The organism is uncultured Agrobacterium sp., assembly GCA_913777615.1.
Classification (GTDB): domain Bacteria; phylum Pseudomonadota; class Alphaproteobacteria; order Rhizobiales; family Rhizobiaceae; genus Agrobacterium.
This window is the reverse complement of record CAJYTK010000015.1, coordinates 1-55434: the sequence shown is the minus strand read 5'-3', so window position 1 is coordinate 55434 and position 55434 is coordinate 1. Positions and strand designations below refer to the sequence as shown.

At 57.0% G+C, this 55434-nt stretch carries 59 protein-coding genes, 2 tRNA genes and 1 pseudogene (1 of these 62 only partly in view); 33 read left to right on the top strand and 29 right to left on the bottom strand.

The annotated features are described in order from the left end of the window. The 5 genes from topA to QZ862_RS14230 all read right to left on the bottom strand — a co-directional run. A protein-coding gene (topA, locus tag QZ862_RS14250) for a type I DNA topoisomerase (RefSeq protein ID WP_296074867.1) crosses the window boundary here: on the bottom strand, positions 1–259 show its 5' end (the start). 2432 nt of this gene lie to the left of the window's left edge; the window shows 259 of its 2691 coding nt (coding positions 1–259); it begins with the start codon at positions 257–259; its stop codon lies beyond the left edge, outside the window. A gap of 243 nt (positions 260–502) precedes the next feature. Further along, the gene (dprA, locus tag QZ862_RS14245; protein ID WP_296100648.1) at positions 503–1654 is read right to left on the bottom strand and encodes a DNA-processing protein DprA; all 1152 of its coding nucleotides are present in this window, start codon (positions 1652–1654) and stop codon (positions 503–505) included. Between the two features lie 32 nt (positions 1655–1686). Then, entirely contained in the window at positions 1687–2304 is a 618-nt protein-coding gene (gene plsY, locus QZ862_RS14240; RefSeq protein ID WP_296100647.1) for a glycerol-3-phosphate 1-O-acyltransferase PlsY, read from the bottom strand. 44 nt (positions 2305–2348) lie between these two features. Next, positions 2349–3641 (bottom strand): dihydroorotase, encoded by a 1293-nt coding sequence (locus QZ862_RS14235; protein ID WP_296100645.1) that lies wholly within the window; start codon positions 3639–3641, stop codon positions 2349–2351. Beyond that, positions 3638–4579 (bottom strand): aspartate carbamoyltransferase catalytic subunit, encoded by a 942-nt coding sequence (locus QZ862_RS14230; protein ID WP_296100643.1) that lies wholly within the window; start codon positions 4577–4579, stop codon positions 3638–3640. The genes QZ862_RS14235 and QZ862_RS14230 overlap by 4 nt, the downstream gene beginning before the upstream one ends. A gap of 129 nt (positions 4580–4708) precedes the next feature. Between QZ862_RS14230 and QZ862_RS14225 the strand changes: the two genes are divergently transcribed. The 5 genes from QZ862_RS14225 (at position 4709) to QZ862_RS14205 (ending at position 8458) form a co-directional block, all read left to right on the top strand. Next, complete coding sequence (locus tag QZ862_RS14225; protein WP_296084347.1) at positions 4709–6361, top strand: acyl-CoA dehydrogenase family protein; 1653 nt, start codon at positions 4709–4711, stop codon at positions 6359–6361. Beyond that, positions 6361–6975, top strand: coding sequence for a GNAT family N-acetyltransferase (locus tag QZ862_RS14220; protein ID WP_296100641.1), 615 nt, complete (start codon positions 6361–6363; stop codon positions 6973–6975). Before QZ862_RS14225 ends, QZ862_RS14220 begins: the two co-directional genes overlap by 1 nt. A 130-nt stretch (positions 6976–7105) precedes the next feature. Continuing rightward, a complete protein-coding gene (locus tag QZ862_RS14215) occupies positions 7106–7756 on the top strand; it encodes a TetR/AcrR family transcriptional regulator (RefSeq protein ID WP_296037930.1) in 651 nt (216 codons plus the stop codon). A 202-nt stretch (positions 7757–7958) separates the two neighbouring features. After that, entirely contained in the window at positions 7959–8135 is a 177-nt protein-coding gene (locus QZ862_RS14210) for a hypothetical protein (RefSeq protein ID WP_296020901.1), read from the top strand. Then, positions 8132–8458, top strand: a complete 327-nt coding sequence (locus QZ862_RS14205; protein WP_296020899.1) for a DUF6105 family protein — start codon at positions 8132–8134, stop codon at positions 8456–8458. The genes QZ862_RS14210 and QZ862_RS14205 overlap by 4 nt, the downstream gene beginning before the upstream one ends. Here QZ862_RS14205 and ruvX read toward each other — a convergent pair. Together ruvX and QZ862_RS14195 are read right to left on the bottom strand one after the other, a co-directional pair. After that, a complete protein-coding gene (ruvX, locus tag QZ862_RS14200) occupies positions 8401–8889 on the bottom strand; it encodes a Holliday junction resolvase RuvX (RefSeq protein WP_296100639.1) in 489 nt (162 codons plus the stop codon). The genes QZ862_RS14205 and ruvX overlap by 58 nt on opposite strands. A gap of 10 nt (positions 8890–8899) precedes the next feature. Further along, positions 8900–9202 (bottom strand): zinc ribbon domain-containing protein YjdM, encoded by a 303-nt coding sequence (locus tag QZ862_RS14195; RefSeq protein ID WP_296020895.1) that lies wholly within the window; start codon positions 9200–9202, stop codon positions 8900–8902. A gap of 80 nt (positions 9203–9282) precedes the next feature. Here QZ862_RS14195 and QZ862_RS14190 point away from each other — a divergent pair, with 80 nt between their 5' ends. From QZ862_RS14190 to QZ862_RS14170, 5 genes are all read left to right on the top strand, one after another. Next, positions 9283–9987 carry a metal-dependent hydrolase gene (locus tag QZ862_RS14190; RefSeq protein WP_296100638.1) on the top strand — a complete coding sequence of 235 codons (705 nt, stop codon included), beginning with the start codon at positions 9283–9285 and terminating at the stop codon, positions 9985–9987. Between the two features lie 125 nt (positions 9988–10112). Further along, positions 10113–10400, top strand: coding sequence for an Asp-tRNA(Asn)/Glu-tRNA(Gln) amidotransferase subunit GatC (gene gatC / locus QZ862_RS14185; RefSeq protein WP_296037942.1), 288 nt, complete (start codon positions 10113–10115; stop codon positions 10398–10400). Between the two features lie 57 nt (positions 10401–10457). After that, positions 10458–11939 (top strand): Asp-tRNA(Asn)/Glu-tRNA(Gln) amidotransferase subunit GatA, encoded by a 1482-nt coding sequence (gene gatA, locus QZ862_RS14180; protein ID WP_296100637.1) that lies wholly within the window; start codon positions 10458–10460, stop codon positions 11937–11939. Positions 11940–11959: 20 nt separating this feature from the next. Further along, on the top strand, positions 11960–12379 hold the full coding sequence (locus tag QZ862_RS14175; protein ID WP_363315936.1) for a GNAT family N-acetyltransferase: 420 nt from the start codon (positions 11960–11962) through the stop codon (positions 12377–12379). A 106-nt stretch (positions 12380–12485) separates the two neighbouring features. Further along, on the top strand, positions 12486–12956 hold the full coding sequence (locus tag QZ862_RS14170) for an SRPBCC family protein (protein ID WP_296100635.1): 471 nt from the start codon (positions 12486–12488) through the stop codon (positions 12954–12956). A 37-nt stretch (positions 12957–12993) separates the two neighbouring features. On the opposite strand, the gene QZ862_RS14165 is transcribed toward QZ862_RS14170, so the two are convergent. Continuing rightward, on the bottom strand, positions 12994–13251 hold the full coding sequence (locus QZ862_RS14165; RefSeq protein WP_296020883.1) for a YjhX family toxin: 258 nt from the start codon (positions 13249–13251) through the stop codon (positions 12994–12996). Positions 13252–13528: 277 nt separating this feature from the next. Between QZ862_RS14165 and QZ862_RS14160 the strand changes: the two genes are divergently transcribed. Further along, positions 13529–14038 carry a GNAT family N-acetyltransferase gene (locus QZ862_RS14160; protein WP_296020881.1) on the top strand — a complete coding sequence of 170 codons (510 nt, stop codon included), beginning with the start codon at positions 13529–13531 and terminating at the stop codon, positions 14036–14038. 13 nt (positions 14039–14051) lie between these two features. Here the strand turns inward: QZ862_RS14160 and QZ862_RS14155 are convergent, their stop codons facing one another. Then, the gene (locus QZ862_RS14155) at positions 14052–14336 is read right to left on the bottom strand and encodes a DUF1294 domain-containing protein (RefSeq protein ID WP_296037954.1); all 285 of its coding nucleotides are present in this window, start codon (positions 14334–14336) and stop codon (positions 14052–14054) included. Positions 14337–14445: 109 nt separating this feature from the next. Here QZ862_RS14155 and gatB point away from each other — a divergent pair, with 109 nt between their 5' ends. The 5 genes from gatB (at position 14446) to QZ862_RS14130 (ending at position 18133) form a co-directional block, all read left to right on the top strand. Beyond that, positions 14446–15948, top strand: coding sequence for an Asp-tRNA(Asn)/Glu-tRNA(Gln) amidotransferase subunit GatB (gene gatB / locus QZ862_RS14150; RefSeq protein ID WP_296100634.1), 1503 nt, complete (start codon positions 14446–14448; stop codon positions 15946–15948). A gap of 137 nt (positions 15949–16085) precedes the next feature. Next, positions 16086–16583, top strand: coding sequence for a GNAT family N-acetyltransferase (locus tag QZ862_RS14145; RefSeq protein ID WP_296100673.1), 498 nt, complete (start codon positions 16086–16088; stop codon positions 16581–16583). A gap of 6 nt (positions 16584–16589) precedes the next feature. After that, positions 16590–17051, top strand: a complete 462-nt coding sequence (locus QZ862_RS14140) for a GNAT family N-acetyltransferase (RefSeq protein ID WP_296100631.1) — start codon at positions 16590–16592, stop codon at positions 17049–17051. Between the two features lie 105 nt (positions 17052–17156). After that, the gene (locus tag QZ862_RS14135) at positions 17157–17555 is read left to right on the top strand and encodes an NADH:ubiquinone oxidoreductase subunit NDUFA12 (protein WP_296020873.1); all 399 of its coding nucleotides are present in this window, start codon (positions 17157–17159) and stop codon (positions 17553–17555) included. A 140-nt stretch (positions 17556–17695) separates the two neighbouring features. After that, the gene (locus QZ862_RS14130) at positions 17696–18133 is read left to right on the top strand and encodes a DUF2155 domain-containing protein (protein WP_296084314.1); all 438 of its coding nucleotides are present in this window, start codon (positions 17696–17698) and stop codon (positions 18131–18133) included. A 37-nt stretch (positions 18134–18170) separates the two neighbouring features. Here the strand turns inward: QZ862_RS14130 and aat are convergent, their stop codons facing one another. The 5 genes from aat to QZ862_RS14105 form a co-directional block, all read right to left on the bottom strand. Next, entirely contained in the window at positions 18171–18782 is a 612-nt protein-coding gene (gene aat, locus QZ862_RS14125) for a leucyl/phenylalanyl-tRNA--protein transferase (protein WP_296100630.1), read from the bottom strand. Between the two features lie 3 nt (positions 18783–18785). Continuing rightward, on the bottom strand, positions 18786–20129 hold the full coding sequence (gene accC / locus QZ862_RS14120; RefSeq protein ID WP_296018928.1) for an acetyl-CoA carboxylase biotin carboxylase subunit: 1344 nt from the start codon (positions 20127–20129) through the stop codon (positions 18786–18788). A gap of 10 nt (positions 20130–20139) precedes the next feature. Continuing rightward, on the bottom strand, positions 20140–20622 hold the full coding sequence (gene accB / locus QZ862_RS14115; RefSeq protein WP_296100628.1) for an acetyl-CoA carboxylase biotin carboxyl carrier protein: 483 nt from the start codon (positions 20620–20622) through the stop codon (positions 20140–20142). A 27-nt stretch (positions 20623–20649) separates the two neighbouring features. Continuing rightward, positions 20650–21087, bottom strand: a complete 438-nt coding sequence (aroQ, locus tag QZ862_RS14110) for a type II 3-dehydroquinate dehydratase (RefSeq protein ID WP_296037971.1) — start codon at positions 21085–21087, stop codon at positions 20650–20652. Between the two features lie 146 nt (positions 21088–21233). After that, the gene (locus QZ862_RS14105) at positions 21234–22001 is read right to left on the bottom strand and encodes a DsbA family protein (protein ID WP_296100626.1); all 768 of its coding nucleotides are present in this window, start codon (positions 21999–22001) and stop codon (positions 21234–21236) included. Positions 22002–22158: 157 nt separating this feature from the next. Here QZ862_RS14105 and QZ862_RS14100 point away from each other — a divergent pair, with 157 nt between their 5' ends. The 5 genes from QZ862_RS14100 (at position 22159) to QZ862_RS14080 (ending at position 27588) form a co-directional block, all read left to right on the top strand. Continuing rightward, positions 22159–23328, top strand: a complete 1170-nt coding sequence (locus QZ862_RS14100; protein WP_296100623.1) for an aminotransferase class I/II-fold pyridoxal phosphate-dependent enzyme — start codon at positions 22159–22161, stop codon at positions 23326–23328. A gap of 25 nt (positions 23329–23353) precedes the next feature. After that, complete coding sequence (locus QZ862_RS14095) at positions 23354–24058, top strand: SDR family oxidoreductase (RefSeq protein ID WP_296100622.1); 705 nt, start codon at positions 23354–23356, stop codon at positions 24056–24058. 146 nt (positions 24059–24204) lie between these two features. Beyond that, the gene (locus QZ862_RS14090) at positions 24205–26223 is read left to right on the top strand and encodes a GAF domain-containing protein (RefSeq protein WP_296100620.1); all 2019 of its coding nucleotides are present in this window, start codon (positions 24205–24207) and stop codon (positions 26221–26223) included. 3 nt (positions 26224–26226) lie between these two features. Further along, on the top strand, positions 26227–26604 hold the full coding sequence (locus tag QZ862_RS14085; RefSeq protein ID WP_296018942.1) for a response regulator: 378 nt from the start codon (positions 26227–26229) through the stop codon (positions 26602–26604). A gap of 147 nt (positions 26605–26751) precedes the next feature. Further along, complete coding sequence (locus QZ862_RS14080) at positions 26752–27588, top strand: response regulator (protein ID WP_296018944.1); 837 nt, start codon at positions 26752–26754, stop codon at positions 27586–27588. 81 nt (positions 27589–27669) lie between these two features. Here QZ862_RS14080 and QZ862_RS14075 read toward each other — a convergent pair whose 3' ends face one another. Both QZ862_RS14075 and QZ862_RS14070 read right to left on the bottom strand, forming a co-directional pair. After that, positions 27670–29229, bottom strand: coding sequence for a phospholipase D family protein (locus QZ862_RS14075; RefSeq protein WP_296100618.1), 1560 nt, complete (start codon positions 29227–29229; stop codon positions 27670–27672). A 66-nt stretch (positions 29230–29295) separates the two neighbouring features. Beyond that, positions 29296–29529, bottom strand: coding sequence for a hypothetical protein (locus tag QZ862_RS14070; protein ID WP_296018947.1), 234 nt, complete (start codon positions 29527–29529; stop codon positions 29296–29298). Between the two features lie 188 nt (positions 29530–29717). Between QZ862_RS14070 and QZ862_RS14065 the strand changes: the two genes are divergently transcribed. The 3 genes from QZ862_RS14065 to recJ all read left to right on the top strand — a co-directional run bounded on the left by QZ862_RS14065 (position 29718) and on the right by recJ (position 33774). Then, positions 29718–30977, top strand: coding sequence for a glycerate kinase (locus QZ862_RS14065; RefSeq protein ID WP_296100617.1), 1260 nt, complete (start codon positions 29718–29720; stop codon positions 30975–30977). Positions 30978–31010: 33 nt separating this feature from the next. Next, entirely contained in the window at positions 31011–31451 is a 441-nt protein-coding gene (locus QZ862_RS14060; RefSeq protein WP_296100615.1) for a YqaA family protein, read from the top strand. A 520-nt stretch (positions 31452–31971) separates the two neighbouring features. Beyond that, the gene (recJ, locus tag QZ862_RS14055) at positions 31972–33774 is read left to right on the top strand and encodes a single-stranded-DNA-specific exonuclease RecJ (protein WP_296100672.1); all 1803 of its coding nucleotides are present in this window, start codon (positions 31972–31974) and stop codon (positions 33772–33774) included. A 91-nt stretch (positions 33775–33865) separates the two neighbouring features. On the opposite strand, the gene QZ862_RS14050 is transcribed toward recJ, so the two are convergent. The 5 genes from QZ862_RS14050 to QZ862_RS14030 form a co-directional block, all read right to left on the bottom strand. Beyond that, positions 33866–33940, bottom strand: a tRNA-Glu gene (locus tag QZ862_RS14050). Between the two features lie 25 nt (positions 33941–33965). Further along, positions 33966–34235, bottom strand: a complete 270-nt coding sequence (locus QZ862_RS14045; protein WP_296018953.1) for a hypothetical protein — start codon at positions 34233–34235, stop codon at positions 33966–33968. A gap of 92 nt (positions 34236–34327) precedes the next feature. Next, entirely contained in the window at positions 34328–34531 is a 204-nt protein-coding gene (locus QZ862_RS14040; RefSeq protein WP_296018955.1) for a DUF3126 family protein, read from the bottom strand. A 184-nt stretch (positions 34532–34715) separates the two neighbouring features. Continuing rightward, entirely contained in the window at positions 34716–35540 is an 825-nt protein-coding gene (gene cysE, locus QZ862_RS14035; protein WP_296037990.1) for a serine O-acetyltransferase, read from the bottom strand. Between the two features lie 141 nt (positions 35541–35681). Next, positions 35682–36461: an alpha/beta hydrolase gene (locus tag QZ862_RS14030; protein ID WP_296100613.1), complete on the bottom strand. Its 780-nt coding sequence runs from the start codon at positions 36459–36461 to the stop codon at positions 35682–35684. A 154-nt stretch (positions 36462–36615) separates the two neighbouring features. On the opposite strand from QZ862_RS14030, the gene QZ862_RS14025 reads away from it, so the two are divergent. After that, complete coding sequence (locus QZ862_RS14025; protein ID WP_296018961.1) at positions 36616–36861, top strand: zinc-finger domain-containing protein; 246 nt, start codon at positions 36616–36618, stop codon at positions 36859–36861. Between the two features lie 23 nt (positions 36862–36884). After that, positions 36885–38054 carry an FAD-dependent monooxygenase gene (locus QZ862_RS14020; protein ID WP_296100611.1) on the top strand — a complete coding sequence of 390 codons (1170 nt, stop codon included), beginning with the start codon at positions 36885–36887 and terminating at the stop codon, positions 38052–38054. On the opposite strand, the gene QZ862_RS14015 is transcribed toward QZ862_RS14020, so the two are convergent. Beyond that, positions 38051–39238: a cystathionine beta-lyase gene (locus QZ862_RS14015; RefSeq protein WP_296100609.1), complete on the bottom strand. Its 1188-nt coding sequence runs from the start codon at positions 39236–39238 to the stop codon at positions 38051–38053. The two genes, QZ862_RS14020 and QZ862_RS14015, sit on opposite strands and share 4 nt — an antisense overlap. 339 nt (positions 39239–39577) lie before the next feature. Here QZ862_RS14015 and QZ862_RS14010 point away from each other — a divergent pair, with 339 nt between their 5' ends. The 4 genes from QZ862_RS14010 (at position 39578) to QZ862_RS13995 (ending at position 43852) form a co-directional block, all read left to right on the top strand. Further along, complete coding sequence (locus QZ862_RS14010) at positions 39578–40600, top strand: amino acid ABC transporter substrate-binding protein (protein WP_296018966.1); 1023 nt, start codon at positions 39578–39580, stop codon at positions 40598–40600. A 107-nt stretch (positions 40601–40707) separates the two neighbouring features. Then, positions 40708–41904 (top strand): amino acid ABC transporter permease, encoded by a 1197-nt coding sequence (locus QZ862_RS14005; RefSeq protein ID WP_296037999.1) that lies wholly within the window; start codon positions 40708–40710, stop codon positions 41902–41904. A 5-nt stretch (positions 41905–41909) separates the two neighbouring features. Beyond that, positions 41910–43067: an amino acid ABC transporter permease gene (locus QZ862_RS14000; protein ID WP_296018968.1), complete on the top strand. Its 1158-nt coding sequence runs from the start codon at positions 41910–41912 to the stop codon at positions 43065–43067. Positions 43068–43078: 11 nt separating this feature from the next. Further along, complete coding sequence (locus QZ862_RS13995) at positions 43079–43852, top strand: amino acid ABC transporter ATP-binding protein (RefSeq protein WP_296018970.1); 774 nt, start codon at positions 43079–43081, stop codon at positions 43850–43852. A gap of 96 nt (positions 43853–43948) precedes the next feature. Here the strand turns inward: QZ862_RS13995 and QZ862_RS13990 are convergent, their stop codons facing one another. Together QZ862_RS13990 and QZ862_RS13985 are read right to left on the bottom strand one after the other, a co-directional pair. Beyond that, a complete protein-coding gene (locus QZ862_RS13990) occupies positions 43949–44794 on the bottom strand; it encodes a universal stress protein (RefSeq protein WP_296018972.1) in 846 nt (281 codons plus the stop codon). A 121-nt stretch (positions 44795–44915) separates the two neighbouring features. After that, a complete protein-coding gene (locus QZ862_RS13985) occupies positions 44916–45689 on the bottom strand; it encodes a competence/damage-inducible protein A (RefSeq protein ID WP_296018975.1) in 774 nt (257 codons plus the stop codon). 410 nt (positions 45690–46099) lie between these two features. On the opposite strand from QZ862_RS13985, the gene wrbA reads away from it, so the two are divergent. Continuing rightward, positions 46100–46699: an NAD(P)H:quinone oxidoreductase type IV gene (gene wrbA / locus QZ862_RS13980; RefSeq protein WP_296100607.1), complete on the top strand. Its 600-nt coding sequence runs from the start codon at positions 46100–46102 to the stop codon at positions 46697–46699. A gap of 573 nt (positions 46700–47272) precedes the next feature. Here the strand turns inward: wrbA and QZ862_RS13975 are convergent. The 4 genes from QZ862_RS13975 to QZ862_RS13960 all read right to left on the bottom strand — a co-directional run bounded on the left by QZ862_RS13975 (position 47273) and on the right by QZ862_RS13960 (position 48459). Continuing rightward, positions 47273–47518, bottom strand: a complete 246-nt coding sequence (locus tag QZ862_RS13975) for a DUF982 domain-containing protein (RefSeq protein WP_296038014.1) — start codon at positions 47516–47518, stop codon at positions 47273–47275. A gap of 71 nt (positions 47519–47589) precedes the next feature. After that, positions 47590–47874 (bottom strand): hypothetical protein, encoded by a 285-nt coding sequence (locus QZ862_RS13970; RefSeq protein ID WP_296018993.1) that lies wholly within the window; start codon positions 47872–47874, stop codon positions 47590–47592. Positions 47875–48066: 192 nt separating this feature from the next. Continuing rightward, positions 48067–48140 (bottom strand) — tRNA-Cys (locus QZ862_RS13965). A gap of 166 nt (positions 48141–48306) precedes the next feature. Beyond that, a complete protein-coding gene (locus tag QZ862_RS13960; protein WP_082447214.1) occupies positions 48307–48459 on the bottom strand; it encodes a DUF3309 family protein in 153 nt (50 codons plus the stop codon). 243 nt (positions 48460–48702) lie between these two features. On the opposite strand from QZ862_RS13960, the gene QZ862_RS13955 reads away from it, so the two are divergent. After that, entirely contained in the window at positions 48703–49374 is a 672-nt protein-coding gene (locus tag QZ862_RS13955) for a protein-L-isoaspartate O-methyltransferase (protein ID WP_296100605.1), read from the top strand. A gap of 284 nt (positions 49375–49658) precedes the next feature. After that, complete coding sequence (locus tag QZ862_RS13950; protein WP_296100603.1) at positions 49659–50636, top strand: DUF2497 domain-containing protein; 978 nt, start codon at positions 49659–49661, stop codon at positions 50634–50636. 554 nt (positions 50637–51190) lie between these two features. Here the strand turns inward: QZ862_RS13950 and QZ862_RS13945 are convergent. Continuing rightward, a pseudogene (locus tag QZ862_RS13945) lies at positions 51191–55434 on the bottom strand (hypothetical protein); the annotation flags it as partial.

The window sequence follows — 55434 nt, the reverse complement described above, 5'->3', positions numbered from 1 at the left end:
CTTCCCCCTCGCGATCAGGGTCGGTCGCCAGAAACAGGCCATCGGATGCCTTCACGGCATCGGCGATATCCTTCATGCGTTTCTGCGACGCAGGATCGACCTCCCAGGACATTTCAAAATCCTGGTCTGGAAGAACAGAACCATCCTTGGCGGGAAGGTCCCGCACGTGGCCGAACGATGCAAGGACCTGATAGCCGGGGCCAAGATACTTGTTGATCGTCTTGGCTTTTGCCGGAGACTCTACGACGACGACATTCATATTTTTTTCTCTGGGAACATGTCCGTTAACCGGCATCGTCGCTTATTGCGCATGCAACGACGCCATCCTTTTATTTCGACATGGACAGGTAATGCGCTCCGGTCAAGGGGGAGAGCCCCTTTTTCTGTCTTCGCAGACGCATGCAACTTCTACAATTTTCATCAGAAGGAGACAATTTCAGATAGGCGTGATGCCGTCGCTTACAGCTCCGCAAGTCCTCCGCTTTAGCGGTGCTTCGATGCGTCACTCTGCCATGATCATGGAAATGCGCCCGCCTGAATGCCGGTTCAATTTACCAGCGATATCGAGTTCGAGTAGCAGAAGATAGACGGTTGCCGCCGGCAGGCCGGTGTGGCGAATGATGTCGTCGGTTTCTACCGGTGAGGGGCCAAGCGCTTGTGCGAGGATGGCGCGCTCATTGTCTCCGGCTCCGGACATCGAGTGGGTGGGGGGACCGCTACTGTCTTCTCTCGCCACCTGCTGAAGATTGAGCCTCGGCTCAATCATCGGTGACAGTGAATCCAGAATATCGGCGGCTTCAGTAACCAGTGTCGCGCCGTCCTTGATGAGGCGGTTGGTGCCATGGCAGCGAGAATCGAGCGGTGAACCTGGGACTGAAAATACGATGCGGCCGAACTCGCCTGCAAGTCTGGCAGTGATGAGAGAGCCGGAGCGCTCGGCAGCCTCCACGATCAGCACGCCAAGCGAGACGCCGGCAATCAGCCGGTTTCGCCTCGGAAAATCGCGCGCACGCGGCTCCCAGCCAAAAGGCATCTCGCTGATGGTCGCGCCGCCATTGGCATAGATGTCATCGAGAAGGCGGAAATTCTCAGATGGGTAAGGCTTATCCAGACCACCTGCCAGCATGGCAACGGTGCCGGTCGAAAGACTGGCGGCGTGAGCGGCTGCGTCGATGCCGCGAGCAAGACCCGAGGCAATTGTATAGCCAGCCTGTCCGCACTGGCGTGAAAGCATCGCGGCGAATTTCGTCCCGTTGATCGAGGCATTGCGAGAGCCGACTACTCCGAGCGAAGGACGGATAACCGTGGCACTGTTGCCTTTCATAGCGATCAGCGGCGGAGCACCATCGATCTCTCTCAAGGCGGGCGGATAGTCCGGTTCTCCAATGCCGACAAAGCGTGCGCCAAACCGTGCCGCAATCTCCATCTCGCGTTCGGCTTGATCGAGCGTGGTGATGCGTGGACTGCGCGCCGCTCCACCGCGGCGGGAGAGATCGGGGAGGGCCTCCAGTGCCGCTTCAGCACTACCGAAGTGATTGATCAGGTCGCGGAAGGTAACGGGGCCGATATTGTCGCTGCGGATCAGCCGCAGCCAGGAAAGCTTTTGCTTCTCCGACAGGACAATGCCGCGTTTCGTTTCTTCATCACGCGACATCGCTTCCTCCAAACTTGCCGGACGATCCTGTCTCAGCCCTTCTTGCCGATCTTGCTTTCCGTGCCGGCCAACAACCGCTTGATGTTTTCGCGGTGCATGTACCACGAAATGATGCTCAGTACCGTGACCAGAAGGGCGGTCTTCTCCGGTCCCAAGATCCACAGGACGATAGGGATGACAAGCATCGCAACCAGTGCCGAGAGAGAGGAATATTTGGTGACGAAGGCAGTGATGAGCCAGATGGCGGCGAAGGCCAGCATCATGAGAGGCGCTGCACCGAGCAGCACGCCGATATAGGTCGCGACACCCTTGCCGCCCTTGAAGCCGAGCCAGACCGGGAAAAGATGACCGAGGAAGGCGAAGAAACCTGCCACCAGCGATGCTTCATATCCCCAGAGTGCATTGGCGATCAGCACCGCAGCCGTGCCTTTCAGCGCGTCGCAGAGAAGCGTGGCGGCGGCCAGCTTCTTGTTGCCTGTTCGAAGCACGTTGGTTGCGCCGATATTGCCGGAGCCGATCTGGCGAACGTCGCCCAGCCCCGCGGCCCGCGTCAGAAGCAGGCCGAAAGGAATGGAACCGAGGAGGTAGCCGATGATCGCCGCAAGAGCGAGAAATGCGGGCGCTGTGTCCCAAACGGTCAATGCAGTCATGTCTCAGGTCCCCTCTCTATGTGCGTCTTTGCGCACTAACATTTCTACTGCAGTGAATGAACGAGCTTGCCCGCAACATAGGTCGCAACGGCTCGCCCGCTGAAACGCGCATCCTCGAATGGCGTGTTCTTCGAACGCGAGACCAGACCCTTTTCCGAAACCAGCCACGGCTCATCAAGATCGATCAGGGTAATATCGGCTTTGGCGCCAGGCTTCAGCGTTCCGGCCTCCAGTCCGAAGATCTGCGCCGGTCGCGTCGAAAGCGCATCGATCAACCGCATCAGCGGCACCTGATCGCTGTGATACAGGCGAAGCGCTGCAGCCAGCATCGTTTCCAGTCCGATTGCGCCACTCGCCGCATCCGAGAATGGCAGCCGCTTGGTATCGACGTCCTGCGGATCATGCGAGGAGACGATGATGTCGATCGTGCCGTTTTTCAACGCCTCGACCATGGCGACGCGATCGTCTTCGGCGCGAAGTGGCGGCGAAAGCTTGAAGAAAGTGCGATACTCGCCGATGTCGTTTTCGTTGAGCGTCAGATGATTGATCGAAATCCCGCAGGTTGCCTTCGCGCCACGGGCCTTGGCAAGCTTGATGGCTTCCGCCGATTCCGGCACGGAAATCTTGGCGGCGTGGTAGTTGGCGCGCGTCAGCGCCGCGATGCGCAGGTCTCGCTCCAGCGGAATGACCTCGGCTTCCTTGGGGATGCCGGGTAGGCCGAGCCAGCTTGCGAGCAGCCCTTCATTCATATCGCCATTGCCGATATATTTGTCGCGGGTTTCAAGCGAGATGACCGCACCAAGTTCGCGGGCGTAGGTCATGGCGCGGCGTAGCACCAGTGTATCGGACAGCGCCTTGCGGCCATTGGTAAAGGCCACCGCACCCGCTTCCTTCAGCATGCCGAACTCGGTCATCTCTTCGCCGAGCAGACCTTTCGTCAGAGCCGCGGCCGGGTGCACGTTGACGACGGCCTTATCGCGCGCAGTCTTCTTTACATACTCCACCAGCGCGATGTCATCGATAACTGGGTCGGTATCCGGCATCATGATGAAGCTGGTAACCCCACCTGCGGCAGCGGCACGCGAGGCCGACTCGATCGTTTCGCGGTGTTCGGCGCCGGGTTCTCCGACGAAGACGCGGGCATCCACCAGCCCGGGAACGGCTACGAGGCCTTTGGCGTCACGGACCGTTGCGCCATCCGGCGTCCCCTGGTTCTGCGCATTCTTGCCCGCAGCCAGAATGGTGCCATCGGCACCGATGATGATCGTTCCGGTCTCGTCAAGATTGCGCGACGGGTCGATGATGCGGACATTGTTGAGGACGGTCGCGGCACTCATACGCGCTCTCCCATATTCTGCGAAAGAAGAAGGGTTTCCATCACCGCCATGCGCACGGCAACGCCCATTTCCACTTGGGCTTCGATGACGCTCTGTGGACCATCTGCCACTTCTGAGGCGATTTCCACGCCGCGATTCATCGGGCCGGGATGCATGACAAGCGCGTCCTCCTTGGCAGCCTTCAACTTTTCCGCATCAAGACCGTAATAGTGGAAATATTCGCGCACCGAAGGCACGAAAGAACCTGCCATGCGCTCGCGCTGGAGGCGCAGCATCATCACCACATCGGCAGCTTTCAGGCCTTCCTTCATGTCGTGGTAGACTTCCACGCTCATATCGGCGATGCCGGAGGGTAGAAGCGTTGGTGGCGCGACGACACGCACACGTGCCCCCATCTGGTTCAGAAGAATAATGTTGGAGCGAGCAACGCGCGAATGCAGCACATCGCCGCAAATAGCAACGGTCATTCCGGAAATGGTGCCCTTGGCGCGGCGGATCGTCAGCGCGTCAAGCAGCGCCTGCGTCGGGTGCTCATGCTGTCCGTCGCCGGCATTGACCACCGAGCAGGCGACCTTTTGTGCCAGAAGCGCTGCCGCACCGGCGGACGAGTGACGCACGATAAGAACATCTGGGCGCATCGCATTCAGCGTCATTGCCGTGTCGATCAGCGTCTCGCCCTTCTTCACCGAAGAGTTACCGACGGACATGTTCATCACGTCCGCGCCCAGGCGTTTTCCGGCCAGTTCGAAGGAGGATTGCGTGCGGGTTGAGGCTTCGAAGAACAGATTGATCTGTGTCAGCCCACGAAGCGTGGACGTCTTCTTTTCACGCTGGCGGCTGATCTTTACGGCCTCATCGGCCTTGTCGAGAAGAAGCGTGATATCCTGATGGGAAAGCCCCTTGATGCCAAGCAGATGGCGATGGGGAAAATAGACCATGGAACTGTCCTCCGGGCCGGAATAGTCAGTCGCGGTCTATAAAGACAGGTGGCTTTGTCGGCAAGCATGGGATAAGCCGGGAACGAGCCTATATAGGCAATTAATTGCAAATCCCGACAAAAGTACACGATGACAGATATGAACCGGACTGAAGAACAGCTTGCCGAATTAAACCAGCCTAGCCTCTGGTCCGGGATCAATGCCTATCGGTCCGACCCGCTCATCGTCGATCTGACCTCAAATCTCTCGCGCCCGCTTCGCGACGAACTGGATCAGATCGGTCGCTATGTTACCTCGGCGGAAGCCCAGGAACTGGCTCGCATGGCAAATCGCAGCACGCCGCAGCTTCACACCCACGGTCCTCGCGGCGAACGTCTCGATCAGGTGGAGTTTCATCCCGCCTGGCATGCGCTGATGCGCCGTTCCATGTCGTCCGGCCTGCACAGTGCTGCCTGGGAAAACTCCGCCGATACACGCGGCAACGAACACAAGGCGCGCGCCACGAAGTTTTATCTTACGGCGCAGCTGGAAGCCGGCCATCTCTGCCCGCTGACCATGACCCACGCGTCGGTCGCAGCGCTGATGGCATCACCCCGCGTGCAGAACGAATGGGCGCCGAAGATCCTCTCGCGCAAATATGATTCGTCGCAGAAACCCGCTATGCAGAAGACGGCCGTCACGGTCGGCATGGGCATGACGGAGAAGCAGGGCGGCACGGATGTGCGCGCCAACCGCACGACGGCAGAGCGGGTGGGCGAGGGTATCTATCGCCTCTCCGGCCACAAGTGGTTCTTGTCTGCCCCCATGAGCGACGGCTTCGTCATGCTTGCGCAGATGGGCGACGGCATGGGCTGCTTCCTCGTGCCGCGCTTCCTCGAAGACGGCTCGGCCAACGGTTTGCATTTCCAGCGACTGAAGGACAAGCTCGGCAACCGCTCCAATGCGTCTGCCGAGGTCGAATTCACCGACGCCTTCGGCTATTTGCTGGGTGATCCCGGTGCCGGTGTCCGCACCATTCTCGACATGGTGACATTGACGCGGCTCGATTGCGCCCTGGCATCTTCGGGCATGATGCGCGCTTCGCTCGCCGAAGCGGTTCACTTTGCCCGAGGGCGCTCGGTCTTCGGCAAGCCGCTCGTTAACCAGCCGGTGATGACCCGCGTGTTGGCGGACATGGCGCTGGATGTTGCTGCTGCAACCGCATTGTCCTTCCGCCTCGCCAGCGCCTTCGACAGCGCCCGCAGCAATCCGGCGGAAGCGGCCTATGCCCGCGTCATGACACCCATCGTCAAGTACTGGTGCTGCAAGATCGCGCCGGCCTTGATCTATGAGGCTATGGAAAGCCTGGGCGGCAATGGGTACGTCGAGGAGCGTCCGATTGCGCGCCACTACCGCGAAGCTCCGGTCAACGCCATCTGGGAAGGCTCCGGCAATGTGATGGCGCTCGACGTGCTGCGCGTGCTTCAACGCGGCAAGGATCTCTTCGATCTCGTTTTCGAAACGCTGGAGCGCGACCTCGGACCGTCCGGCAAAAAGACCACCGACGTTCTGCGTGCAGCGATTGCGCTTTGCGAGCGCGACGAAGGTGCCGCCCGCCTTCTGGTGGAGCAGTTTGCACTTGCTGCTGCCGCCGCCGAACTCTGCCGCATCGGGGCAGGGCGCATTGCAGATGCTTTCCTCGAGACGCGCCTGGCTGGCGGATGGCGACACACCTACGGCATGCTCGACAGCCGCTTCGACCCGACTTACATCATCGATCTGCTTTATCCGCCGGTGTCGTGATGCTGACCTTCCGCAAAGCCGTTCCACAAGACGAAGATGCGCTTTACGCCATCTGCCTTGCAACGGGCGATTCGGGGAAGGATGCAACGCATCTCTACGCCGACGACAAGATCGTCGGTAACATCTATGCCGTTCCCTATCTCCATCTTTGTCCAGACAGCGCTTTCGTTGCCGAAGACGGAGAGGGCATCTGCGGCTACATCGTCGGCGCTACTGACACCGCAGCCTACGAAAAACTGCTGGAGCAGGCTTGGTGGCCGAAGCTGCGCGAACGTTATCCAATCGCGGAAGAAGAGGGTAATCTTCTGCCCGAAGAACACCGCAAGCGCGTTGCCTTCATTCACCAGCCGTCGCAAATGCCCGCTGCGGTGCTTCAGAATTATCCCGCTCATATCCACATGAACCTGTTGGAGAGGGCTCGCGGTACCGGTGGCGGTTCTCGTCTTTTGTCGATGTGGGTAGAGATGGCGCGGGGCAGGGGTACTCCCGGCATTCACCTCGGCGCCAATCCTGAAAATCACACTGGCATCGCTTTCTGGCAATCGCGTGGCTTCGCACCGCTTGTCGGGATGCCAGCCGGCACCTCATGGTTTGGCATGTCCCTGGGGGGATGAGCCCAAGAGACAGCCGTCTTTTCCGCCATCCACAGGAAAGCCACGGCTGCTAGGTTTCATCTCGATTGTCGCGTTGTTAACTCTTTGCTAACCGCGCAAGATAGTCATCAATCGGAGATTCGGAAAAGCCATGCTCGCCATCGATGGCACTGCCGCCCTTATGTCGCCCGCGCCGGAAAAGCGTATCAAGGATCGCGCAGCGACGGAAAAGGCGATCTTTGCTGCGGCGAAGTCCCTGCTGGCGGATGAAGGCTTTCAGGGTTTCGGTATCAATGCCGTAGCGCGTCGCGCAGGTTGCGACAAGCAACTGATCTATCGGTATTTCGGCGGTCTCGAAGGGCTGGTCTCGGCCATTGGCGAAGATTTGGCATCCTGGGTGCAGGAGCGCATTCCGCAAGATACGGGCGGCATGTTCCTGCTGACCTATGGCGATCTGATGGAGAGACTGATGCTCTCCTATCTCGATGCGCTGCGCGCCGATCCGCTGGTTTGCAAGATAATCGCCTGGGAAGTCTCCGAGCAGACGCCGCAGGTCAAACAACTGGCAGAAGCGCGTTCCAAGGCTCTTGCAAAATGGATAGACCGCATGCGCGGTTCGCTCCAGCCGCCGAAGGGCGTCGACGCTTCGGTAATGAATGCCATGCTCTTCGCCGCGATCCAGCATCTCGTAATAGCAGGTGGCACGAATGGCCAGTTTTCCGGTGTGTCGCTGAAGAGTGACAAGGACTGGGACAAGATCGCAACTGCGGTAAAGCGCGTGGTTCGAGCGCTTTACGGCTGATCCAGGTCTCCTGAAACCAGTTTCTGCATCAAACCGGTTCCGGCTTTACCCGCGCGCTTCGCGTGGTGGGCATTTCATTATCCACAACGTTTCTCTCTCGTTAACCATAGATGCAGGTTTCGTTTGCAAGGCGTTAACGACAGGATCATTCTGTTAATGATTTGTTAACCACGAAATCCGAGCTGGATGAGAAGGAAGCGCTGTGAGCCGCTGGATACCTTTGAGCGTCATGATGACGTTTTTCGCCCTGCTACCACTCGATCTGAACGCCCCGACGCTAAACCTTTGCATCATGGCGTTGGTCCGGTGGAGTGTCATTTCGGTTCTTCCTGATGGCGAGTTCGCCGGAGCCAACCTGGCAGGGGAGCGGATGGCATGAAGTGGTTTCTGATCTTGTGGGCGGGTCCCGTGCTTTTTCTCGGAACCTGGTATGGTCTGTCCTATTACGACATGAGCTTTGGCTTCTTCATGCTGACGCGGCAGAGCCATGATCTGGTTTTCCAGATTTACGGCAACGTGCTCGGCATCCCGCCCGAAACGATACCGCCGCTTGTCGCGCGCGCCATCATGGTCGATAGCCTGCTCGTCTTTGCGCTTATCGGGTTTCGTAAAAGAAAAGTGATTGCAGCGTGGTGGCGGTTGCGTCAGCCGTCCGTAGACGCCTCTCTTGCGAGCATGGAGAGCCGGTCCAAGGCGCCCTGAAGGATGAAGCTCGCGGCGGCGGAATCGATCCGCTCGGCGCGCTTGGCTCGAGAGACGTCCATTTCCAACAAAGCTCGCTCGGCAGCGACCGTGGACAGCCTTTCGTCCCAGAAGATAAAAGGAATATCTGTCTTCTCGCTCATGGAGCGCACGAAGGCGCGGGTGGCCTGAACACGTGGACCGGCGGAGCCGTCCATGTTCATCGGCAGGCCAATCACGAACGCCGCAATCTTTTCTTTCGCGGCGAAATCCAGGAGAAGTGCAGCATCCTGGGTAAACTTGATGCGCTTGAGAACCGGGCGAGGGGTGGCAAACCGCCGGGACAGATCCGACATGGCAAGACCGATCGTCTTGGTCCCGAGATCGAGACCGGCGATCGCCTGTCCGGGCCTCAAGGTCTCAGCGAGTTCTTCTATCGTCAACGTCGCCATTCGGTGACCTTTATCTTTTGCGGACGAATTCCGTGCGCAGCACCAAGCCCTTGACCGCATCGCTCTTGCAGTCGATTTCTTCAGGGTTTTCGGTCAGCCGGATCGACTTGATCACGGTGCCCTGCTTCAACGTAGTACTGGTACCCTTAACCTTCAGGTCCTTGATCAGCGTGACAGAATCGCCATCTGCAAGCAGGTTGCCTGCGGCATCGCGAACCTCATTGGCCTTGGTTGCTGCAGCTGCGACTTCCGAGGCAGGGCGCCATTCGCCGGTTGCCTCGTCATACACATAGTCGTCATTATCTGCGGCCATCCTATCACTCCAAAGTAAGGTTTTGGGTTTTATGGGTGGTCCTATCTCATAAGATCGCAGGAACACAAAGGAGAACTTCGATGAAAATCACCTGGCTAGGCCATTCCGCTTTCCGTCTTGAAACAGGCCACGCAAAGATCCTGATCGATCCTTTCTTCACCGGAAATCCGGGCTTTGCCGGACAGGACGCCAAGGATGCGGCAAGCGGCATCACCCATATTCTCCTGACCCACGGTCATGGTGACCATGTGGGTGATACGGTGAAGCTGGCGGCAGAAACGGGAGCAACGGTGCTGGCCAATGCCGATCTTGCCGCCTGGCTCGGCTCCAAGGGTGTCCAGAAGCTTGAGATGGGCAACACCGGCGGCACGGTGGGTTTTGAAGGATTTTCCGCCACCTTCACCAATGCGCTGCACTCCTCCGCGCAAATTACCGAAGATGGCGTGTCCCATTCGCTTGGTAACGCCAATGGCCTGATGCTGCATTTCGAAGACGGCCCATCGGTTTATCATATGGGCGACACGGATATCTTCTCCGACATGGCCCTGATAAACGAATTGCACGAGCCGGAAGTCGGCCTCGTTCCCGTCGGCGATCGCTTCACGATGGGCGGTGCGGTGGCAGCTCTTGCCTGCCAGCGCTTCTTCAAGTTCCGCCATGCAATTCCCTGCCACTACGGTTCGTTCCCGATCGTCGACCAGACTGCGGACAAGTTCGTGTCCGGCATGGACGGTTCGCAGACGCGGGTGGATGTCCCCAAGGTTGGACAAGTCCTGTCGTTCTGATGACCCGGCATCAGCGTGTCACGGCCCAAAACTGCGCCGCAGAGGGCCGCGACACGCTTTCTACCGTTGCGAAGGGCGGATATGGTCATTATAGCGGGTAGAAAATTCTTGACTGGAGTAGAACCATGTCCGTCGATCTCGCCACCGTGAAGCGCGTCGCACGCCTTTCCCGCATTGCCGTCAGCGAAGAAGAGGCCAACACCATGCTTGGCCAACTGAATGGCATTCTCGGTTTCGTGGAGCAACTGTCGGAAGTGAATGTGGATGGCGTAGAGCCGATGACATCGGTAACGCCGGTTGCCATGAAAAAGCGCGCCGATGCGGTGAACGACGGCAACAAGGCCGATGACATCGTTGCTAATGCGCCAGCTACCGAGCGCAACTTCTTCATGGTTCCGAAGGTGGTCGAGTAAGCGCTCGCCGTTTGCTCCCACATTGAAAATTCAAAAGTTTCGAAAGCCGTTGCCGATATGACCGAACTGACAAGCCTCACCATTGCCGAAGCGCGTGACAGACTGAAATCAAAGGAATTCTCCGCCGTCGAATTGACGGATGCCTATCTGACTGCCATCGATGCCGCCAACGAGAAGCTCAACGCCTATGTCGTGACGACGCATGACAAGGCGCGTGACATGGCGAAGGCCTCCGATCAGAAACTGGCAGCCGGTAATGGCGGTGCGCTCGAAGGCATTCCGCTTGGCGTGAAAGACTTGTTCGCGACCCGCGACATCCATACCCAGGCCTGCTCGCATGTGCTCGATGGCTTCAAGCCGAAATACGAGTCTACCGTGACCCAGAACCTGTGGGATGACGGTGCGGTGCTTCTTGGCAAGCTTAACATGGACGAATTCGCCATGGGCTCGTCTAATGAGAGCTCCTATTACGGTCCCGTCGTGAACCCCTGGCGCGCTGAAGGCTCCGAAAAGAGCCTCGTTCCCGGCGGTTCCTCCGGCGGTTCTGCTGCCGCGGTTGCGGCGCATCTCTGCGCCGGCGCTACCGCAACCGATACCGGCGGCTCCATCCGCCAGCCAGCAGCCTTCACCGGCACGGTCGGTATTAAGCCTACCTATGGACGCTGCTCGCGCTGGGGCATCGTTGCCTACGCCTCCTCGCTCGACCAGGCTGGTCCGATTGCCCGCGACGTTCGCGATGCCGCGATCTTGTTGAAGTCCATGGCAAGCGTCGACGCAAAGGACACCACCTCCGTCGATTTGCCTGTGCCGGATTATGAAAAGGCCATCGGCCAGTCGTTGAAGGGCCTGAAGATTGGTATTCCGAAAGAGTATCGCGTCGAGGGCATGCCGGAAGAAATCGAAAAGCTTTGGGCACAGGGAATTGCCTGGCTGAAGGATGCCGGCGCGGAGGTCGTCGATATCACTCTGCCGCACACAAAATACGCGCTGCCAGCCTATTACATTGTGGCGCCTGCCGAGGCTTCGTCAAACCTCGCCCGCTATGACGGCGTTCGCTATGGTCTCCGCGTCGATGGCAAGGACATTGCCGATATGTACGAGAAGAGCCGCGCTGCCGGTTTCGGCTCGGAAGTGAAGCGCCGCATCATGGTCGGCACCTATGTTCTTTCTGCCGGCTATTACGACGCTTATTACCTCAAGGCGCAGAAGGTCCGCACGCTGATCAAGCGCGACTTCGAAAACGTCTTCCATGACGGTGTCGATGCCGTTCTTGCTCCTATCACGCCATCTTCGGCCTTCGAAATTGGTGACAAAGAACTGGCCTCAGATCCGGTCAAGATGTATCTGCAGGACGTGTTCACCATCACGGTCAACATGGCGGGTCTGCCGGGTCTTTCCGTTCCTGCCGGTCTGGACGGCAAGGGCCTGCCGCTCGGCCTTCAGCTGATCGGCAAGCCGTTCGAGGAAGAAACGCTGTTCAAGACGGCGCACGCCATCGAGCAGGCAGCGGGCAAGTTCACGCCCGCCAAGTGGTGGTAACGGGTCTTATCATTCGAGCCATGGCCGAGGCCGATCGCGATGCGGTCGGCCTCATCGGTTTTTGCGCCTGGCAATCGAGCAGCGCGTTCGAAGATACCTATCTCGACCCGGTCGTGATCGAACGGGTGCGCGGTGAATTTGAGGTTTTCGCAAAAGAGACCACCTGTGATGTCGTCGTGGCTGAGGTCGATGGCGTGACGGTTGGCTGGGGTGCCCGCGCTGGAGAGCCTGACTATATTTCCGACATCTGGATTGATCCTGATTATCAGGGCAGAGGCATTGGTCGGATGCTAGTCGAGCATTTCCTTGGGGAGATGCGCCGCTCGCATATCTCGACAGTCAAAATCTCGACCCATGCTAGAAACGTCTACGCTATTCGCGCCTATGAACGTCGCGGTTTTCGCCTGATTTGGCAGGCAAGCAGTGGTCCGAAACTATGAAGGTTGAGCTTCAAAAGGTCCGCCTGGAAAAAGCCATCTGAAGCATCTCTCGCAAAGCGGTGACGCTCTGCTATGCTGCAGCCCGGCTCGATAAGGGGAGGCAAACATGGCAGCGGATAATGCACGACATGAACTGTTCCTGATGCGCGAAATCGATGCGCCAACAACGAAAATCTACCGCGCCTGGACTGATCCTAAATTGTTGAAACAATGGTTCTGTCCAAAGCCCTGGGGCGTGTCTCACGCTGAACTTGACGTTCGTGCAGGCGGTTCAAGCTTTATCGTCATGAAAGGACCAAATGGCGAAGAGGTTGAAAACCGCGGCGTTTATCTCGAAGTCGTGCCAAATGAGAAGCTCGTCTTTACTGACGCTTTCACAACGGCCTGGGTACCGTCGGAGAAACCCTTTATGACGGGCATCGTCGCACTGGAGCCATTGGGCGAAGGACGCACCAAATATACAGCGATCGCACGACACTGGACCGAGGAAGACAAAAAGACCCATGAAGCGATGGGCTTCCACGAGGGCTGGGGCGCCGCGACGGATCAGTTGGTTGAATTGCTAGCCAAGATATAAGGTGCGGCGGCCAAAGTCTGACCGCCGCATCTAATTGTCAGCGATTGTCGAGTTCGCCTCTCACCAGCTCCAGCCCGCGTGTGGTGATGCGGTAGGGCTGGCTTCTGGACGAGGAGATCGCCTTTTTGCGTTTCAACTTGCGAAACGTGATGAGGTCAAGGCCGCTGAACACCCAGCCGTCGCGCGTATAAAGCACGAGGGTTTCGATTCTGCGGTTTTGGTCTCGGATAAGTTCGATTCTGCCGCCCTGGGCGAGCAGATGGAGAATGCGCTGTTCTGCGCGGGAAATGTCCATGATTTGGAATCCGGCTTGCATCCAGATGGACGCGTGAAAACAATCCGGTTGCCAGTGGCATCCGGTTCGGTTTCAGTATGGCCCAGCGCGCAAGACACTTGCGGGCAGGGCCTTTACCGGGACTCCGATTGAGAGAACATAAAAACTCCAAAGATCACATCTTTTGCTTAAAAGCTCAACGCGTTACGGTCAAGAAGAGGCGGAGCCTGTTACCGTGGACGAACTGGCCGGAAGGACCGGCCAAAGCTTTTCACGTTCGCCATTATGGAGATTGAACTTGGTCGTCATTCGCAATGCGCAGGAACAGGAGGCCTCCCATCTCGCAGCCATCGGTCTGGAGGCATGGCGGGTGGCAAGCTCTGCGCTGGGTCTGACAGCAGTTCTGGAATCCAATGCCCAGGAAGCCTTTGCGGGTTTCACCGAGTCGTCTTGGCACCGTATCCTGGTGGCGGAGAAACACGGTATTGCTGTCGGCTGGTCGGCAAGGGAAAATTCTGGTGACATGATCTCGGATTTTTGGGTTGATCCGCGCCTTCATGGACAAGGGATTGGCGGCGCTCTACTCAAAGCGGTTGAGGAGCAGGTGTTAGCGGCTGGCTTTCCCTCCATAAAGCTCGAAAGCCATGCTGATAATGAGAGAGCAATTTCCTTCTTTCGCAAGCATGCCTACGGCGTCAGCTGGCTGTCGATGAAATATGCGCGCAAGCTCGATCGCGAAGTGCAGACCATCGGCCTTCGCAAGCAACTGAAGGATGTTGAGCTGATGACATATGGCCCCTCATTCTGATGGCGCGCCGCTATCAGAACAGTTGCGTCAGAAACATAAGCGACGCGACGAGTCCGACTTGAGCGATGACAATGCCTATAAGCAGGCTGCGAAACGGCTCTTTGCGTGTCTTGTGCCGCAGGAGATGTTGCGCTGTCACCGCTCCGAGACTTCCACCGAGCAAGGCCAGGAGGAGCAACGTGCGTTCACGAATGCGCCGATCGCCTTTTCTGGCAGCTCGCTTGTCCTGCCAGAAGCCGATGAAGACAATGAGGTTGAGTGCGAGATAGGCGATTAGCGCGATAACGATGAATGTCATGACCGCCTCTCTGATCCAAACAGACACGATGCGCCTCAGAAGTCTTGCACCTCCGGGCCATTTGCTCTACCTCACCACGAATAGAAATTCCGTATCGTATGAGCTTGATATGACCCTTGTAGACGTTCGCACACCCGACCCGAAGCGTTTTATCCCCGGCGCCACTGGCGACTGGGAAATCGTCATCGGCATGGAGGTTCACGCACAGGTCCTGTCCAATTCGAAGTTGTTCTCGGGAGCTTCCACGACCTTCGGCAATGCGCCCAATTCCAACGTGTCTCTGGTCGACGCGGCCATGCCGGGCATGTTGCCCGTCATCAATGAAGAGTGCGTGGCGCAGGCGGTACGTACCGGTCTCGGGCTGAAAGCCAAGATCAACAACCGCTCCATCTTCGATCGCAAGAACTACTTCTATCCCGACCTGCCTCAGGGTTATCAGATCTCGCAGTTCAAGGATCCGATCGTCGGTGAGGGTACAATTACAATTTCGCTCGGGCCTGACCGTCAGGGCAATTTTGAGGATATCGAAATCGGCATTGAGCGTCTGCATCTGGAACAGGACGCCGGCAAGTCGATGCACGACCAGCATCCGACGATGTCCTTAGTCGATCTGAACCGTTCAGGCGTTGCCCTGATGGAAATCGTCTCGAAGCCGGACATGCGCTCTTCCGATGAGGCGAAAGCCTATCTGACCAAGCTGCGCTCCATCGTTCGCTATCTCGGTACCTGTGATGGCAACATGGATGAAGGCTCCATGCGCGCTGACGTTAACGTATCGGTGCGCCGCCCCGGCGAAGGTTTCGGCACGCGTTGCGAAATCAAGAACGTCAACTCCATCCGCTTCGTCGGCCAGGCCATCGAATATGAAGCCCGCCGCCAGATCGCCATTCTGGAAGATGGTGGCGCAATTGACCAGGAAACCCGTCTCTTCGATCCGGGCAAGGGCGAAACGCGCTCCATGCGCTCCAAGGAAGACGCCCATGACTATCGCTACTTCCCCGATCCCGATCTGCTGCCGCTAGAATTCGACGATGCCTTCGTGGAAAGCCTGAAGGTCGGTCTGCCGGAACTGCCCGACGACAAGAAGGCACGTTTCGTGGCTGAACTCGGCCTTTCCGTCTATGACGCCTCCATCCTCGTTTCGGAGAAGGCCATTGCGGATTACTATGAGGCCGTCGCGGCGGGCCGCGACCCGAAGGCTGCCGCCAACTGGGTCATCAACGATCTCCTTGGTGCGCTAAACAAGTCCAGCAAGTCCATCGAGGAAACGCCCGTTACGCCGGACCAACTCGGCGGGATCATCGACCTCATCAAAGCGAACACCATCTCTGGCAAGATTGCCAAGGATCTGTTCGAAATCGTCTGGAACGAAGGCGGCAACCCGGCAGACATCGTCGAAAGCCGCGGTATGAAGCAGGTGACCGATACGGGCGCCATCGAAAAGGCGGTGGACGAGATCATCGCTGCAAACCCGGATCAGGTGGAAAAGGTCAAGGCAAAGCCAACGCTTGCTGGCTGGTTCGTTGGCCAGGTGATGAAGGCAACCGGCGGCAAGGCCAACCCGCAGGCCGTACAGGAATTGGTCAAGGCCAAGCTCGGCATCGAGGAATAAAGTGTCATCGCTTTTCAATGAAAGAGGCGGAAGACAGTCTCCTCCGTCGCTCCGATCTCAATCGAGGTTGACGTCGAGATAACATGAGCAACGCCGGGATCGCTCCCGGCTTTTCTTTTTTGATGGGAGTCACAATGGTGTTCTTCATTCGCACCGCAAGCGAGCGCGATATCGAGCCAGTCCGGTCTTTGCTGATGAAGACCTGGCACGCGACCTACGATCCAATCTACGGCACGGACAAGGTCAACGACATGATTGCTCTGTGGCACACGCCAGCGGCCTTGAAAGAGCGCGTGGAGAAAAAGGGCGGCGAGTTTTTGGTGGCAGACGATGGAAAGCGTATAGGCGGCATGGCCTATGCCGTCATGTCCACCAGCATGGCTAAAACCGCGTTGCTCTATCAGCTTTATGTCGATCCGCAGTTCCAGCGTCAGGGGGTGGGTCGGGATCTCTTCGCCGAACTGGAAACCTGTTTTCCCGACGCGGAAATCATGCGCCTTGAGGTCGAACCTAAAAATACTGTCGCAATTGCCTTCTATGAAGGCGTAGGCTTTTCCGAGGTAGATCGAATCGAGCGCATGGCTGGCGTAGAGGGGATGCCCGGAATTGTAATGGAGAAGAGCCTGAGGCGGTAAAACACAATGGACGGTCTGATCATTCGTGAAGCGCGCGAAGAGGACGTTGCAGCAATTGCTGCGATGTTCGCCGCTGACGATGTGGGTGGGCACGGTGATACGACCGATGACGTGGCCATGCCCGATTATCTCAGGGCTTTCAGGGCGATCGCCATGTCACCGCTTGAGAAGTTGTACGTCGCTGAGTTTGAAGACCGAGTGATCGGTACGTTCCAGACCGTGGTTCTCACCAAGCTTGCCGGGCGCGGCGCCGTATGGATGGTCGTCGAAGGTGTGCAGACCAGGGAGGATATGCGAGGCAGAGGTATCGGTGCGACGATGATCCGGTACTGCATCGCTGAGGCTGAAAAGCTTGGCCTCGCTGGGGTCCAGCTCACCTCCAACATGGCGCGCACCGATGCTCATCGCTTCTACGAGAGGCTTGGTTTCGAGAAGCGCCATTTCGGCTTCCGGCTGAAGCTTAAATAATCGCCGGCACGTTGGAAAAGCTGGACAATCGTTGGTGAGAACGTCATAAGCTTGTGGCCGTGCGAGTGCGAAAGCGACGCATGTGAAAAGCCCGAGGAACGGATAATGAAGACTCTTCTGCTGCAAATCTTCACCTGGTGGAACGGCCAGACGATCGGAACGCGCTTCCATACATGGCGCTTCGGAAAGAAGGTGGGGCAGGATGAGTTTGGCAACACCTACTACGAAGGTGGCACCACCTCCTGGGGCATGCCGCGTCGTTGGGTGATTTACAACGGTTACGCTGAAGCGTCTGCAATTCCGCCCGGCTGGCACGGCTGGATGCATTATCGCACCGACACGCCGCCGAGCAAGGAAAGCTATGTCGCACGCGACTGGCAGAAGCAGCATCAGCCGAACCTGACGGGTTCTGCCCAGGCGTACCGTCCTCAAGGCTCGCTGGCCGTTCCTGGTGAGCGCCCCCGCGTCACCGGCGACTATGATGCCTGGACGCCTGGCGGCTGATTCACTTCGCTTCGTGCTCCTTGCATGTAGGAGCAAACGGGGCGGGCATTCATCATGGCCGCCACCCGCTTTTGCCACATTCGATCTTTAGGCGTGATGGGCGCTTTGATGAGCGGGCACTTTTCTGGAGACGGTTTGATATGAGAACATTCACGCGGGATCTATCTTTGCGTGCACTGGCGGTTTCGCTTCTGGCGCTTCTTCCGGCAGTGGGTCTCGTGTCACCGGTGTCTGCCGCCCGCCTCGAAAACAAGGTTGCGGTCTTTTCCGGCATCGACAAGATCACCGGTCGCATTACCTCTTTCGACGTCTACATCGACGAAACGGTTCAGTTCGGCGCACTGCAGGTCACGCCGAAGGTCTGCTACTCCCGCGATGATACCGAAGCGCAGAAAATCGATTCTTTCGTCGAAGTGGATGAAATCACCCTCGACAGAAAAATCCGCCGCATCTTCACCGGCTGGATGTTTGCGGATAGCCCAGGCCTGAACGCTGTCGAACACCCGATCTACGATGTCTGGCTCACCGGTTGCAAACAGGATTCGGACGTTCCGCCGCCATCGACAGCGAGCAAGTAATCGACGAACTTGTCAGAAGTCACTCATCCGCAAAAACCTAAAATGTCAAATCCGGCTGGTTCACTGCCCGGTCCAGCATCTTTGAGTATTCATCCTTTGGAACGTCGATCGCGCCGAAGGTTTTGAGGTGGTCCGTTGTGAACTGCGTGTCGAGCAGGATGAAGCCACTGTTGTGCAATCGCTCCACCAGATGAACCAGGCAGATTTTTGAAGCGTTGGTGCGACGGGAGAACATGCTCTCGCCGAAGAAGGCAGCGCCGAGCGACACGCCATAAAGACCACCGACCAGCGTGTCGCCATCCCAGGCTTCCACACTGTGCGCGTGTCCAATCTCGTGCAGTTCAATATAGAGCTTTCGGATCGTCTCATTGATCCAGGTATTGGGTCGATCCGGTACTTCTTCCGCGCATCCGGCCATCACGGCACCGAAGGCCGTATCGAAGCGAATGTCGAACGGCCTTTTCCGAATGGCTTTGGCAAGACTTTTGGAGATGTGAAAATTATCGAGCGGGATGATGCCCCTGAGGTCCGGCTCGACCCAGAACAACTCCGGGTCGTCAGCCGCTTCGGCCATCGGGAACAGGCCGATGGAATAGGCGCGCAGCAGCATATCGACGGTGATATCGCGATCTCTGCTGCGCCGACCCATTCCTTAGTGCGCGTCGCCGGCCAGATATTTTTCCAGCCAGTGGATGTCATAATTACCGTTCAGGATATCTTCGTTCTGAAGCAGGTCCTGGAACAGCGGAAGCGTCGTCTTGATGCCATCGACGACGAATTCGTCGAGCGCACGGCGCAGGCGGCGAATGCATTCGTCACGGTCGCGACCATGGACGATCAGCTTGCCGATCATGCTGTCGTAGTAAGGCGGGATCTTGTAGCCTTGATAGGCACCCGAATCCACGCGCACCCCCAGACCGCCGGGTGTGTGGAAGTAAGTGAGCGTCCCGGGCGAAGGCACGAAAGTCCGTGGATCTTCGGCATTGATGCGGCATTCGATGGCGTGACCATGGAATTCGATATCGGCCTGCGTAACCGAAAGACCTCGGCCGGAGGCGACTCTGATCTGTTCCTGCACGAGGTCCATTCCTGTGATCGCTTCCGTGACCGGATGCTCCACCTGAAGACGGGTGTTCATTTCGATGAAATAGAACTCTCCGTTTTCATAGAGGAACTCGATGGTGCCGGCACCACGATATTTGAGCTTGCGCATGGCGCTTGCACAAATTTCGCCGATCTCCATACGTTGCTCAACGGTGAGAGCAGGGGAGTTGGCTTCTTCAAGAACCTTCTGGTGGCGACGCTGCAGCGAGCAATCGCGCTCGCCAAGATGGACGGCATTGCCTTCGCCATCACCGAAAACCTGAACCTCGATATGGCGCGGTTTTCCGAGGTATTTTTCCATATAGACGGCGTCGTTACCGAAAGCGGCAAGTGCTTCGGAACGGGCTGTGGAAACGGCTTCGTCCAGATCGGCTTCGGTCTTGGCAACTTTCATACCGCGGCCGCCACCACCTGCCGTGGCTTTGATCAGGACAGGAAAGCCGATTGAACGCGCGATTTCCATCGCGTTTTCAGGCTTTACTTCGCCATCGGAACCGGGAACGACAGGAATGCCGAGTTCCTGCGCCGTCTGCTTGGCGGTGATCTTGTCACCCATGATGCGGATATGATCGGCAGTCGGTCCGATGAAGGTGATGCCGTGGGCGTCGAGAATATCGGCAAACTTGGCATTTTCCGAAAGAAAGCCGTAGCCGGGATGAACCGCGTCCGCGCCGGTGATTTCGCAGGCTGCAACAATCTGATGAATGTTGAGGTAGCTGTCACGCGACGGCGGTGGGCCGATGCACACGCTCTCGTCGGCGAGGCGCACATGCATGGCATCCGCGTCAGCCGTGGAGTGAACGGCAACCGTCGGAATACCGAGTTCCTTGGCGGCGCGAAGCACGCGAAGGGCGATTTCGCCGCGATTGGCAATGAGGATCTTGGATACCATGGGAGCCGCCTTATTCGATGACCACGAGGGCTTCACCATACTCCACGGGCTGCGCGTCATTGACGATGATTTCCGTCACCTTTCCGGACTTGGGGGCCGGGATCTGGTTCATGGTCTTCATGGCTTCGACGATGAGAATGGTCTGGCCTTCCTTGACGGTTGCGCCGACTTCGACGAAGGCGCGGGCACCAGGTGCTGGAGACAGATAGACCGTGCCGACCATCGGGGAGGTGACGGTGTTTGCCGGGTTGCGTGCCGGAGCAGCCGGTGCGGCGGACGCGGCAGGCGCTGCTGCGGGTGCCGCAGGCGCTGCGGCAGGTGCAGGGGCATACTGGGGAGCCGCGGCATAAACGGTTGCAGGCGGTGCGGAGCGCGAAACGCGGATACGCAGGTCGTCCTGCTCGACTTCGATCTCGGAAAGATCGGTGTCGTTGAGAATGTTCGCGAGGTCGCGGATCAGTTCCTTGTCGATACCGTTTTTCTTTTCAGACATGACAAACCCTATTCTGATTGTTTCTTTTTATGCCGTGATGTTCTTCAAGGCGTTGAGCGCCATGATGTAGCCATATGGCCCGAAGCCGCAGACCATGCCTTTTGCAGCGGGCGCTATCATCGATTTGTGGCGGAATTCTTCGCGGGCGTGGATGTTGGAAATGTGAACTTCCACAACGGGAACGGAAATGGCGCGAATGGCATCATGCAGAGCGATGGATGTATGGCCATACGCACCCGGATTGATGACGACACCTGCAGCGCGTTCGCCCGCCTCGTGCAATAGGTCCACGAGAACGCCTTCATGATTGGACTGATGGCACTCGACGCTAAAGCCAAGCCCTTCACCTGCCGCCATGCAGTCGTTCTCGATATCCTTCAGCGTCTTGCCGCCGTAGATGCCCGGCTCCCGCTTTCCCAACATATTGAGATTGGGGCCGTTCAGGACGAAGATCGTGTTGCTCATTCGCTGTTCCGTCAAAAATCAGCGACACCTATAGACTGCGCGACTGACGAGGAAAAGCCCCCGGAGCTTCGAAAGAGCGCATGGAGTGGGTTAAGCCGCAGTTATTCAGCAGCTTTTTGGGCGTCGTGACTGTGATATCTTCCAACTTAGGAGCAGCTTGCCTTGCCGCAATTGCGCATATTGGCAATCTTTTCCTTCAAAGGTTCGGCGCCGACTGCACCAAACACGGCCTCGTTGCCGATGACATAGGAAGGCGTGCCGGAAATGCCGAGATTCGTGGCAAGCGTATAGGCTTCCTGGACCTGTGCATCATTCGGATTCTCCGCCATGGATTTGCGGATATCGGCTTCTTTGAGGCCAAGCGAGGTCGCCACTTCGATCGCTTTCGCTTCATTGGCGCGACTGCGGCCGCCGAGAAGCGTGCGTTGGAATTCCGGATACTTCTTCGGTGCGAGGAGTTTAACCGCGTTGGACACCTTGTGTGCCTCAACCGACTCCGGTCCAAGGATCGGGAACTCCTTCAACACGACACGAACGTTTTTGTCCTCTTTGAGGATCTTGTCCATATCCGCCATGGCGCGTTTGCAGTAACCGCAATTGTAATCGAAGAATTCGACCAGGGTCACGTCGCCGTTGGGATTTCCGATCGCGAGATCGTATTTCGAATCGAAGATGGCTTTGGTGTTGTCGGTCACGGCCTCCGCCGCTTTTGCATTGCGTGCCGCATATTGTTTCTTCTCCAGCGCATCCTGAACCTCCAGCATGACTTCTGGATTTTCGATCAGATATTCCTTGATGAAGGCACCGATTTCTTTTTTCTGGTCGGCATCCAGCGCATGAGCTGGAAGGCTCGCGCCGAACGTGGAGAGGGCCGTGACACAGGCGAATGCGGCTGATCGGATGGAAAGTGCCATTTCGGTCCTCATTTGGTTTTGTGATGATTCATGTTGCAGGCAATTACCCTAATTTAATTCAATTGCCATACCGGAAATAAATTGCGTGCGTTGCTCTCGCGTCATTGTGAAGAGCGCAACAATGCGGCAAATCTCCGTCATAGCATATAGAAAGACCATGCCTTTGATCACACTGTCCAAGCGAAGCGCCGTCGAGCCCTTTCACGCCATGGATATTCTAGCGGAGGCCAATCGGCGCAGACAGGCGGGGCGTCCCGTCATTTCCATGGCAGTTGGGCAACCTTCCCATCCTGCGCCGAAGGCTTCGTTGGAGGCTGCCGAGGCTGCTCTCAAACATGGCAGGATCGGTTACACCGATGCTCTTGGATTGCGGGAATTGCGTGAGGCGATCTCCTCGCATTACCGCTTGCGCCATCAGGTCATTGTCGATCCCGCCCGTATCGCCGTAACGACCGGATCGTCCGCGGCGTTCAATCTTGCTTTTCTTGCGCTGTTTGATGCAGGGGACGCAGTGGCGATTGCCAGGCCTGGCTATCCTGCTTATCGCAACATCTTAAAAGCCCTTGGTCTCACCGTGGTTGAAGTGCCGGTCACGGCGGAAACGGGTTACACGTTAACGCCAGCAAGCCTGGAACGGGCTGAGGCCAAGGCAGGCTGCAAGCTCAAGGGCGTGCTCCTTGCAAGCCCCGCCAATCCGACCGGAACCGTGACAAGCAGAGATGCGCTGAAGCGCCTTGCAAGCTATTGCGACGGGCGCAACATCGCCTTCATCTCGGACGAGATCTATCACGGACTGACTTTCGTCGGCGACGAGTCGAGTGCCGTTGAAGTGACCGACAACGCCATCGTCATCAACTCTTTCTCGAAATATTACTGCATGACCGGATGGCGCATCGGTTGGATGGTGCTGCCGGAGAGACTGATCCGTCCGGTCGAATGTCTTGCGCAAAGCATGTATATTTCAGCGCCTGAACTGTCGCAACTCGCAGCGATGGCCGCGTTTACTGCGGAGGAAGAGCTCGACATCTACAAGGAAAGCTACCGCACCAATCGCGACTTTCTGATGAGCCGTCTGCCGGAGCTTGGCCTCCCGTTGGCATCTCCCATGGACGGCGCGTTCTACGCCTATGTCGATACCAGCCGCTACTCCAACGACAGTATGGAGTTTGCCAGACGCATGCTGTCGGAAATCGACGTCGCGGCCACACCGGGCCTGGACTTCGACCCACTTGAAGGACATCGTGCCATGCGCTTTTCTTATGCTGGCTCGGTTTCCGATATTGCCGAGGCCGTCGGACGCATTGCAGGGTGGCTGAAACAGGACTGAGATTAAATCGCCGGGGAGAGAGGCTATGACGATGAGCAAGGTAGCGGTAGTGACGGCGGGTGGAAGCGGCATGGGTGCCGCCGTTGCCAGGCGCTTTGCCGAAGATGGTTATAGGGTCGCGATCCTTTCCTCCTCGGGTAAGGGCGAGGCCTTGGCGAGTGAACTTGGCGGTGTCGGTATCACAGGCTCCAACCAGTCGAATGACGATATCCAGAAGCTGGTTGATCTCACCCTGGAAAGCTTTGGCCGCATTGATGTTCTGGTCAACAGTGCCGGACACGGTCCGCGCGCACCCATTCTCGATATCACGGATGAGCAGTGGCATACCGGGCTCGACGTCTATCTCATGAACGTCATTCGTCCCACGCGCATCATCGCCCCTATCATGGCCGCGCAAAAGAGTGGCGCCATCGTCAATATCTCAACGGCCTGGGCTTTCGAGCCAAGCGATATGTTTCCGACATCTGCCGTCTTTCGCGCCGGTCTGGCGGCGTATACAAAAATCTTTGCCGATAAATATGCAGCCGACAATGTCCGCATGAACAATGTTCTGCCGGGTTGGATCGACAGCCTTCCAGCGACCGAACAACGCCGAGAGCTGGTTCCGATGCAGCGTTACGGCAAAAGCGAGGAGATCGCTGCGACCGTGGCCTTCCTCGCATCTGAAGGCGCCGGCTACATTACCGGGCAGAACCTTAAGGTGGATGGCGGTCTGACCCGCTCCGTATAAGTTTTCTTGATCGCTTGGAACCGATCCATCTCTCGAGCGTTGCATGAGGGCGGGGGAGTGCCTTTTTTTATGTTGGTGCCCATCTCGATGGCGCAGGACACCGAGGGGTCAACCCTTCGACACCTTGGGGAATGGACTTGGTTCACATGACGAGCGATCCCGAGTCTGACGTGTTCGTCTTCTCGGCGTCGGACATGGAGCGGCTGGAGGCTCTGGAAGAACTGCAGATCATCGACACCGGCCCTGAGCCGGTCTTCGATGATATCGTCCATGTGGCAAGCACAGTTTGCAAAGCACCGGTCGCCCTCATAAGCTTCGTTCAGGAAGAGCGCCAATGGTTCAAGGCGCGTGTTGGTTTTCAGCCCTGCGAAACGCCCATTGATCAGTCTGTCTGCCGCTATTCGCTCGGCTGCGACGATCTTCTTGTTATTACGGACCTGACGAAAGATCCACGCACGGCGAGGAACGCGCTCGTCACCCAGGAGCCGTTCATCCGCTTCTATGCGGGCGCACGCCTCACTCTGTCTGACGGCGTTGCCGTTGGCGCAGTGTGCGTCATCGACCACGTTCCGCGGCCAGAGGGGCTCACCCAAGAGCAGCGCTCCGTGTTGAAAGCGCTCGCCGGCCAAGTCTGTGCGCATCTTGAACTGCGGCGGACCGTGAACCGGCAGCGTGAGGTGATCGAGCGACAGAAGCAGATCAATGATATGATGCGCGACGGCGTTCGCACCGCACTGACGGCGCAGGAGGCTGGCCATATCGGTACCTTCGAACTCGATATCACAACGGGCAAGATCAAGGTGTCGGCTGAGTTCTGCAGGATCTTCGACGTGCCGCAGACAGGGCAATACCACGCACGCGATTTCGAGCGGATGCTTCACCCCGATGATCGTGGACAGGAATCGTCCGAGAGCACCCGCAAGAATGGAACGGCGGTCATGGCGGTGCAATATCGCATCGTAACGCCGACGCGCGGTATAAGGTGGATTTCTCGCAAGGCAACCTTTGAGCGAGATGGAGAGGGCAATCCTGTCAAGCTTCTCGGCACTGTTCAGGATATCACCGTTCAAAAGCGCGCCACCGAGCGCATAAAGGTACTGTTGGAACTCGGCGATCGACTGCGTGACCTTACCAATGTCGAAGATATCGCTTTTACGGCTGCCGAGCTCATGGCGCGGGCGCTTGACGCTACGCGGGCGGGTTTTGGCGTTGTCGATCCCGCACAGGAAACGGTGATATTACAACCCGAATGGCGCGCCCCTGGCGTCTCATCGGTCGCAGGAAAACATTATTTTCGCGACTACGGCTCCTATATCGATGACCTGAAGGCAGGTATGAGCGTCGTAATTTCGGATGTGATGACGGATCCGAGAACGACAGACAAGGCAGATGCCTTGATTTCGCTTGGCATTCGTCAGCTCGTTAACGTTCCAATCTTCGATCAGGGCAAATTTGCGCTCGTCGTCTTCGTTCACCATAGCGATCTGTTCGAATGGATGGAGGATGATCTCGCATTTGTCAGGAGTTTTGGTGATCGCATTCAAAGCGCGATTGGTCGCCTCCGTGCGGAGGCGGAGCAAAATCTGCTCAACCGTGAGATTGGCCACCGATTGAAAAACGCTTTTGCCATGGTGCAGGCGCTTGCGAAGCAGACACTAAGGCCTGTCCAAGAGAGAGGAGCCGTTTTGAATTTTGAACAACGGCTTCAGGCCCTCAGTTCAGCTCACGACATTCTCCTCGGCAACAATTGGGCGAGCGCCGATGTGCGCACGGCGCTCATGCGTGTTGTCGATACACTGGGTATGAAGGAGCAGGTCGATATTGAAGGAGAGGATATTTCCGTCAATCCCAAGGGTGCCCTGTCGCTGTCGCTCCTGCTGCATGAACTGACCACCAACGCGGTAAAGTACGGCAGTCTCTCGTCTGTCCAGGGCCGTGTACTGGTGTCTTGGGAGGTGCAAGGAGACAGGGAAGATGCCGTTTTCCGCTTGATATGGAGGGAAACTGGCGGACCGGCTGTCCTGCAGCCACAATCGAAGGGCTTCGGATCACGCCTTATTTCCATGGGGCTTTTAGGAACCGGCGGTGTATCGACGCGTTACTTAGATCAAGGACTGGAGGTCGAAATGACTGCGTCTCTGGTTCAATTGCAACAGGTATCGTGAACCATGGCTCAAGAACAACTGGTCGCCAAACAGGTCGTCCTCGTCGTGGAAGACGATCCGCTTCTGCGCATGATGGCAGTGGATATGGTCGAAGATGCGGGGTTCAGTGCAATAGAGGCTGGCGGCGCCGATGAAGCGCTGACGATCCTACGTGCCCGGCCAGACGTCGGGGTTCTGTTCACCGATGTCGACATGCCGGGCAGCATGGATGGCGTTCAACTCGCGCGAATAGCCTGTCAGACTGACAGGCAACTCGGAATTCTACTGACGTCCGGCCATCACCGCCTCGAGAACGACGCGTTGCCGCCGCGGAGCGTTTTCTTTCCGAAGCCTTACGATACACAGATTGTTACTGAAGTGCTGAGGAAGTTCGCAGCATAGAAATGTGTCGGCGTTAGATCGAATTCTGTGGGCGACTTGATTTCAATTCATCTTTCATAAACCAAGATAATTGTGGCTCATTCTTATTAATTTTTCAGAAAATAAAATTTTCTATTGTCTTTCCATGATTTGGCTCTGGGGGACTACATGAATTTTCTTGGCATTACGGGCATGCAATATTCCGGCGTTCCATTCCACGATACGAGAATATTGCTCGCGGAGGACTCCAATGTCTTCACCCAGATGATCGGTGCCCGTCTGATGGAATTGCTTGGCCTTACCGTGGAAGTCTGCCGCAATTTCGAAGAGCTTCAGGAATGCTATGAGCATTCGACTGAAAAGGTTACGCTCGCGATCTCGAACATCAATCTGCCCGGTGCAGAGAACGGCGAAGCGCTTGAATATCTCATCGATCTTTCCATTCCTACGATCGTCTTCACCAGCACCTTCCATGAAGACACGCGAGAGAAACTGATCACCAAGGAGGTGGTTGACTATATTCTCAAGGACAATGTCTTCGCAGTCGATATGTTGACGGAATCGGTTTGCCGTTTCCTCACCAATCACCGCCATCATGTTCTGATCGTGGACGATAGCCCAACCGCTCGAGCGCTGCTCTCCAGTCGTTTGAAGCGCTATAATTTCCGTGTAAGCCTTGCCGATAGTGGGGCGAAGGCCCTGGAAATCCTTCGCAACAATCCCGACATCGGTCTGGTCGTGACTGACTACAACATGCCCGATATTGACGGTTTTGAGCTTACTCGGCGCATTCGCACAATGCGCGGTTCCCATGAGCTGCGTATCATCGGCGTGTCATCGTCCAATAACCGGTTGCTGTCGGCACGCTTCCTGAAGGCTGGCGGAAACGACTTCATGCTGCGCCCCTTCATCGAAGAGGAGTTTTATTGCCGCGTGAACCAGAACCTCGACACGCTGGTCCAGATCAAGAGCGCGCGCGGCGCCAGTTCGAAAGCGGCGGCCTGACACACCGATAACACTCTGTCTGAGCGTGCTGTTTTCATACGGAGGCAACGTCAAACCGCCTGCGCTCCGCAGGCGGTTTGTCTATAGCTGGGACTCCAGCGGCAAAATGCCCAAGATCAACGAAATGCAGCGGCGGGACAGGCTTGCATAGGGTTCCTTGCCGTAAAAGCGAGGTCTTCCTTTTACCAATCCATTCCAGATCAACCGCTTCTTCGGACTCAATGCCAATTCAAAACTCATCTCGCGGCTGGTTTCCTGGGTGAAGATCTCGTCCATCTGTACGGCAAGCGTTTCGGACGTGAACAGCACCCCCATCTCAGTGTTGAGAGACATTGAACGCGGGTCGAAGTTCAGCGAACCGACAAAGCCCGTTTCACCGTCGCAGGTAAACGCTTTGGTATGGAGACTTGCCTGCCCGGAGCCACGTAAGGACAGTGCGTTGTGCTGATCGGCCATTGCGCGTAACTCGTGGATCTTGATTCCATTCAGCAGAAGAGGGCGTCGGTACCGCGCATAGCCGGCATGAACGGCAGCCACATCGGTCGCTGCCAGCGAATTGGTGAGGACCGATACGCTGACGCCATCCGCAGAAAGCCGCGATAGCGTTTCGACACCCTTTTGTCCCGGGATGAAATAGGGAGACGTGATCTTCAGTCTCACCTTAGCGCCTTCCATGATGGGCAAAAGATTTTCCATCAGGTAGTTATGGCCGCTACGACGCTTGCCCGCCGCCTTTTCAGGAGGGTCGGCGAGCACGCTCGCGGACGCCACCCACTCAAGTCGGTCGGACATAAGAAACCCACCGTGATGATGCAGACTTTCCACTTTCTGAAGATACGGTCGCGCAGCCTCGCTTGTAGCCAGACGATCTAGCTTCCGACGAAGCCGCGCCAGCTTGCTCGGCCGTCGTGCAAGGAGCGAGCGAACGGGGATAGCAACCGCACTGTTCCAATAGTCGTCGAATATGTCTTCGGCATCGCTGACCGATTTGCCATGTGCAAGTACATCGAAGTCGCGGAAGTTCGCTGCCTCTGCTGCGTCGAAATAGGCATCCCCGATATTGCGTCCACCAATGATCAACGCCCGACCATCTGCGATCCAGGCCTTGTTGTGCATCCGCCTGTTGACGCTGCGAAACCGCAAGACGAGTTCGATGCCGCGCCGAAAGATGTTTTCCCGCGCCTTGGTGGGATTAAAAAGACGCAATTCGATCTGGGGATGGCTATCGATAGCGTGAAAGATTCTGTCCGACATAGTCACGCCGAGGTCGTCCAGCAACAGACGAACCCTCACGCCACGATCTGCGGCGGCTAAGACCTCACGCATCATCAATTGCCCGGTCAGATCGGCGTTCCACATGTAATACATGAGGTCGAGGCTGCGGCCAGCAGCGCGAGCCGAAGAAACTCTGAGTGCGAAGGCATCCATGTTCGACTGGACCAGCGCAAGAGCCGTATAATTACTGTGGTGATCTTTGCCGATATCAGACCAGTGCCGGTCGAGCGCTGTGCTATCTATGCCTTTAGGAAGCGCCGTAGAAGCGATCTTCGTTATTGCGCGTTCCTGGCGACGGGAAAGAATGGCAAGCGCGAAAACACCGCAGACAATGAGGACGATTGCTATCAGAATGGTACCGATCACTTCGCCTCATGCCCCCAACATAGTTTCGCTCGTGCGTATCGTGCGTTTGCCGTCCTAGCCCGCTTTTTACCGCGTGGTCTGCGTTTCAATTCCAGGATTTGGCTCCGGCATACCCGGATGCGAGGTCACTAGATAGGTGATGGCAATGGCGCTTGCGGCCACGATCAGCGTTCCGATGACAGCGATCGTCAGCCCCCACGGCTTGGACTTGCGGCGCGACCATACGAAAGGCCTTCTGCGAAGAAGGTTCTTTTTGCTGTGGTGATGATACTCTGGGCCAAGATTTTCGGTATTGGTCATCGTTCAACTCTCCGCGCCTCTCAAAATGCAAGCTCTAATTTACCGAACGCTTCAACCTCGCTTGAAGTTTCATCAGGCTTCAAAGATGCCCGAGTAGGGACTGCTTTTGTCGCACATGGCCTTGTCGCCGTAGCCCATAGAAGACATTGTCGGCGGTAATGGAGCCTTTCGCTCCACCGGAGTAAGTGATGACTGCCACGTCGCGTGCATTTTTAGAAGATCTGTTTTTTGCAGCTGTTCGCGCAGCAGACCCTTACGAGGCAATCCGCGCACATCTTCCGCGAAGGCCGAAAGGTCGCACTGTCGTCATAGGGGCTGGTAAGGCTGCGAGCCAGATGGCGGCAGCCTTCGAAAGGGCTTGGCATCATCCGCTCGAAGGAGTCGTGGTGGCCCGCCACGGGCCCATAGCCCAATGCCAGTCCATCAAGGTGTTGCAGTCTGCGCATCCCGTTCCGGATCCGGCGGGATTGGCCGCCTCACAGGCATTGATCAGCGCCGTGGAGGGGCTGAATGAGGATGATCTGGTGATCGCGCTCATTTCCGGTGGCGGCTCGGCACTGTTGCCTTCCCCACCGCACGGTTTTTCGCTGGCCGACGAGATAGCGCTGAATGAAGCACTCCTTGCATCTGGTGCGCCGATCTCTGCGATGAATGTGGTGCGAAAACACTTTTCCCGGATCAAGGGCGGGCGTTTGGCGGCTCTTGCCCATCCGGCCCGCGTCGTCAGTCTGATCGTGTCCGACGTGCCGGGGGATCATCCTGCCTTTGTCGCTTCCGGCCCAACCGTGCCAGATGAAAGCCGGTCGGAGGAGGCATTACGGGCGATCCGCGATTATCGCATTACGCTGCCGCAACGCGTCATCGACTCCATCACCCGCGAGGCGGCTCCGATGCCGTCCGATCCGTCATTTTCCTCAGATGAAGTTCATGTCATCGCGTCTGCCCGCGTGTCACTGGAAGCGGCTGCACAGCGCGCCAGGGAGCGGGGAATTGACCCCCTCATACTGTCGGACTGCATCGAAGGCGAAGCCAAGGATATCGGAAGGATGCATGCCGCATTGGCGCGGGAATTTTCAAGCCGTGTTGCCAGACAAAGGCCTATGGTCCTTCTCTCGGGAGGGGAAACGACGGTGACGATTGGCTCTGGAAGCTACGGCAAAGGCGGGCGTAATTCCGAGTTGCTGCTATCTGCCGCGCTCGACTTGCAGGGAACTGACGGTATAACGGCGCTGGCAGCGGATACGGATGGAATTGATGGATCGGAGAACAATGCGGGTGCTTTCTGTGATGGGAAGACTGTTGCCCGTATTCGCGCATCTGGCGGGGACGCTCGCTCGCTTCTTGCCGGTCACGATGCGTGGTGGGCTTTTCATCTGGCTGGCGATCTTTTTACACCCGGCCCGACCGGCACCAACGTCAATGATTTTCGGGCCTTCCTGCTGGAATAGGCCGGCGTTGCAAGCTATGCCGAAAGCGCACTGATGGGGGGCGAGCTAGGCGCATATTTCGGGTTGTTTGCATCTGCCTTTCTGGCTGCGACGCTTGTTCCGGCGCAGTCTGAATCCGTTCTGGTCTATCTGACGATGACCGGACGATATTCGACTGTCCTGCTCGTTGCCGTGGCCAGTCTTGGAAATATATTGGGCTCCGTCGTCAACTGGTATCTGGGGCGAGGGGTGATGCTGTATCGTCACCGGCGATGGTTTCCCGTATCGTCGCAGAAGCTCGACAAGGCCCAGAACTGGTATGCGCGCTATGGACGATGGTCGCTGTTGGCGAGCTGGCTACCGATCATTGGCGATCCCTTGACGGTCGTTGCTGGCGTCATGCGCGAGCCGTTCGCATCCTTCATCGCCATTGTCACACTCGCCAAGTTCGGGCGTTATCTGGTCCTGGCCTTGGCGACGCAAGGGATAGTTTGAGCGACATCTATGTCGCTTCGTGGTGATACGCCATCCGCAACCTCGGCTCAGTGTCAGGCCTTTGCAAAATCCATCGTGCTGATGATATGATTCTTATGAATTCACCAGGCGAAGGGAGGCGCTGCCGTGAAATCGAAGATCAGTTTCAAAAGCGATCATCGGCAAGGGCTCGGTTCGGGCCGCAGGATTCGCCGATCTGGAGCAAACGATAATTTTCCTGGATTGGAATTTGAAACGACGAGCGAGACACGTGACTGGCGTCTCGTCTGCCTCATTGCAGCGATTGTGTGCGGGCTTGCAGCTTTCATCTTCCTGCCGCTTTGGTAGGGCGAACGCGTTTGTTTTCGCGAGTAAAAAGCCTGATCGCCTTGTCAGAACGTCGTGCCTTGGAACGCCCCGAGGAGGCTTAATTTTTAAAGCTGTGAATGGCGCTTTTCATAAAATCGATTCCGATTGCGGGGCCGATGCTGTAGGCCGTTAAGGTATGGCGGAAAAAACACGATATGGGCTGGCAATGGCGATGATTGAAACGGTCGATACCGTTACAAGGGCGTTTCTTGGAGTGGAGCGGTCAGCGACAGAACAGCGATGGATGTCACGGCTCGATCAGGCCGCTCAGAACCGTGCGCTCGCCATGTCGCAGGTCCATGGAATTCCGGAGCTGATTGCACGCGTTCTAGCCGGCCGCAATGTCGGCGTCGATGACGCACTGGCTTTTCTGGATCCAACGATAAGATCGCTGATGCCTGATCCCCGCACGCTTACCGATTGCGAGAAAGCCGCCCAGCGTATTGCCGATGCCATCGAAAAGCATGAGAAGATCGCAATTTTCGGGGATTACGATGTGGATGGAGCTGCGTCTTCGGCGCTGATGTATCGCTTTCTCCATCATTTTGGCCTCGAGCCGGAAATCTACATTCCCGACCGCATTTTCGAAGGATACGGCCCCAATCCCGCTGCGATGCAGCAGCTTGCCGCTAAAGGCGCGACCTTGATCATCACGGTCGATTGCGGCTCCACCAGCCATGAGTCGCTTGTCGTCGCGCGCGATGCCGGAACAGATGTACTGGTCATCGACCACCACCAGGTTGGAACCGAACTTCCTCCTGCGGTAGCTCTCGTGAACCCTAACAGAGAAGACGATCTGTCTGGGCAGGGACATCTCTGCGCTGCCGGCGTGGTGTTCCTCGTTCTTGTCGCAACACTCCGCGTCCTGAAAGAGCGGCACAACCGTCAGGCTTTCATGCTGGATCTGTTGACCTATCTGGACATCGTGGCTCTTGCGACGGTTTGCGATGTCGTGCCGTTGAAAGGCCTAAACCGCGCCTATGTGGTAAAAGGACTGGTTGCGGCGCGGCATATGAATAACGTGGGGTTGGCCGCACTCTTCAAGAAGGCAGGTCTTGGCGGTCCGGTGACGCCCTATCATTTCGGCTTTCTCATCGGGCCGCGCATCAACGCCGGTGGACGTATTGGCGATGCCGCCCTGGGCAGCCGACTCCTCACCCTCGACGACAGCACGCAAGCCGAAGTCATTGCGGAAAAGCTCGACGAGTTGAACCGAGAGCGTCAGGCAATGGAAGCGGCAATGCTTGCCGAGGCTGAAGCGGAAGCGCTGTTCGAATATGGCGATGGCTCTGGCGCAGGCGTCATCGTGACAGCCCGGGAGAACTGGCATCCCGGTATTGTCGGTCTTCTAGCGTCGCGGCTGAAGGATCGCTTCCGCCGCCCGGCTTTCGCCATAGCATTCGATTCGAAAGGGCGAGGCACAGGCTCAGGTCGTTCCATCAACGGTTTCGATATGGGGCGCATGGTGCGCAACGCTGTCGAAGCGGGACTGTTGGTGAAGGGTGGCGGTCATGCCATGGCTGCGGGCCTCACGCTAGAACGCGCCAACCTCGGACGCCTCCGTACCTTTTTTGAAGAGGCGGCACAGAAGACCGTCTCGCAACTGGTCGAAAACAGCGTCCTCAAAATCGATGGCGCCATCGGCGCTTCTGGCGCAACGCTGGAACTGATCGACCAACTCGAGCAGGCGGGGCCGTACGGTTCGGGCCACTCGCAGCCGATTTTCGCCATCCCTGCGCACAGGCTGCGTGATGTCCGAATCGTCGGCACGTCGCATATCAAGATCACGCTGGAAGCACTGGATGGTTCACGCCTCGACGGCATAGCCTTTCGCGCAGCGGATGCACCACTTGGGCAGATGCTGATGAATGCTCGTGGACGTCAGATTCATGTGGCGGGCACGCTGGGTGCGGAGCATTGGCAGGGGCAGAAAAGGGTGCAACTGCGCGTCCTGGATGCTGCTTTCGCGCCATAGGCAAAAGACATCACACCGTAAAAAAAGTGCAAAGTCTACCTATTACAGTACTTCAATAATTACTTATAAAACACTGATTTAAGAAGGGAAGTGGCACGCCCTAGGGGAGTCGAACCCCTCTTTTCAGAATGAAAATCTGACGTCCTAACCGATAGACGAAGGGCGCGTGCGCTGTGGTGGGGGCCTTATAGTCAGGCATCGGATTCTCCGCAAGCGCCAATTTCGGTTTTTTTGAATTTATGCGAAATTTTTTGGATCAAGCGGTCGCTGCCCAGGGGAGAACTCTGTAAATCCGTCGATGTCGCGGAAATGAGAGGGGGAAGCGTGAGGTGGCGTGGGATCAGGGGTTCCCGTTTGATCGCCGCCTCACGCTTCATCGGGGGGACAGCGAAGAAACGAGCGGCGCAGATTTTGGTTCCAGCGATCAAAAAGAACTGTAAAAAATCAAGTCCGCGGGTCATGCGCTAATGCACGCAGCATAAAAAACGCCCGGTGACGGATGTCCCGGGCGCCAATATCGTCAGGCTTCGATCTTGATTATCGAGCAGTGCGATCAGAGATCGACGTCAAGGATCGCCATGGAGAAGTTGTAAGAACGATCGCCGTCTTCATCGTCGATGTAAACGACTCCGAGGAACTCATCGCCCATGTACACTTCGGCAGAATCGTCCTTGCGGGGACGTGCCTTGACGACCATCTTGTCGTTAAAAGTGCGCTTGAAATAGGCGTCGAGCTTTTTGATTTCGTCGGCTTTCACCAGTCTTCTCCTGTGCGGTTCTCACGGCGTCGGTCGACCTTCGGGGCCAACCATCGGGACGTCGTGATTTTCAATCTGCGCCGCTTTTGGCACGGGTTAAAGGCGAAAGTAAAGTCGAAGCAGCAAATCCCCCGCGTGACGCATTATGCGATCCACGCAGGCTACGTTTTTGCTTTCGAAAGTGTCAGATATCGGCTCCGATGATTTGGTCCATGATCCGGGACGGCTCGTTGCAACCGCCTTCGCCAACGATCCGCGCCGGTACGCCTGCAACGGTGGTATTGGGCGGAACAGGCTTCAGAACCACCGATCCCGCCGCGACGCGAGAGCAACTTCCCACCTCGATATTACCAAGAATTTTTGCGCCCGCGCCGATCAGCACGCCGCTTCTGATCTTAGGGTGCCGGTCTCCGGTTTCCTTGCCTGTGCCGCCCAGAGTGACACCCTGAAGAATGGAAACGTTGTCGCCGATGACAGCGGTCGATCCAACGACGAGACCAGTTGCGTGATCGAGAAACAAACCTTTTCCGACGGTGGCCTGCGGGTTGATGTCGGTCTGGAACACGCTTGAGGATCTGCTTTGCAAGTAAAGGGCGAAATCCTTCCTGCCCTTTGACCAAAGCCAGTGGGCGAGGCGGTGCGTCTGGATGGCGTGGAAGCCTTTGAAGTACAAAACCGGCTCCATGAAACGCGTGCAGGCCGGATCCCGGTCGTAGACAGCCTGAATATCGACGCGCAGGATTGCGCCCCATTCCGGCCAGTCGTGAAGCATCTCCGAAAACGTCTGGCGCAAGAGGACGGCCTGCATATCAGGATGATCGAGACGCTCGCAAATGCGATAGATGACGCTATCTTCCAGCGAATGATGATTGAGGATCGTGGAATAGAAGAACGCCGACAGCAGCGGATCCTGAGCAGCAGCCGTGCGCGCTTCGTTCAACAAACTGCCCCAGATCGGATCGACGACTGCGATCTGATCATTCTGGCGGGTCTCTGTGCGTGCGACCATGTCAGCTGTCCTTAAAACCGGTTTGCGTCACTATATCGAAAAATACCTTGCACAGAAATAGGTATCCGCCCATGCCGTTAAAGGCGGTAAAGCATCAGTTTTTCTGAAAGCTTTGTGGAACGAATTTTCTTGATCAGCCAATCATGTGAGATCGGCATAGAACTCCAGAACCGCTGCCTTGAAGACACGGTCGCCGACCGCCAGCATGTGATCGCGATTGGGAATGTCGATGGCTCGCGCGTTGGGCATCAGATCTGCCAGTTCCTGGCCGGAGCCGGCGATATCGTCTTTGGTTCCGACCGCGATCAGGGTAGGGGCGTCGATCTTTCTGGCCTCGTCCCGTGTCACGAGGACGCGCGAGGTCTCGATGCAGGCAGCAAGCGCCACGCGGTCGCTCTTGGTCTGTTCGGCAAAGGCGCGAAACATGCGGCCTCGTTCATGTGTGACCACGTCGAGGGATGGTGCCCGGAGCGCATCCGCAATCGGATCCCAGTCCCCCACACCATCGACCATGCCGATACCGAGACCACCGAACACCAGCGATCGAACACGCTCCGGATGAGCCATCGCCACGAAAGCGGAGATGCGTGCGCCCATGGAATAACCCATAATATGCGCTTCCGGGATGCCGAGGTGATTGAGCAGTCCGACCGCGTCTTCAGCCATCTTCGCCGGATAGTAGGCCTCCGGATCATGCGGCTTGTCGCTGGCTCCGTGGCCGCGATTATCGAGTGCGATAACGCGATAACCGGCATCGCCAAGGGTCTTTACCCAACCTGGATGAACCCAGTTCACCGCGGCGCTGGAAGCAAAGCCGTGAATCAGCAAGACGGGTGCGCCGGACGGATCGCCCTCATCGAAATAGCTCAGTTGCAGTCCGTCGCGCTGGAAGGACAAAAATTGCGGCAGGTTGAGATTCATCAAGGACCTCCTGTTTTGCCGACCATATGTCAGGAAATGGACGTGTTGAAAATATTCCGCGCTCTTTTCTATGGAGGTTCGACCGATTTAACGCTACATACTCGAACAATTAGAGCGTTGGCTCAGAGACGATTTTGCATTCTTGGAGAAGAACATGGCTGGCCACACAATTCCTCACTTCCAGAACGACGGCGGACACCGCATGATCGAAATCGGCGTCAAGGAATTCATGTGTACCGGAGCATCGGTGCCTTTTGATCACCCCCACATTTTCATCGATATGGGCGACGAGAACGAAAAGGTTTGCTCCTACTGTTCCACGCTCTATCGCTACAATCCGTCGCTGAAAGCCACGCAGACCAATCCTCCCGGCTGCGTCTTCCATGTGAAGGCAGCGTAACCCCTTAGAAATCGGGGCTCTACATGCCGATCAAAACAGTGGCGATCGTCGGTGCCGGCATAGCTGGTCTCACCGCAGCTCTTTCTTTCGCCCGATATGGCATCGCAACTGATATCATCGAGCAGGCGTCCGAACTCGCTGAGGTCGGCGCCGGGCTACAGATATCGCCCAATGCAGCGCATATCTTGTCGGCGCTGAATGTCCTGCCTCAGATTGAAGACATGTGGCTGGAGCCGCTGAGCGTCGATCTTTCCTCCGGTCTGTCTCTCAAGACGCTCATGTCCCTGCCTATGAAAAGCGTAGCTAGATCGCGCTGGGGCGCGCCTTATGGTGTTCTTCACCGGGCAAGTTTGCAGCGGGCGCTTCTTGCCGCCGTCAGTTCCAATCCACTGTGTCGTTTGCATCTGGGAAAGAGGCTGGATAACGTCGACACGCACACGATCGCACGCACGATTTTCACGCAACCGGATATGATCGTCGGTGCCGATGGAGTTTGGTCAGCCACGCGCTATTGCGTGCCGAATGCACCGGCCGCGACCTTCTCAGGCAATGTCGCATGGCGATTTACGTTGCAGGAACGAGATGCACCCGGTTTCCTCAACCGTCATTCGGTGACCGCCTTCCTCGGGCCGTCTGCCCATATCGTCGCTTATCCTCTGACGGAAACCGGCGATTTCAACATCGTCGCCATCTCCGTTGGTGCAAATCCCGGCGACACCTGGAAGGCCGAAGCGCAACGCCAGCAAAAGGCGTTTCTCTTGCAGCAGTTTCGCCATTGGAATCCAGCCTTTGCACAATTGCTGGACGGCGCTGCAAACCCGACCTTCTGGCCGCTGTTCCAAGCCGGTGCAGGTCAGTGGCAAGATGGCCGCCACACGATACTGATCGGAGATGCCGCTCATGCCATGATGCCTTTTGCCGCACAGGGCGCTGCTATGGCCATCGAGGATGCTTTTGAACTCGTCACTTTCGTGTCGCGTGGGGAAATCATTGGCGCATCGCTAGATAGATTCGCAGCACATCGCATGTCCCGTGTCGATAAGGCAAGAAAGCGGGCGAAGCTCAACAGCTTCGCCTACCATGCACGCGGCCCCATGCGCATTGGGCGCGACATCCTTCTCTCTTTGCGGCCGCCAGAGCAATTCCTGGCGGACTTCGATTGGCTCTACGGCTACAAAGCGGAAGGGCTTTAGGCTTTCGCCGCGGCAGCGAAACCCGCTTCCAGATCGCGTTTAATGTCTGCTACATCCTCAAGCCCGATCTGAAGCCGGATGACGGGGCCTTCGGTAGGCGCTTTCGCGATCGTCCGGTCGGCAAGATTGACGGGGATCGCGAGGGATTCGTAGCCACCCCACGAGAAGCCCAGACCAAAGATAGATAAGGCATCAAGGAAGGCGTGCGCCTTTGCCGTGGACTTGGCGTTGTCCGCCTTCAGGACAAAAGAGAAGACACCGCTCGAACCCTTGAAATCGCGCTTCCAGATGTCGTGTGTCGGGAAACTTGGCAGGGCAGGGTGCAGTACACGGGCGACATCGTCTCGCGCCTCGAGCCATTGCGCAATGTCGAGGGCGCTCTTTTGGTGATGCGCGAGCCGGATGCCCATCGTTCGCATGCCGCGCAACACCTGATAGGCGTCGTCGGACGTCACGCACATGCCGAGATTGGTATTGGCGTCACATAGCTTTTTCCAATGCTTTTCATTGGCGGACACAAAGCCCATCAAAATGTCGGAATGGCCCGCAGGATATTTCGTTGCGGCATGGATCGAGACATCCACGCCGTGGTCTAGGGGCCGAAAATAGAGCGGCGTCGCCCAGGTGTTATCTATTGTCACGACGCAGTCATAGCGGTGGGCGATGGACGAAATCAGGCCGACATCCTGCATTTCGAACGTGTTCGAGCCTGGCGCCTCAAGATGAACGAGCCGGGTGTTCGGTCGGATCAGAGCTTCTATTCCCGCGCCGATCGCCGGATCGTAATACTCGACCTCGACGCCATATTGCTTCAGCATCGTGTTGCAGAAACGCCGAGTGGGGAAGTAGACCGAATCGACGACGAGCGCATGATCGCCAGCGCTGAGATAGGCGAGAAATGGCACGGTCACCGCCGCAAGGCCTGACGACAGAAGGATCGTACCGGCGGAGCCCTCCAGGCTATCGATCATGCTGCAAAGCGCAGCCGTCGTAGGCGTTCCGTGCGTGCCATAGGTGTAGGGCTGATCGCCTGACATCAAGGTTGCAGCATCCGGGAACAGAACGGTGGAGCCGCGGGCGATGGGAGGGTTGACGAAGCCGAAGAACTCGGTCGGATCATTTCCAAGATGCGCGAGGCGCGTGTTTACACCCGAGCCGCCGAGGATCTCGTTCTTGTCTTTCATGCTGCAAGTCTCTCATTATTGTGATGCGCGAAGATGCCGAGGATTTGCTCTCCAGGTCAAGCCGCTTCTCCGGACATGGGAAAAACCAGTCTACCTGCCTGACAGGATGAGTAGATTTTGAGCGAGTTTCGCGCAGAAAATAGTCATATGCTTACTTAAAGGACGGAAATTTGAAAATTCCGTTTTTTAGACACAATTGCTTCGCGAAAGTCTTGACCATGGCAGCAATTGCGATTGTGATAGGGACGCACACCGGGAGGTGAAGCGGAGAGACTGTTGCAAGCCACGGCGGGTGCCGGTCCTCTCCAATCGAGAAAAAAGAGACAAAGGTTGGGAAAAATGAAAAAGGCACTTCTGTCAGCCGCTATTGGCGCAGCAGTCTTGGGAGCTGCAACGGCTGCATCTGCCGGTACTCTTCAGGATGTGAAGGCAAAGGGTTTCGTCACCTGTGGCGTCAGCTCCGGCATTCCGGGTTTCTCGAACCCTGATGACAAGGGCGAATGGTCCGGTATCGACGTCGACTATTGCCGCGGTATCGCTGCTGCCGTGTTCGGTGACGCTTCCAAGGCGAAGTACGTTCCGCTGACCTCCAAGGATCGCTTCCCGGCTCTTCAGTCCGGCGAAATCGACGTTCTGACGCGTAACACCACCTGGACGATCAGCCGCGACACGTCTCTCGGCTTCAACTTCCGCACCGTCAACTATTACGACGGCCAGGGCTTCATCGTGAAGAAGAGCCTCAACGTGAAGTCTGCTCTTGAGCTTTCCGGCGCTGCCGTGTGCGTTCAGCAGGGAACGACGACCGAACTCAACCTCGCCGACTACTTCAAGACCAACAACCTTCAGTACAACCCCGTTGTATTCGAAAAAGAATCCGACGCGACCTCCGCTTATGACTCCGGTCGTTGCGACGTCTACACTACGGACCAGTCCGGCCTCTACGCTATCCGTCTGAAGATGAAGAATCCTGATGAAAACATGGTTCTGCCTGAAATCATCTCCAAGGAGCCGCTTGGACCAGCCGTCCGCCAGGGTGACGACCAGTGGTTCGACCTCGTTAGCTGGGTTCACTACGCCATGGTCAATGCTGAAGAACTCGGCATCACTTCCAAGAACGTCGATGAGCAGAAGGCTTCTGCCAATCCGGACGTCAAGCGTCTTCTCGGCACGGAAGAAGGCACCAAGATCGGTACCGATCTGGGCGTCGCTAACGAGTGGGCCTACAACATCATCAAGACTGTCGGCAACTACGGTGAAGTCTTCGACCGTAACGTCGGTCCTGGCTCCCCGCTCAAGATCGAGCGTGGCCTGAACTCTCTGTGGAACAAGGGCGGCCTGCAGTACGCACCTCCGGTTCGCTGATTGCTTTAAAGCCTGAAAAGCTTTTGCAGGAGGCGGGGATATTCATCTCTGCCTCCTTCTTCTTCATAAAATAAGCTCGAAAAGAGCATATAGAGGGAAAGGTGCCTATGGCAGGCAAGACGATCCGTTCTGGACCGTCCGGCGCATCCGGCGCGACGTCCATGATCAACGATCCGCGCATGCGGTCCATCTTCTACCAGACCGTTACGCTCATCATCCTGGTGCTGGCCGTCTGGTTCATCACCAACAACACGATCCAGAATCTTCAGCGCGCAAATATTGCCTCTGGCTTCGGCTTTCTGAACGGTCGCGCCGGTTTCGATATCGGCCAGACGCTGATCGATTACAATAACGACAACACCTTCGGTCGCGCGCTGATCGTCGGTATTTTGAACACCTTGCAGGTGGCGGTTCTTGGTATCATCACCGCCTCGATCATCGGCTTCCTCGTCGGCATTGCCCGGCTTTCCAGAAACTGGCTCGTATCGAAGCTCGCGCAGGCTTATGTGGAAATCTTCCGCAATCTGCCGCCGCTTCTCGTCATCTTTTTCTGGTACAAGGGCGTCATCACAATTCTTCCGCAGGCACGTGAATCGCTTGCCTTGCCGTTCGATACCTACTTGAACAATCGCGGTTTCTTCTACCCTAAGTTCGTTTGGGGTGAGGGCACCTGGATGGTTCCGGTGGCTTTTCTCGTCGGTATCGTCATCACCTTCTTCGTCTATCGATGGGCGAAGGCACGCCAGATGCGCACCGGCCAGCCGTTCCGCACTGGTCTCGTGGGAGCCGCGATTATCATCGGTTTGCCGCTTGCCACGTTCCTGGCGCTCGGCGCACCGCTGACCTTTGATCTGCCAGTTCTTGGCCGCTTCAACCTGGCTGGTGGTTCGGTCATTGCGCCAGAATTCATGTCGCTTTATCTGGCTCTGTCCTTCTACACCGCCTCATTCATCGCTGAAATCGTCCGCGGTGGTATCAAGGCTGTGCCGAAGGGGCAGACAGAAGCCGCCGACGCGCTTGGTTTGCGTTCCAGCACCACGACGCGCCTGATCGTCGTTCCTCAGGCAATGCGCATCATCATCCCACCGCTTACCAGCCAGTATCTCAACCTGACGAAAAACTCGTCTCTGGCTGTTGCTGTCGGCTTCTCCGACCTGGTTGCGGTTGGCGGCACCATCCTCAATCAGACGGGTCAGGCTGTCGAAGTCGTGGCGATCTGGATGATTGTCTATCTGACATTGTCTATCACCACCGCGCTGTTCATGAACTGGTTCAACGCGAAGATGGCATTGGTGGAGAGATAAGAGACATGGCTACTACTCCCGTTTCCTATATCCGCCGCGAATTGGTGCCGGCTCAGCCGGCGCCATCCAGCCAGGTCGGCGTGGCGCATTGGCTCAAGACGAAACTCTTCGCCACGCCGAAGGATGTCGTGATGACCGTGCTGTCCATAGCACTGCTCGCCTACATCATTCCGCCGCTGCTGCAGTTCCTGTTCGTCGATGCCGTTTGGACCGGTACCGACCGATTGGCTTGCCTCACTGTCGCTCAGGGTGGTGCCTTGCCGGACGGCCAGGCAGGCGCCTGCTGGGCGTTTGTTGGTGCCAAGTTCCAGCAGTTCATGTTCGGACGTTATCCGTTCGATGAGCGCTGGCGGCCGCTTCTGGTCGCAGCAATGTTCGTCATTCTGCTTATCCCGATGTTGATCCCGAAGGCACCGTTCAAGACGGCCAATGCCGTGTTGCTCTTCCTAGTTTTGCCCTTCGTCTCCTTCTTCCTGCTGGTCGGCGGCTACTTCGGCCTGCCACGGGTGGAAACGCAGCTGTGGGGCGGGCTGATGGTGACGCTGATCCTGTCTTTCTTCGGGATCACCGTGTCGCTGCCACTTGGCATTCTCCTGGCGCTTGGTCGTCGCTCGACAATGCCGGTAATCAAGACGCTGTGCGTGACGTTCATCGAAGTCATTCGCGGCATCCCGCTGATCACGGTGCTGTTCTTCGCCAGCATCATGCTGCCGCTGTTCCTGCCGGAAGGTGTTACATTCGACAAGTTCATGCGTGCTCTGGTCGGTGTGTCGCTATTTGCCTCTGCCTATATGGCGGAAGTCGTTCGCGGCGGTCTTCAGGCCATTCCGAAAGGACAGTATGAAGGTGCCGACTCGCTCGGCCTTAATTATTGGCAGAAAACCCGGCTGATCGTTTTGCCTCAGGCGCTGAAGCTGGTCATTCCAGGTATCGTCAACACCTTCATTGGTCTTTTCAAGGATACCTCGCTCGTGTCGATCATCGGCATGTTCGATCTTCTTGGTATCGTCAACCTCAACCAGTCAGATGCGAACTGGGCGACACCGGTGACACCCGTCACAGGCTATATTTTCGCTGGGTTCATATTCTGGATATTCTGCTTCGGCATGTCGCGCTATTCCTTGTTCATGGAGCGCCATCTCGACACCGGACATAAAAAATAAGGGAAAATCTCATGGCAGAAACCCAAGCAAAGAAGCTGGAAGTTTCCGCGACCGATGTCGCGATTGAAATCACCGGCATGAACAAGTGGTACGGCGATTTTCACGTGCTGCGCGATATCAATCTGAAGGTCATGAAGGGCGAGCGCATCGTCATCGCCGGTCCATCTGGTTCCGGCAAGTCGACGATGATCCGCTGCATCAACCGTCTTGAAGAGCATCAGTCCGGCAGCATCGTTGTCGACGGCATCGAACTGACCAACGACCTGAAGAAGATCGATGAAGTGCGCCGTGAAGTCGGCATGGTATTCCAGCACTTCAACCTCTTCCCGCATCTGACGATCCTGGAAAACTGCACGCTGGCTCCAATCTGGGTTCGCAAGATGCCCAAGAAGGACGCCGAAGAAATCGCGATGCATTACCTGAAGCGTGTCAAAATCCCTGAGCAGGCGCACAAGTATCCGGGCCAGCTTTCTGGCGGTCAGCAGCAGCGCGTGGCGATTGCCCGCTCGCTTTGCATGAAGCCGAAGATCATGCTCTTCGACGAGCCGACATCCGCGCTCGATCCGGAAATGGTCAAGGAAGTGCTCGATACGATGGTGAGCCTTGCCGAGGACGGAATGACTATGCTCTGTGTGACGCACGAAATGGGCTTTGCCCGTCAGGTCGCCAACCGCGTCATTTTCATGGACCAGGGCCAGATTGTTGAGCAGAACGCCCCGCAGGAATTCTTCGACAATCCGCAGCATGAGCGCACGAAGCTCTTCCTAAGCCAAATCCTGCACTAGAAAGCCTTTGTGTCTTTCGTCGATGGAAACATGGCTTGAAAACACAAAAACCCGCCGGGCGACCGGCGGGTTTCTTTTTGCATTGCATCCAAGTGGTCAGCGAGACATCAGCGTCATTGCCGTCATCGAGTCCAGAAGGGTGCGGGTGACGCCGCCGAACAGCATTTCCCACCAGCGGGAGTGCCCATACGCGCCCATGACCAAAAGATCGATGCTATTATCCGCCAGCCGATTTTCGATTGCTGTGTGCGGAGCGATGCCTTCTAGCTTTTCCTGTGATGTAACCGTTACGTTGACACCGTGGCGCGCAAGCGTTGCGGCAATCTCGGACCCTGCCAGCGCCGCCTTCTCCGAGTCGTTATCTTCCATGTCGACAGAGAACACCTCCACGCTTTCTGCCGCCTGGAGGAAGGGCAGGGCATCGAAAGTGGCGCGTGTGGCCTCCCTGGATCCATTCCACGCAATCAACACCCGACGGATCGGGGCTGGTGCTTTCAGGATGTGAGGAATGAGAAGCACCGGGCGTCCGCTTTCATAGAGAAAATTGTCGATATCGGCGCGGCTGTCGGACAGAGCGGATGAATTATGCTGTCTTGCGACGATGAGATCGGCACAGCGCGCGCTCTGAAGCGATAATTGGGACGAGTAACCGACAGACGAAACGAAGCTGCGCCATTCACTGGAAATTCCATTGGCCGCCATGCTGTCGGAAAAAATCCGGCCAGCGTCTGTCGTTTCCCTGTGAGCCACATCCTGCACGGCTTGGATGGTCGCCGGATCGGGCATTTCCATGGGGGCAATCAAAGGAACCGCCGCTAGGGCCTCCATATGAAGACCAACGACGTGCGAAGAGAACTGCTGCGCCAATGCCGCAACGAAAGCGTCCAGTTGACGTGTGTTTTCAGCGGTATCGACAACAGCGAGGATGGTTTTATAGGCCATGGCCTTTCTCCTTGTGACGCATCAGTGGCAGGACTAAACATGTCCCCGTCATTTGCCCGCCGCCTTGATCTCTATCAAGGCGATGGGTTCAAGAGATAAAACGTATTTGGGCCTGAGGAGTTCATGCAACCGTCGAGGTGGCCTTTGCTTTCGCGATGTTCTCTATCATGGCGGCAACATCGCGCGTTGCAGCCGCAAGAAGCTCGGCATCACGCGCGCGAACAACGATCTCGGTGGAAAAACGCTGTCCGTCATACTTCGGATAGGAGCCTATGCTGGTTTGAGGGTGTGCCTTCTGCACCTCGCTCAAGGGCGTGCCGATGTCGCCTTCCCCGTAGGGTGAGCGTACCGACTGCGACATCATCTTAGTGCCGACCTGCAGCGTTGGAACGACGTTGTCCAGCATCGCCTGGAAGACCTGCGGCACGCCTGCCATGACATAGACGTTCTCCACAATAAAACCCGGCGCAACCGAGACGGGATTGGCTATGTGCTTCGCCCCGCGTGGCATACGGGCCATGCGCTTGCGTGCGTCAGTAAACTCCATCTCGCGGGCATGATACATATCGCCGAGAAGGCGCATTGCCTCGCTGTCATGTTCGCAAGGAAGGCCGAAGGCAGCAGAGACCGCATCTGCGGTGATGTCGTCATGGGTCGGACCGATCCCGCCCGAGGTGAAGACATAATCGTAGCGCGCACGCAGGGCGTTCAACGCTTCAACGATTGCCGGCTCTTCGTCGGCAACGATTCGCACTTCCTTCAAGTCGATCCCGGACATCGTCAGAACATCGGCAAGATGTCCGATATTCTTGTCCTTCGTGCGACCCGATAAAAGTTCGTCGCCAATGGCGAGCATGGCGGCAGTGACCGAAGATGGAGAAGGGGATGATGACATGGGAAACTCACGCGATGCAGGGTAGACAGACGTTAAACCCGCTGACAGCGAATGCAATACGCGCGATGAGAAAATACGACGGCTGTTGGATAAACTCGAAATGACTAAAAAGCGTTTTGTGTGTTGAACAGGAGGCGCGGTGTTCCAGTCCATTGCGTAGGGCGTGTCGCGATCCTTGAGATTTGCGTCACACGCGTAGGCCTTTCGTTTTGCATGTCTTGATCACAAAACCGCTGCACATTTTTTCGCTTAGACAACGCTTTAGCGTAGTTGTTCGCTATTCGAGAACGGTCCGTCTTTTCTCCTTCTATCGCTCTAATGCAACTCCTCTGTTAGCCTCCCGTTACATCGGCGGCGTATACTGCGCTGTATCGTGATGATCAAAGAAAAACATGAGGAAAAAACCAACGATGGCAAAAATTCTGGTGCTCTACTATTCGTCTTACGGTCACGTGGAAACAATGGCTTATGCCGTTGCAGAGGGTGCGAAGTCCGCAGGTGCGGACGTTGTCGTGAAGCGTGTTCCTGAACTCGTTCCCGAAGACGTCGCCAAGTCGTCTCATTTCAAGCTGGATCAGCAAGCCCCGATCGCGACCGTCGACGAGCTGGAAGAATACGACGCGATCATCGTCGGCGCAGGCACGCGCTTCGGTTCCGTTGCATCGCAGATGCGTAATTTCTGGGATCAGACTGGCGGACTTTGGTTCAGTGGCAAGCTCGTCGGCAAGATCGGCTCTGCCTTCACCTCAACTGCTACCCAGCATGGTGGTCAGGAGTCGACGATCCTCAGCTTCATCCCGACTTTCCTGCACCACGGCATGGTCGTTGCTGGTCTGCCTTATGCGTTTCAGGGTCAAATGGGCGTAGATGAAGTCAAGGGCGGCTCGCCTTATGGCGCCTCGACCATTACCGATGGTGACGGCTCTCGCCAACCTTCTGCCATCGAACTCGAAGGTGCAAAATTCCAGGGCACGCACGTCGCGAAACTGGCAGCCAAGCTTTCGGCTTGACCTCGTAGGCAAAACGAAAATGCGGCCCTTGAGGCCGCATTTTCATAACCGCCATCGAAGGCGGCTTATTCATAGACACTTTTTTGGCTTTAGACCGGCGGGTTGACCATAATCAGGCAGGTCACAACAACAAAGCCCAGAAGCGATATTTCAAGCAGACTGTTCAGGCCGTCACGCATTTTATTACCCTCCAGATTTCCGTGCCAGGAAAACGTGGAAAACATAACGTAGTTCCGCGACAACGATGCAAATCTTAATGGATGGTAACGAGAATCGCTTATCCCGTATTTTTTGTCAGCCCGTGATGACAAAGGCAATGATGAGATGGCCGACAATGCCCACAATAAGGCATGTCATCAAAAGCAGGAGCAGGGGCTTCTTCATCGTCTCTTGCACTTTCTAAAAAGGAGTAGCGATCAATCAGAAACGACCGTCGCGCTTGATTAACCGTTCCCTCGGCACGGTATGATCACGCAACCGACCAAGCAACGGCCGACGAGCCTTGGTCAAACGCTTGCCATCTTTTACACAGCGGAGGCGTACAGGTTAACCCGTATCTTCGCTGTTGCGACATTATGCCTTGATGTCGAGGCCAGCTTCGACTGCAGCGGCAATGAAAGCCCTTCTGGCGTCTTCTGGTTTCTTCTTGCCTGCACCGACGGCGGCACAGACGAGCAGGGCGTGGTCGAGCGCAGCTCCGTCTTCCGCAGGCCAGTCCTCGATCATCGCCCAGGATGCGGCCTGTGTTGTTTCAATGCTGGTGTAATTGCCCGGCTCTTCCAGCGCCACAAGAACCGGCTTGGTCCATTTCGTATCCATCTTCGCGCTTACTCTCCATTCGATCGAAAGATGCCTCTAACCTGAGAGCGTGCATCATTCAATGTTCTGGATCAGTCGTCGCTTCCGAATGTCAGCCAATCGCGGATGATGCGACGATCAATGATTTTCAGCGAGCGATCCGGCTGTATCTGATAGGTTTCGATTACCCGGTCGCCGTTCCATCGCCGGAAGTTATGCGTGAACGTGCTGCCAACCGGCGATTTCGTCAGCTTGGTACGCGGCTGTCCATTATAAGTGATGCTACCTGGAATCGGCTCGAGGTTGGCATTCGAAAGCCCCGTCGTACAGCCTGCGAGCGCCAGAGCAACAACGGTTACTGCGATGACGGACTTCATTTTCATGATGTGCTCCATAGAATCAGACGGGAAATCGTCACGATGTCATCGCCGTAAACTATAAGCCTGGGAGGAGGTTCCTGTGCCTTTTGATATCCGGGTGAGCCTGGCCGCAACAGAGCCTTGCGCGCAAAGCTCTAAGGCTCACGCCGGCGTCACATAAAGCGTAACTTTACATCGTGGAGAATTTTTTGGAGGCCTCGCCCGGAATTGAACCGGGGTACAAGGATTTGCAGTCCTCTGCGTCACCACTCCGCCACGAGGCCTCACACGCCCGTCTGTTTGAGCGATGGCGGGGATTTAGAACGAATCCATTTTCCACGCAATAGGAGAGTTTGAAAAACACCCGATAAGTTTGTGTGAGCGACTTAATGCTCATGAAAAATCCCCGCCAGACCAGTGATCTCAGCGGGGATTTTTTTGTCTGTGTGATCAAATTCGCCCAAGCAGTACGAGGATCAGGACGATCACAAGCACGAGGCCCAGGCCGCCCGACGGGCCCCATCCATAATTGTGGTAACCCCAGTTCGGAAGAGCGCCGACCAGGAAGAGAATAAGAAGGATGACGAGGATTGTACCGAGCATTTTTACCTCCAGCCGTTGATGACGTCTCATTAACTCAATAATGATTAGGCGGATAAAAAAGTTCCCGAGCGCGGTATCAGAGGATGTAATTTGGTGAGCTCTGAGTGCTGGGGCGCAGCACCGTTTCTTTTTAGCTTCGCTGATGCATGCTTGTGCTTGAAAGCGCAGGCGGAGCCGATTAAGACGATTACCAAAAAGCGGACACACCTGTGTTCGTAGGCTTTTACGTGAGGCAAGCACGACATGATGGATTATGAAACCGCACGCGCGAAAATGGTGGACGGCCAGGTGCGCACCACCGACGTAACCTCCCATTCGGTGCTCAAGGCGTTTCTCTCCGTTCCTCGTGAGGCTTTTGTCCCGGAAAGTGTCAAGCAGGTAGCTTATATGGACGAAGACCTGCAGATCTGTCCTGCAAAAGATGGGCTTGGCGCTCGCTACCTGTTGAAAGCGTCGCCGATTGCTAAGATGCTGCAGCTTGTAGCCGTCACCAAGGATGATCTCGTTCTGGAGGTCGGTGGAGCAACCGGATATCTCTCGGCCATTCTATCGGAACTTGCGGGCTCTGTGGTTTCTTTGGAAAGTGATCCCGAACTATCCACCAAAGCGACTGAGACGCTTGGCGCACTCGGCTATGATAACGTCGTGACCGTTGCCGGCGAGCTTGAAAAGGGCCACCCAGCGCAGGCGCCTTACGATGTGATTTTCATGAGCGGCTCTGTTGAGGAGGTGCCTCAGGCACTTCTGGATCAGCTTGCCGATGGCGGTCGCCTGATTACCGTTGTCGGCTATGGCAATGCCGCCAAGGTTACTGTTTACCGTCGCGACGGCAAGGGGATTTCTGCCGCAACCTTCTTTAACGCATCGCTGAAACCCCTACCGGGTTTTGCCAAGTCGAAGGAATTCGTTTTTTAAGCATGCAGCGTAAAAGTATGGTGCGCTCTGCAGATCCAACGCGCGACTAAAAGCGGAAGGCAAATTTGCAGGATTTCGACACGCTCTAAATGCTGAAAAAGCAAATGGTTAACAGATGGTCCGGTTGATGCCGGGCCATTTTCATTTTGAAATAAAGCTGTGCATCGCGCAAATCCCCTGGCCGCATGGATTCTCTTCTGACTGATGGTGTCCTACACTCTCGATGATTCGGAGCAGGCGTATCGTGCTCCGGCCCGTCTTGAACGTGAAAATCGGGGATAAAAATGGCTCAGCCGAGTGTAGCGCGTGAACCATCTATGGAAGAGATTCTGGCGTCGATCCGCAGGATCATCGAAAGCAATGAACCTGCGCCAACCGATGGCTACCCGGGTCAGCGCGCATCTCAGTTCGATTCTGATGATGCGGATGAGGAAATGAGCTTTGATGGAGATATCTCCGCTGATGTTCATACTCCACCGCCGCATGTTCCGCCCGCTGCGAATCAAGGCCACGGCGCGCGGCAGTTCAATGAGGCTATCCCGGCTAGCGAGAGTCAGCAGCCTGCGATGGATCCCGCGCTTGAAAAGACCCTTTCACTCGCAGACGTGGCAGCACGAGTTCGCGCCGCCGCAGATCGCAATGCGACACTCGGGCCGCAGGCCGCTTTTGCACAGGGTACCCGTGAACAAGCAGCTTCTGCAGCCGGCTCTAAAGCTCCTGCGACCATGCAGCCCCAACCGTACGTGGAGGTAGAGAGAACTGCAGCCGCCCCCAGTCGTCCGACGGATGTGCGCCCTCTGATGGCCGCTGTAGCACAGCAGCCGATGAGGGAGATGCCCGTATTCAATCCAGCGCCACAAGCCGAGCAGGCTCCTCAGCCAGCGCCATCTGCGCCTGCGCCCCAAGCAGTACCCCTGTGGGAAACGATGGAGCTGCGCGGAGCTGTCGAGGAAGACCGGCCCGTCGCTCGTCCTGCTGAGATCAGACCATCCCCGGTTATCGACACCGTCGCGCCTAAAAACGAAGCCAAGCTCGACCTGCCGCTAAGTCTGGTTTCTGCCGAAGCAGGCGAGCAGATCGCGCGGTCCTTTGGTGCGCTTGCCGAGGTTTTCGATGGTGTTCATCGTCCTACCATCGAGGACGTTGCGCAGGATATGTTGCGTCCCATGCTGCAGGAGTGGCTGGAGGACAATCTGCCGACGATCGTGGAACGACTCGTTCGCGAAGAAATCGAGCGCGTGGCGCGTGGCCCTCGTCGTTGATGCGTTGCGAGTTAAGGGGTTTACCCTTATTCGCGCTCGTATCTTTCGATGGCCCTTGAGGTCATGAAGACCTTTCGTTGATGAAGAAAGCCGCTGTGGAGATGAACTCCTCAGCGGCTTTCATTTTTCTATAGAATGGCGGTTTCCGGATTTGCGCTGGACAACACGCCGAAATAACGCCTGTCGCACAAAAGTGCCTAGCGGTATTGCGATGACTGCCTGCGACAAATCGGCCGCTAAGATCGGTTCCGGGTGAGATGGAAACATCCGGAGGCAGGCGAGCGACGAAAAAACGACTGGCTTGGAACGACAGGTGCCGCTTTATGGGCACCGACGCCGCTATTTTTGGCTTGACCCTTCCGCAACTGCACGGTGATTTCGATCCTCAGTCTCACGATCGGGATGATTGGCGCTGAGCGGCGGATATGAAACCGTGGCTTGCCCAAAACACGTTCAGTTCTTCCACGTGACTTGTGGACCCCGGCAGCGCAAACGAAAACGCCCCCGGTAATGATTCCGGGGGCGCTTTTACTTCAGTTGTGATGACGGTATTTTTAGCTGAAGCGTCCAGCTGCGTGAGCCAACATGGTATAGACCTTGCCGGTGTCTGAAGTCAGATAGGATTGCGTCACCGTACGGTCGCGATCTGTTCTAGCAACATCCGCCAGAAGCTTCTCGAAGTCCGAAATGTAGCGGTCGACCGCCGTGCGGAACTCCGATTCGCGGTCGTATTTCCGCTTGATCTCGTCAAAGGTCTGCTGACCCTTAAGCGTGTAGAGGCGGCGCGTGAAGACATCACGCTCGCCGCGCTGATAACGGCCCCACAGTTCCACTGATGCATCGTGATCGATTGCGCGAGCGATATCGACGGACAGTGAATTCAGCGACTCGACGACATGGCGTGGATTGCGGCTGTCGGCGGCACGGGTCTGCTGCTCGGCAGCGGGACGAGCGGGAGCGGGCGGGGTAGCCTGCCGCGTTGCGCCGTCTTGCGTATCGCGAGATGCGCCACGTAGCAGATCGCTGATCCATCCGCCACCTTCTTCACGGCGCTGCAGCGGCGCCGAAACACCTGTCTGCGATGGTGCCTGGCGCTGATCGGGCGCAGTGTTGCGGATGACAGGCGCGGCTGGTTGCGGTTGTGCCGGGGCTGTCTGTGCTGGTGGAGCGGACAGCGGTTGCTGCGGCCGCGCTTCTGCCCGTGGCTGTTGCGGGGCAGACGGCTTGGTGGCCGCAATAGCCCGTGCAGCAGGCTCAGAGATTTCCAGTTGCTGAGTGGAGCGTCCCACAAGCTGAGAAATATCCTGAAGGGCCTTGATCTGCTCGGAAACGGCGCGACGCATGGCCGCCGCACTTTCCTTTGCTTCCTCTGGCAGATCGAAAGCCCCGCGCTTCAACTCTGCGCGTGTCACGTCAAGTTCCTGACGAATATCCTGGCTCGAACGGCGAATCTCCTCCGTAGCGCCAGCGAAGCGATTGACGGCGTCCTGTACTGCCTCACGCAACGTCTCACGCATCACGGTTGCCGCAGCGTTCGATTTGTCCGTAGCACTGTTGAGCAACTTGTCGACGTCGGACAGTGAGGAGGAAACACTGCTGCGCAGGCGACCTGCCAGTTCTTCAGAATATTTCTGTGCTTCTCCCATGGTTCCTTCGATAGAGCGGTTTGCCTCCTCGCTGGCCGCCAGAAGCGATCCGCGCATGTTCTGCGCCGCATTGCGTGCGCGCTGTTCGGTCTCATCCAGAGACCGGCCAATATCCTCGAAGGACGAGTTGAGGTTCTGGCGAAGATTACCAGCTACATTGGTAGAGCGTTTCTCGGCCTCGCCCAGCGTCTGCTCGACGACGGACATGACGCTGCGCATGGAATTCTCGATCTCCTCCGAGCGTTGCAACAAGCCCACCGACAGCGAGCGAAGCGCTTCCTGACGCTCTTCCAGCGTGCCGACCAGGTTTTGTTGAGCCGAATTCAGCAGATCGCCTGCCTGAGACAGCACAGAGGAGTGCTCGTCGAAGCGAGAGACGATGCCCGCGACCTGAGACAGCGTGCTGCCGGAAATCTGGGCGAGGCGATCGACCTTGTTTTCCAAAAGGCGGCTGGATGTGGTGATGAGATCCGAAGCGCGAGACGCCGACTCGGAGAAGCTGGTCGTAGCGCTGCCAAGGGCCGCATCCGCCTGCTTGAACTCTTGGCTCGCTCGAGCCACGGCCACATTCAGGCTGTCGGTTGCGCCCGTGACCACGTCCGTCATGCTGGTATGGGTCTGCGACAGCATATCGGTACTTTGACGGGTCGCGGCGACCAACTTGTTGGCGGCATCGCTGCTGGCGCGGGAATAATCCTCGATGGCCTGTTCGACCATGCCCAGCATGCCGCTGTTGCTTTCCGACAGAAGGTTTGCGCTCTGCTGTGCCGCGGTCACGATTTTCTCTGCGGCATCCTGGCCGACAGCGGCATACTCGTTGACGATCGGCTTTGCCTTTTCCTCGATGAGGCGGGACAGTTCCGCGGAACGGCTTGCCAGCATGGAGTTGAGTTCGCGGGTGCGGCTGTCGAGCGTATGGCGAATGGATTCGCCACGGGCATCGAGCGCGCTTTCGACACTCGTCAGCGTTTCGGAGATTGCGCCGACCTGAGAGCGAACGACGGCTTCCGCTTCGGCAACCTTATTGACGATGGCATTGCCTGCGTCGGAGAAGGTCTGCGCGACTGCCGCCGCCTGGCCTGAAAGCCTGCTTTGTGCGTCGGAAATACGGCCGACGATCTCATCGGAACGATGTTCCAGTGCGCGGGTGAATTCGTCGTTGCGCGCCTTGATCTGCTCGGCAAAGTCGAGGCCGGTCTTGCCGATGAACTCGGTGGAGCGAATGGCCTCATGATCGATGCTCTGTGCGGCGTCGGCGACGGCATCGCGCAAGCTGTGGGCCAGACCCGCAGCCTTGCCTTCGATCGTGCGATTGACGTTTTCGAGACCGATGTTGAGCGCACGGTCCATCGTGCCAAGGCGCTCATCGATCCTTGCTGTACCGACTGCAAATACGCCTTCGATCTTCTGGGTCGCATCATCAAGCGTTACGTTGACGTTGGTCAGATCGGATTGAAGCTTGCCATGGAGCGCTTCGATGCTTGTCTCAAGGCGGGCGCCTGTCTCGCCAAGGCGCGTGGAAACGGTGTCCACGGAGGTCTCGATGCGCGAGGAGAGGGAACCCGCTGCATTATCTATGGTCTGCTGCAAGGCCTCCTGCTGCGTTTCGAGCGACATCTCCAGCATGCTCGCGCTGGAAGCAACCGTGGTCGCGATGGACATGGCCTGTTCGGAAAGAATATTACCGATCTGCTCCCTGGCAGAGCCCAGCGTTTCCGACAGCGTGGCTTGATGCTGTTCAAGTGTGCCGCGGAGCGCGTCGTGCGATGTCTGCAGATTGTTTTCCATCCGCGAGACGCCGGTTTCCATCGTGTTGGCAAAGTTTCCAGCGCCGGCTTCCACCGCGGTTTCGATACGGCTGGCTGCCGACGATACCGTCTGCTCGATGAGGGTGCTGGTGCGCTCCACCGTGCGGCTGATTGCGTCTGCCTGAGTGCCGAGCATCGTATCGAGACGAAGGTGACCCACGGCCAGTGTCTCTTCGATAGCAGAAGTGGTGGAGGCCAGTCTCTCTTCCGCACTCGTGACAGTCCGCGCAATGGTCGACGCGCGCCCATCGAGAGTATCTGCGAGACGTTCTTCTGCAGACGAGATCGCCATATCGATTGCCAGTGTGCGGCTATCGAGCGTGTCGGCCAAGCGCTCTTCCACGCCGGAAACGACGGAGGTCAGGGTGCTGGTACGTCCATCCAGGGTCTCGGCCAGACGTTCTTGCGCGCTGGAGAAAGCGATGTTGATCGCCATCGTCCGGCTATCCAGCGTATCGGCAATCCTCTCCTCGACGCCATGGACGGCAGTTGTCAGCGCCGATGTACGGCTGTCGAGCGTGTCGGCAATGCGCGTTTCTACACCGGCAACGGCGAAGTTAAGGGCTGCTGTCCGGCTATCCAGCGTTTCCGCGATACGTTCTTCGGCGCTGGAGAATGCCATGTCGATGGACATGGTGCGGCTGTCGAGCGTATCCGCGATGCGCTCTTCCACGCCGGAAACCACGCTGTTGAGCGCTGAGGTCCGGCTGTCCAGTGTCTCGGCCAGACGGCCTTCGACGCTACTGACGATATTGGTGAGATTGGAGGTTCTGGTATCGAGCGTCTCCGCGATGCGCTCTTCAGCACTGGAGAATGCCAGATCGATGGCCATTGCGCGGCTATCGAGCGCATCCGCGATGCGCTCTTCGACACCCGCGACAACATTGCCGAGCGCCGATGTACGGCTGTCGAGCGTGTCGGCAATGCGCGTTTCTATACCGGCAACGGCGAAGTTAAGGGCTGCTGTCCGGCTATCCAGCGTTTCCGCGATACGCTCTTCCGCACCGGAAAATGCCATGTCGATAGCCATTGTGCGGCTGTCGAGCGTATCCGCGATGCGCTCTTCCACGCCGGAAACCACGCTGTTGAGCGCAGACGTCCGGCTGTCCAGTGTCTCGGCTAGACGGCCTTCGACGCCACTGACGATATTGGTGAGATTGGAGGTTCTGGTATCGAGCGTTTCCGCGATGCGTTCTTCGGCGCTGGAGAATGCCATATCGATGGCCATTGTGCGGCTGTCGAGCGCGTCTGCGATGCGCTCTTCCACACCGGCGACCACATTGCCGAGCGCCGATGTACGGCTGTCGAGCGTGTTCGCAATCCGGTTTTCGACACCATCGACGA

Coding starts and splice junctions, on each gene's coding strand:
- dprA (WP_296100648.1), bottom strand. CDS start 1,654: ATGTCGCGTGATGAAGAAACGAAACGCGGCATTGTCCTGTCGGAGAAG.
- plsY (WP_296100647.1), bottom strand. CDS start 2,304: ATGACTGCATTGACCGTTTGGGACACAGCGCCCGCATTTCTCGCTCTT.
- QZ862_RS14235 (WP_296100645.1), bottom strand. CDS start 3,641: ATGAGTGCCGCGACCGTCCTCAACAATGTCCGCATCATCGACCCGTCG.
- QZ862_RS14230 (WP_296100643.1), bottom strand. CDS start 4,579: ATGGTCTATTTTCCCCATCGCCATCTGCTTGGCATCAAGGGGCTTTCC.
- QZ862_RS14225 (WP_296084347.1), top strand. CDS start 4,709: ATGACAGATATGAACCGGACTGAAGAACAGCTTGCCGAATTAAACCAG.
- QZ862_RS14220 (WP_296100641.1), top strand. CDS start 6,361: ATGCTGACCTTCCGCAAAGCCGTTCCACAAGACGAAGATGCGCTTTAC.
- QZ862_RS14215 (WP_296037930.1), top strand. CDS start 7,106: ATGCTCGCCATCGATGGCACTGCCGCCCTTATGTCGCCCGCGCCGGAA.
- QZ862_RS14205 (WP_296020899.1), top strand. CDS start 8,132: ATGAAGTGGTTTCTGATCTTGTGGGCGGGTCCCGTGCTTTTTCTCGGA.
- ruvX (WP_296100639.1), bottom strand. CDS start 8,889: ATGGCGACGTTGACGATAGAAGAACTCGCTGAGACCTTGAGGCCCGGA.
- QZ862_RS14195 (WP_296020895.1), bottom strand. CDS start 9,202: ATGGCCGCAGATAATGACGACTATGTGTATGACGAGGCAACCGGCGAA.
- QZ862_RS14190 (WP_296100638.1), top strand. CDS start 9,283: ATGAAAATCACCTGGCTAGGCCATTCCGCTTTCCGTCTTGAAACAGGC.
- gatC (WP_296037942.1), top strand. CDS start 10,113: ATGTCCGTCGATCTCGCCACCGTGAAGCGCGTCGCACGCCTTTCCCGC.
- gatA (WP_296100637.1), top strand. CDS start 10,458: ATGACCGAACTGACAAGCCTCACCATTGCCGAAGCGCGTGACAGACTG.
- QZ862_RS14175 (WP_363315936.1), top strand. CDS start 11,960: ATGGCCGAGGCCGATCGCGATGCGGTCGGCCTCATCGGTTTTTGCGCC.
- QZ862_RS14170 (WP_296100635.1), top strand. CDS start 12,486: ATGGCAGCGGATAATGCACGACATGAACTGTTCCTGATGCGCGAAATC.
- QZ862_RS14165 (WP_296020883.1), bottom strand. CDS start 13,251: ATGGACATTTCCCGCGCAGAACAGCGCATTCTCCATCTGCTCGCCCAG.
- QZ862_RS14155 (WP_296037954.1), bottom strand. CDS start 14,336: ATGACATTCATCGTTATCGCGCTAATCGCCTATCTCGCACTCAACCTC.
- gatB (WP_296100634.1), top strand. CDS start 14,446: ATGACCCTTGTAGACGTTCGCACACCCGACCCGAAGCGTTTTATCCCC.
- QZ862_RS14140 (WP_296100631.1), top strand. CDS start 16,590: ATGGACGGTCTGATCATTCGTGAAGCGCGCGAAGAGGACGTTGCAGCA.
- QZ862_RS14135 (WP_296020873.1), top strand. CDS start 17,157: ATGAAGACTCTTCTGCTGCAAATCTTCACCTGGTGGAACGGCCAGACG.
- QZ862_RS14130 (WP_296084314.1), top strand. CDS start 17,696: ATGAGAACATTCACGCGGGATCTATCTTTGCGTGCACTGGCGGTTTCG.
- aat (WP_296100630.1), bottom strand. CDS start 18,782: ATGGGTCGGCGCAGCAGAGATCGCGATATCACCGTCGATATGCTGCTG.
- accC (WP_296018928.1), bottom strand. CDS start 20,129: ATGGTATCCAAGATCCTCATTGCCAATCGCGGCGAAATCGCCCTTCGC.
- accB (WP_296100628.1), bottom strand. CDS start 20,622: ATGTCTGAAAAGAAAAACGGTATCGACAAGGAACTGATCCGCGACCTC.
- aroQ (WP_296037971.1), bottom strand. CDS start 21,087: ATGAGCAACACGATCTTCGTCCTGAACGGCCCCAATCTCAATATGTTG.
- QZ862_RS14105 (WP_296100626.1), bottom strand. CDS start 22,001: ATGGCACTTTCCATCCGATCAGCCGCATTCGCCTGTGTCACGGCCCTC.
- QZ862_RS14100 (WP_296100623.1), top strand. CDS start 22,159: ATGCCTTTGATCACACTGTCCAAGCGAAGCGCCGTCGAGCCCTTTCAC.
- QZ862_RS14095 (WP_296100622.1), top strand. CDS start 23,354: ATGACGATGAGCAAGGTAGCGGTAGTGACGGCGGGTGGAAGCGGCATG.
- QZ862_RS14090 (WP_296100620.1), top strand. CDS start 24,205: ATGACGAGCGATCCCGAGTCTGACGTGTTCGTCTTCTCGGCGTCGGAC.
- QZ862_RS14085 (WP_296018942.1), top strand. CDS start 26,227: ATGGCTCAAGAACAACTGGTCGCCAAACAGGTCGTCCTCGTCGTGGAA.
- QZ862_RS14080 (WP_296018944.1), top strand. CDS start 26,752: ATGAATTTTCTTGGCATTACGGGCATGCAATATTCCGGCGTTCCATTC.
- QZ862_RS14070 (WP_296018947.1), bottom strand. CDS start 29,529: ATGACCAATACCGAAAATCTTGGCCCAGAGTATCATCACCACAGCAAA.
- QZ862_RS14065 (WP_296100617.1), top strand. CDS start 29,718: ATGACTGCCACGTCGCGTGCATTTTTAGAAGATCTGTTTTTTGCAGCT.
- QZ862_RS14060 (WP_296100615.1), top strand. CDS start 31,011: ATGGGGGGCGAGCTAGGCGCATATTTCGGGTTGTTTGCATCTGCCTTT.
- recJ (WP_296100672.1), top strand. CDS start 31,972: ATGATTGAAACGGTCGATACCGTTACAAGGGCGTTTCTTGGAGTGGAG.
- QZ862_RS14045 (WP_296018953.1), bottom strand. CDS start 34,235: ATGACCCGCGGACTTGATTTTTTACAGTTCTTTTTGATCGCTGGAACC.
- cysE (WP_296037990.1), bottom strand. CDS start 35,540: ATGGTCGCACGCACAGAGACCCGCCAGAATGATCAGATCGCAGTCGTC.
- QZ862_RS14030 (WP_296100613.1), bottom strand. CDS start 36,461: ATGAATCTCAACCTGCCGCAATTTTTGTCCTTCCAGCGCGACGGACTG.
- QZ862_RS14025 (WP_296018961.1), top strand. CDS start 36,616: ATGGCTGGCCACACAATTCCTCACTTCCAGAACGACGGCGGACACCGC.
- QZ862_RS14020 (WP_296100611.1), top strand. CDS start 36,885: ATGCCGATCAAAACAGTGGCGATCGTCGGTGCCGGCATAGCTGGTCTC.
- QZ862_RS14015 (WP_296100609.1), bottom strand. CDS start 39,238: ATGAAAGACAAGAACGAGATCCTCGGCGGCTCGGGTGTAAACACGCGC.
- QZ862_RS14010 (WP_296018966.1), top strand. CDS start 39,578: ATGAAAAAGGCACTTCTGTCAGCCGCTATTGGCGCAGCAGTCTTGGGA.
- QZ862_RS14005 (WP_296037999.1), top strand. CDS start 40,708: ATGGCAGGCAAGACGATCCGTTCTGGACCGTCCGGCGCATCCGGCGCG.
- QZ862_RS14000 (WP_296018968.1), top strand. CDS start 41,910: ATGGCTACTACTCCCGTTTCCTATATCCGCCGCGAATTGGTGCCGGCT.
- QZ862_RS13995 (WP_296018970.1), top strand. CDS start 43,079: ATGGCAGAAACCCAAGCAAAGAAGCTGGAAGTTTCCGCGACCGATGTC.
- QZ862_RS13990 (WP_296018972.1), bottom strand. CDS start 44,794: ATGGCCTATAAAACCATCCTCGCTGTTGTCGATACCGCTGAAAACACA.
- QZ862_RS13985 (WP_296018975.1), bottom strand. CDS start 45,689: ATGTCATCATCCCCTTCTCCATCTTCGGTCACTGCCGCCATGCTCGCC.
- wrbA (WP_296100607.1), top strand. CDS start 46,100: ATGGCAAAAATTCTGGTGCTCTACTATTCGTCTTACGGTCACGTGGAA.
- QZ862_RS13975 (WP_296038014.1), bottom strand. CDS start 47,518: ATGGATACGAAATGGACCAAGCCGGTTCTTGTGGCGCTGGAAGAGCCG.
- QZ862_RS13970 (WP_296018993.1), bottom strand. CDS start 47,874: ATGAAGTCCGTCATCGCAGTAACCGTTGTTGCTCTGGCGCTCGCAGGC.
- QZ862_RS13960 (WP_082447214.1), bottom strand. CDS start 48,459: ATGCTCGGTACAATCCTCGTCATCCTTCTTATTCTCTTCCTGGTCGGC.
- QZ862_RS13955 (WP_296100605.1), top strand. CDS start 48,703: ATGATGGATTATGAAACCGCACGCGCGAAAATGGTGGACGGCCAGGTG.
- QZ862_RS13950 (WP_296100603.1), top strand. CDS start 49,659: ATGGCTCAGCCGAGTGTAGCGCGTGAACCATCTATGGAAGAGATTCTG.